Raw genomic sequence first — 42,679 nt, forward strand, 5'->3', positions numbered from 1 at the left:
AGCGACATCCAGTGGATGATCAACGCGTACTCGCTCGTCCAGTCCGGGCTGCTGCTCACCGCCGGCAACGCCGCCGACCGCTACGGCCGCAAGAAGCTCCTCGCCGCCGGGCTCGCGCTCTTCGGCCTCGGCTCGCTCGCCGCCGGACTGGCCGACTCCACGGCCCAGCTGATCGCCGCCCGCGCGGGCATGGGCGTCGGCGGCGCGCTGCTCATGACCACCACGCTCGCCGTCGTCATGCAGATCTTCGACGAGTCGGAGCGGGTCAAGGCGATCGCGCTGTGGGCCACCGTCGGCTCGCTCGGCTTCGCCGCCGGACCGCTGATCGGCGGGGTCATCCTCGAGCACTTCTGGTGGGGGATGATCTTCCTCATCAACATCCCGGTCGCCCTCGTCGGCCTGATCGCCGTCCTGAAGCTCGTACCGGAGTCGAAGAACCCGCAGGGCGACCGCCCCGACCTGATGGGCGCGCTGCTCTCCACCATCGGCATGACCGCCGCCGTGTACGCGATCATCACCGGCCCGGAGCACGGCTGGACCTCCGCCGAGGTGCTGATCCCCGCGGCGGTCGGTGTCGTCGTCCTCGGCGCCTTCGCGCTGTGGGAGCTGCGCATCCCGTACCCCATGCTCGACATGCACTTCTTCCGCAACCAGAAGTTCGTGGGCGCCGTCGCCGGCGCGATCCTGGTCATGTTCGGCATGGGCGGCTCGCTCTTCCTGCTCACCCAGCACCTCCAGTTCGTCCTCGGCTACGAGCCGCTGGAAGCCGGTCTGCGGATGGCCCCGCTCGCCCTGACCGTCGTCGCGCTCAACCTCACCGGCGTCGGCCCGCGGATCGTCATGAAGCTCGGCACCCCGCCCACCGTGGCCGTCGGCATGACCCTGGTCGCGGGCGGGCTCGCTTCGATCGCCCTGATCGGCGGCGGCACGGACGGCAGCTACTGGGGCATGCTCCTCGGCCTGGTCCTGATGGGCGTCGGCCTCGCCGTCTCCAACCCCGCCATGGCCAACGCCATCATGAGCGCGATCCCGCCGGAGAAGGCGGGCGTGGGCGCCGGTGTCAACGGCACCCTCGCCGAGCTGGGCAACGGCCTCGGTGTCGCCGTCCTCGGGGCCGTGCTCAACGCCCGCTTCGCGGCGCTCGTCACCGTCACCGCGACCTCGCTGCCCGCGGCCCTGGCGGCGGCCGGAGGCGAGGCCGAGCGGCAGCAGATCTCCGACGCCTTCGCCTCCGGGCTCCAGACGAGCCAGCTGGTCGGTGCCATCGCGGTCTTCGCGGGCGGTCTGCTGGCCGCGGCCCTGCTCACGCGCGCCGAGCGCTCCGAGAAGCGGTCCCAGAAGCGGTCCGAGAAGAACACGGCCGCTGCATAGCATGGGCACGACCACCCGACGGAGGAGGAACGCGATGGTGAAGGCAGCCGACCGGGCGAAGAACCCGGCGCGTTCCAGCGTCTGGCTGGAGAAGAGGGCCGCCCGCGCGGGGGGCGGCCCCGCCGGGCTCGACCGGGACCGGATCGTCGCCGCCGCGATCCGGATGCTCGACGAGGAGGGCCTGGCCAAGCTCTCGATGCGCAAACTCGCGACCGAGCTCGGCGTCACGGCCATGTCCCTGTACTGGTACGTGGACACCAAGGACGACATCATCGAGTACGCCGTGGACACCGTCTACGGCGAGATCGACCGCGACGCGGTCGACGCCGCCGGGGACTGGCGCGACCGTATCCGGGTGCTCGCCCTGGACTACCGCCGGATGCTGGTCCGCCACCCGTGGATGTCCCCGTGCGCCGGCCAGTACCTGAACATCGGCCCGAACGCGATCGCCGTCGGCTCCAAGATCCAGGAGGCGATCCGCGACACCGGCCTGCCGATCGGCCGTCAGCCCAGCGCGATGTCGGCGGTCTTCCAGTTCGTGTACGGCTACGGAACGATCGAGGGCCAGTTCGAACGCCGGGCGGCGGAGGCCGGGATGTCGCAGAACGACTTCTACGGCGAGTCGATCAAGGCCTTGCGCGACGAACCCCACGCCGTGGAGGCGCTCGAACCGCTGGCGGAGCTCCTCGACGAGCGCGCCACGCACGGCAGCGTCAGCGAGATCTGGGAGCGGGACTTCGCCTACGCCCTCGACATCCTGGTCGCGGGCATCGAGGTCATGGCCGCCCGCTCGTCCTGAGGCCCCTCGGCCCCGGCGCACCCGACCCCCGCCTGACGGTCGGTCACGCCTCACGGACGGCCTGGATGTCGAGCGTCACCCGCAGGGTGGTGCCGATGGCCGCGATGCCCGCGGCCACCACCTGGTTGTAGTTCATCGCGAAGTCCTCCCGCCGCAGCTCCGTCTCCGCGCGGAACGCCGCCCGCACGCCGCCCCACGGATCGGGGCCCGTACCGAGGTAGGAGAGGGCCAGCGGCACCTCACGGGTGACGCCCCGCAGGGAGAGCGCGCCGTCCACGGTCCAGCGGTCGGGGCCCGCCGGGCGGAGCGCCGTGCTGCGGTAGGTGAGCTCCGGGAAGCGGTCGACGTCCAGGAAGTCCGGGGACCTCAGATGCTTGTCCCGCAGGCCGTTGCCCGTGTCGACGGACGCGGCCGCGATCACCGCCTCCACCCGCGAGGCGAGCGGGTCCGGGGCGATCTCGATCCGGCCGCCGAACTCGGTGAACCGGCCGTGCACGCTGGAGATCCCCAGGTGCTGGGCGACCGCACCCACCGACGAGTGGGCGGCGTCCAGCGTCCACACGCCCGGCTCGGGCAGCTCGGTCCCGCCCGCCCGGGTCAGCACGACCGTGCCCACCTCCGCCCGGCCCGAGCCGCCGACCAGCGCCGTGCGCGCGTCCGGCGCGTAGCCGACGGCCGTCACCACGACCGTGTACGCCCCCGGGGCCAGCGCGGGCTCCGAGCGGACGGTTCCGTCGGCGTCCGCCGCCGCCCGCAGGACCTGCGCGCCGGATCCGTCCGTCACGGTCACCACCGCGTGCTGGACCGGCCACCCGTCGCGGGTCCGTACCTGTGCCTGCAGTCCCATCCGTACCTCAACTCTTCCCAGAAACAACGGGGCGGCGGGCCATCACTCGCCCGGGTGGGCCAGTTCGATGTCGTGGCCGTCGACTCCGGCACCGGTCACGGACAGGCGCCCCGCCACCGGCGGGTAGCCGGTCGCGATGAGGGTGTACTCGCCGGCGTCCAGGTCCGCGAAGGCGTACGCGCCGTCCGTGTCCGTCGTCGCCGACGCCGCCACGTTCCCGGCGGCGTCGACCAGGGTCACCCGCGCGTCCGCCAGCGGCCGGTGGTCGCGCCCCGCCCGGACCGTGCCGTGGACGACCGCTCCGGCGGCCAGGGCCACGTCGAGCCGGGTCACGCCCTGGCCGCCGATCTCGACCGGCAGCGCCTGCGGGCGGTACCCGGAGGCGGTGACCGCGACCGTGACCGCGCCCGGGACCAGCTCGGCGAAGGAGAAGCCGCCGTCGGCGCCGGTCTTCCCGGTGGCCAGCACCTCGCCCCGTACGTCCGTGATCACCACCATCGCTCCGTCGACAGGTGCGCCGCCCTCGGCGGCGGTCACCGCGCCGGTGAGACCGCTGGTACCGGTCAGGAGCACGTCGTGGGTGAGCGGGCCGTCGTGCACGACCACCGTGGAGGCCTGGGGCTGGTAGCCGTCGGCGGAGGCGATCAGGACGTACGATCCGGCGCCCGGCGCGTCGAAGGCGTAACCGCCCTCGTCCCGGACGACCGCGCGGCCGAGCTGCCGCCCGCCCAGCGAGATCAGGGTGACCGTCGCGCCGGACACGTCCGTGCCGTCGGCGGTACGGACGGTCCCGCTGATCGTCAGGCCCGTCGCGGTCACCTCGGGCGCGGGAGCGGGCGCGGTGGTGGCCACCGGTTCGCCGGACGCGGTCTTCGCCGGGGCCGGACCGGTCGAGGCGCTCTTGAGCGCGACCTCCTTGATGAACAGCGTCACGAGGAAGGCGAGCAGTGCGAACGGCGCCGAGTAGAGGAAGACGTCGGCGACTCCGTGCCCGTACGCGCTCTCCATGACGGTACGGATCGGGGCCGGCAGCCTGTCCATGTCCGGGATGCCGCCGCCGCCCGTACCGCCCTGGCCGGCTCCCGCGGCCTTGGGGCCGAGGGCCGCCATACCCTCCTGGGCGTAGTGCGTGACCCGGTTGGCCAGGACCGCGCCGAGCGCCGAGACGCCGACCGCGCCGCCGAGGGAGCGGAAGAAGGTGACGACGGAGGAGGCGGAGCCGAGGTCGGCCGGGGCGACCTGGTTCTGCGTGCACAGCACCAGGTTCTGCATCATCATGCCGAGGCCGAGACCCAGGACGGCCATGAAGACGGCGATGTGCCAGTACTCCGTGTCGTAACGGATCGTGCCGAGCAGGCCGAGTCCGCCGGTGACCAGGACGCCGCCGCTGACCAGCCACGCCTTCCACCGGCCGGTCTTGGTGATGACCATGCCGGAGACGGTCGAGGAGACGAACAGGCCGGCGATCATCGGGATGGTGAGGACGCCGGACATCGTCGGCGACTCGTTGCGGGCCAGCTGGAAGTACTGGCTGAAGAAGACCGTGCCGGCGAACATCGCGACACCGACGAAGAGCGAGGCGAGCGAGGCCAGCGTGATCGTGCGGTTGCGGAACAGGCGCAGCGGGATGATCGGCTCGCTCGCCCGGGCCTCGACGAGGGTGAAGAGCCCGCCGAGCACGATCGAGCCGCCGACCATGGCGGCCGTCTGCCAGGACATCCAGTCGTACTTGTCACCCGCGAAGGTCACCCAGACGAGCAGCAGCGAGACGGCCGCGCTGATGAGGACGGCGCCGGCCCAGTCGACCTTGACCTGGCGCTTCACCACGGGGAGCTTCAGGGTCTTCTGCAGCACCAGGAGCGCGATGATCGCGAAGGGCACGCCGACGTAGAAGCACCAGCGCCAGCCGAGCCAGTCGGTGTCGGTGATGACGCCGCCGAGCAGCGGGCCGCCGACGGTGGCCACGGCGAAGGTGGCGCCGAGGTAGCCGCTGTACCGTCCGCGCTCCCGCGGGGAGATCATCGCGGCGAGGATGATCTGGGAGAGGGCCGTCAGACCGCCGACGCCGATGCCCTGGACGACACGGCAGGCGATGAGCATGCCGGTGTTCTGCGAGAGACCGGCGACGACCGAGCCCGCGACGTAGATGACCAGGGCCGTCTGGACGAGCAGCTTCTTGGAGAAGAGGTCCGCGAGCTTGCCCCACAGGGGGGTGGTCGCCGTCATCGACAGCAGGGCCGCGGTGACGACCCAGGTGTAGGCGGACTGGCCGCCGCCCAGGTCGGTGATGATCTGCGGCAGCGCGTTCGAGACGATCGTCGAGGACAGGATGGCGACGAACATGCCGAGCAGCAGCCCGGAGAGCGCCTCCATGATCTGCCGGTGCGTCATCGGGGCACCGCCCTGGGGGGTGGCCTCCCCCTGCTCGGCGAGGCCGCCCCGCACACCGGAATCGGGTGTGGTCGTAGCCATGAAGTTCCTTTGTTCTCAAGCGTGGTGGGCCCGGCAGTCCCCGAAGGAGTCGCGGAGGCGGGCGAGCAGCGTGGTGAGCAGTTCGACGTCGGTGTCGGACCACTCCGCGAGGTTGCGGGCGAGCATGTCGGTCACCCGCCGGTCGAGATCGGCGAGCGTGTCCTCGCCCGCGGTGGTGAGGTGCAGGATGCGGGAGCGCTTGTCGGCGGGGTCGGGCAGCCGCTCGACCCAGCCGCGGTCCACGGTGTGCGCCACATGGCGGCTGCTCACCGACATGTCGACGGCCATCAGCTCCGAGACGCGGCCGATCCGCATGTCGCCGTGGTGGTGGAGGAGGGCGAGCACGATCGCCGAACCGCTCGGGCACTCGGCGGGCAGGGCCCGCGAGAGTCCGCGCTTCACGGCGCCGATGGCGCCGACCTGGCGGGCCAGGTTCTCGTAGCGGTTCCGCGTGTCCTGTCGCGTCTCCATGGGCACCCCGCACATCTTGTTGCTTAGGGCAACCATAGAGATGGATGGTTGCTCCAGGCAAACTAAATCGGTCAAACGGCGCTAAAGAATCGGCAAAGGTGGGAGCGGTGCGGGGGATCCGTGCCCGGAACGCGCGGGCCGGGGGCCGGAGGTTGGGGCCGGAACCCCCGGTTCGCTAGGGTCCTCACCCATGGCACACAACCCCCATGCACCGCACGGTCAGGGCCCCGGTCCCGAGGGCAACTACGACCCCTCCGGCAGCACGCAGATGTTCCGCGCCTTCGTCGACGAGGGCGCTCCGCAGGGCCGTCCGCAGGCCGCCCCTCAGTCGTCCGGCCCGCGCGTCGGCCTGATCGTTGGCGTGGTCGTGGTCCTCGCGGTCCTGGCAGGGGTGGCCTGGCTGGCGCTGAGCTGACGCACGGGCGGGAAGGGGCGCCCGCCGGGCGCCCTTTCCCGGATGTCCAGAGCCCGGCCGCCCGCTCCCTTCCGGCCGCCCGCTCACTTCCGGGCGGCCGTGACCTTCCGGGTGTCGACGTGCGTGCCGAGCGGTACGCGCCGGCTGTCCACGCAGGCGGTGTACGTCCGCGTCCTGGCCGTTCCGGGGGCGATCGGGGCCGGCAGTGGCCGGGCCGATTCGATCGTGGCCCGGTCGACGCCGAGCGGCTGGGCGAGGCCGGCGCGGTCAGCGCTCCGCCGAGGCAGAGCGCGACCACCGTCAGAAGCGACCTCTGTCGCCGCATGGCGCCCAGTGCGTCTGGCGCACCGTCAGCAAGGAAGCGTTCTGCTGACGTCAGTCGTCGATCAGGCCCTGGCGCAGCTGCGCCAGCGTCCTCGTGAGAAGCCGCGAGACGTGCATCTGCGAGATGCCGACCTCCTCGCCGATCTGCGACTGCGTCATGTTGGCGAAGAACCGGAGCATGATGATCTGCCGTTCTCTGGGCGGCAGTTTGGCGAGCAGCGGCTTGAGCGACTCGCGGTACTCGACGCCCTCCAGGGCCGTGTCCTCGTATCCGAGGCGGTCGGCGAGGGAGCCCTCGCCGCCCTCGTCCTCCGGGGAGGGGGAGTCGAGCGAGGAGGCGGTGTAGGCGTTGCCGACGGCGAGCCCGTCGACGACATCCTCCTCGGACACGCCCAGTACGGCGGCGAGTTCGGGAACGGTCGGCGAGCGGTCCAGCTTCTGCGCGAGCTCGTCGCTCGCCTTGGTCAGCGCGAGCCGCAGCTCCTGCAGCCGGCGCGGGACGCGCACCGACCACGAGGTGTCGCGGAAGAAGCGCTTGATCTCGCCGACGACCGTCGGCATGGCGAAGGTCGGGAACTCGACGCCCCGTTCGCAGTCGAACCGGTCGATCGCCTTGATCAGGCCGATGGTGCCGACCTGGACGATGTCCTCCATCGGTTCGTTGCGGGAGCGGAAGCGGGCCGCGGCGTACCGCACGAGCGGCAGGTTGAGCTCGATGAGGGTGTCGCGGACGTAGGTGCGCTCGGGGCTGTCGGCGGCGGCGCCCTCGGTGTCCAGGGCGCGCAGCCGCAGGAACAGCGAGCGGGAGAGCGTACGGGTGTCGATGGCTTCCGGCGAGACGACAAGCGGCGGGGCGGTTTCCTGGCTCGGCGCGGGCATCTGCTCCGGCATCTGCACCTGTACCGGCGTCTGCGCGGGCGTGAGCGTGAGCACCTTCGAGCTGCCCTGTTCTGCGGACATGCCACCCCCTTGAGGTCGCGGACGGTCGCGGCGGCCACGACCATCGGAGGAACGCAGCCTCCACCTGAATACCGGAAGAGGGGCTGCGGCAAACGCGGTTCCAGCAGAATGTCACATGTCGGCAACACGCTGTAGTGACTTGTCGACAAGGAGAAGGTGGATTTCCGCAGGAAACAAGGGGTGTACGGCATTTGGGGCGCTGAAAGTCCGCACAGAACCACTCCGAACCGGTCTACCCGTTTCGGTTACGCCTCGATCCTGTTTGCGGACCTCAGTCGGGCGAAGCTCCGGGCGAGGAGCCTTGACACATGCATCTGCGAGACCCCGAGCTCCTGGCTGATCTGAGACTGCGTCAGATTGCTGTAGTAGCGGAGCATCAGGATCCGCTGCTCGCGTTCGGGCAGCTGTACGAGCAGATGCCGTACGAGATCCCGGTGCTCGACCCCGGCGAGCGCCGGGTCCTCGTAGCCGAGCCGGTCGAGCAGCCCGGGCAGCCCATCGCCCTCCTGGGCCGCCTCCAGGGAGGTGGCGTGGTAGGAGCGCCCCGCCTCGATGCAGGCGAGGACCTCGTCCTCGCCGATCTTCAGCCGTTCGGCGATCTCGGCGGTGGTGGGTGAGCGGCCGTGGGCGGTCGTCAGATCCTCGGTGGCGCCGTTGACCTGCACCCAGAGCTCATGGAGCCGGCGCGGTACGTGGACGGTCCGTACGTTGTCGCGGAAGTAGCGCTTGATCTCGCCGACGACGGTGGGCATCGCGAAGGTGGGGAACTGGACGCCGCGGTCGGGGTCGAAGCGGTCGATGGCGTTGATCAGGCCGATGGTGCCGACCTGGACGACGTCCTCCATCGGTTCGTTGCGGGAGCGGAAGCGGGCGGCCGCGTACCGCACGAGCGGCAGATTGGCCTCGATCAGCGCCCCGCGCACCCGGTGGTGCTCCGGTGTGCCGGGTTCCAGGTTCTTGAGCTGCCCGAAGAGCACCTGGGTGAGCGCGCGGGTGTCGGCGCCGCGGGTGCTCTGTGGCCGGGGGCGCGGGGTGTCCGAGCCGCCCGCCTCGTTCTGGGGCGGGACTTGAGGCGCTGTACTGGCCGGCACGTGCACGCCACCCCTCTGGCTGGTCCTGCTGGTCAACTACGGTCAACTCATCCGTCAAAAGCGGTCATAGCATCACAAGACATGTCCACTGTGTGCAAGCACCGTATAACCACGTGTTGACGGCAAGTTGGGATGAATGCGTACGTAAAGAAGCCGGAAGGCCCCCCGCCAGTACGGCGGGGGGCCCGGAAGCCGAGGCTCGAACGTGTTAAAACTCGTAGTCCGCGATCACCCACGTGGCGATCTCGCGCCACAGCGCCACACCCGCCTGGTGGGCCGGGTGGTCCAGGTAGCGCTGGAGCGCGCCGGTGTCCTCGACCGCCGAGTTGATGGCGAAGTCGTACGCGATCGGCCGGTCGGTGATGTTCCAGGCGCACTCCCAGAACGTCAGCTCGGGGATGATCCCGCCCAGTGGCCGCAGGGCGTCCGCCGCGGCGACCGCGCGGGGGTCGTCCTTCGCGATGCCGTCGTTGAGCTTGAACAGGACCAGATGGCGGATCACAGCGGGACTCCTCGTCGATGATCTAGTTGACGAGCTCGGTCATGAACTCGCCGACGCCCTGTGCGGCGGACGATATGCCCTCGAACCCTACCTGCACGAGATCGGCCGCCCTGGCCGGGGAATTGATGATCGTGTACAGCACGAAGACCACGACCGCGTACAGCGCGATCTTCTTCGCTTGCGCCATCTGCCGCGCCCTCCCCGGTCCGCCTGCCGCCTGTCCGCCCCACCCGCGCTCTGCCCGCGCCGTGCGGAGTCGCGTGAGTCTAACCGAGCCCCTTCACCCCGTCCTTATGGACCAAGGACCCGGTGACCGAGGCCCTTTGCCGGTCCCCGGAAGGGTGACGGCGCGGCAGTATGGAGGTCGAGCCCGGCGGATCCCGGCAGGTGTCCGCGGGGCGAGGAGCCGGCCCCCACTGCGGGGTCCGCGCCGCGGGCTTCCCCCCGACCGCGGCGCAGGACCTGCGGGACCGGTTCTCATCGGGGGGAGCGGCTTGTCCCCCCGTGCCGCTCCCCCCGTCCGACGGACGCCGATGCCCCGGCCGCGTGACCTACGCGCCCGGGGCATCGGCGTTCCCGCGCCCAACACGCCGAAGGGCCCGGTGCGATGCACCGGACCCTTCGATCGAAGCGGTAGCGGAGGGATTTGAACCCTCGGTGACTTGCGCCACACTCGCTTTCGAGGCGAGCTCCTTCGGCCGCTCGGACACGCTACCGAGAGAGAGCTTAGCCCAAAGGTGCCCCTGCGATGAAATCCGTATACCCGCGCAGGTGGGAGGGGGGTTCAGCGGGTACGGAAGAAGGCCGTGAGCTGCCGCGCGCACTCCTCGCCGAGCACGCCGGGGATCACCTCGGGGCGGTGGTTCAGCCGGCGGTCCCGTACGAGGTCCCAGAGCGAACCGGCCGCGCCCGCCTTCTCGTCGAAGGCGCCGAACACCACCCGCTCGACGCGGGACTGGACGAGCGCGCCCGCGCACATCACGCAGGGCTCCAGGGTCACGACGAGGGTGCAGCCGGTCAGCCGCCACTCACCGGTTCTCGCCGCGGCCCGGCGCAGGGCCAGGACCTCGGCGTGGGCGGTCGGGTCGCCGGTCGCCTCCCGTTCGTTGTGCCCGGTGGCGAGGAGCGAGCCGTCGGGGGACAGCACGACCGCGCCGACCGGTACGTCACCGGCCGACGCGGCCCGGTCGGCTTCCGCGAGCGCCAGCCGCATGGCCTCCCGCCAGGGATCCCGTACGGGATCGGGAGCCGAGTGCCGTACGGGATCGTGGCCGGGGCCGAGGCCAGAACCGGTGCCGGGGTCGGGGCAGGGGTCGTGCTCGGTGTCGTGCTCAGGGCTGTGCCCGGGTCCTGCGTGGGTCACTAGCGAACGGTCTCCAGCACCTCCGCGGCGCCCAGCGCGTCCGCGATCTCGGCCAGCGCGTCGCTCTCCAGCGCCAGCAGCTCCTTCTCCGGAAGACCGAGGTCCGCCAGGACCAGCCGGTCGCCGATCGGGGCGGCCGGTACGGCGTCGGCGGCCAGGTCCGGCGCCTCCTCGTCGTCCTCCTCCTGGTCCAGAGGTTCTCCGTCCTCCGTGCCGTCGAGGTCCAGCGCGTCCAGGTCGGGGGCGTCCCCGTCCAGGTCGTCGCCGAGCAGTTCCTTGAGGAGGATCTCCCCGTACGAGGAGCGGCGGGCGGCCGCCCCGTCCGACACGTAGATGCGAGGGTCGTCCTCGCCCTCGATCCGGAGGAGGCCGAACCAGGCGTCCTCCTGTTCGATGAAGACGATGACCGTGTCGTCGTCGACCGAGGCCTCGCGGGCGAGTTCGGTCAGATCCGACAGGGTCTCCACATCGTCGAGCTCTGTGTCGCTCGCTTCCCACCCGTCTTCGGTGCGCGCGAGCAGTGCGGCGAAGTACACCGTGACTCTCCCACTGATCAGAGGTGTGACGATCCGGCGGTGCGCTCCTGGTGCCCCGCCCAATCGGCATCGTGGCAGAAACGGCGGCCTCAGGAGAGGTCTTCGGCTCTTGCGTCGTGCATCAGTCTGATCCGCGACCCGGTCGCCTTCCCCGGCGGACCGTGTCCGGGGAGTCGGACGGACCGCATCCGGGGCGTCGGAGGGGGGCGTCGGAGGGGCGGAGATCCACCTCTTCGGAGGAGCGCGTTCCGCCGTACGTCCATTGTGCTTCCGCCGACGGGTGAACCGCCTGGTGATGTCGTAGAGGCTGATCGTTTCTGCATGATGGTGTGCGCGGCATGACCATTCGTACTCGCACTCGCGCTCGGATCGGCACTCGTACGGGTTTCGCCCTGGCGACCGTCGTCACCGCCGTGCTCGCCCTGGCCGGACCGCCGGCCGCCGCCGACCCGGCCGGGCCGTCCGCGCCCGCCGCGCCGAAGCCCGCCCCGCTGCACACCTCTCCCCGCGCCGTCCCCGGGCAGTACATCGTCACCGTGGAGGAGGGGACGGACGCGGGGGCGCTCGCGGGGAAGATGAACGTGAAGCCGTCGTTCGTGTACAGCGAGGTGCTGAACGGGTTCGCGGTGACCATGGACCCGCTCCAGGTGAAGACCGTCCGCAGCACCCTCGGCGTCAAGACGGTGGAGGAGGACGCCGCCGTGTCGGCGGTCACGCCCGCGCGGCCCTCCGGGGCGGGCCGGGCCCCGGCCTCGACCTGGGGTCTGGACCGGATCGACCAGCGGACGCTCCCCCTCGACGACACCTTCACCACGGCCGGCGACGGCACGGGGGTCACCGCGTACATCCTCGACACCGGCATCGAGTACGGACACGACGAGTTCGGCGGCCGCGCCGCCTTCGGCTTCGACGCCATGGGCGACGGTCGGGCGGGAGCGGACTGCCAGGGGCACGGCACCCATGTCGCGGGCACGGTCGGCGGCAAGACGTACGGGGTGGCGCGCAACGTCAATCTCGTCAGCGTGCGGGTGCTCGGCTGCGACGGACAGGGCCAGTGGTCGGGGATCCTGGCCGGCATGGACTGGGTGGCCAAGAACGCCAAGCAGCCGGCCGTCCTGAACGCCTCCCTCGGCGGACCCGAGTCGGACGCCGTCGACAGCGCCATCGAGGCCCTGTCCAAGGCGGGGGTGCTGCCGGTGGTGGCCGCGGGCAACTCCGCGGCCGACGCCTGCGACGTCTCCCCGGCCGGCGCGGACGGCGTGGTGACGGTCGGCGCGAGCGACCGGACCGACACGGAGACGAGCTTCTCCAACTGGGGCGAGTGCCTCACCCTCTACGCTCCCGGCCAGGCGATCGTCTCGGCGAAGCTCGGCGGCGGCAGCGTGGCCCTGAACGGCACCTCGATGGCCGCCCCGCACGTGGCCGGAGCCGCCGCCCTCTACCAGCAGGCGCACCCGGAGGCGACGGTCGCGGGCGTCACGCTCTGGCTCGACGAGACGTCCACCAAGGACGTCCTGCGGAACGTCACCCCGTCCAGCCCCAACAAGCTGCTCTACACGGGCGGGCTGTAGCCGTACCCGCCGCATCGGCACCTACCCGCCGTACGGTCGGCCGTGAGGCCCCGGTCCTCTCGGGCCGGGGTCTCACGGCTTCCCGGTCTCACGGCTTCCCGGTCTCACGGCTTCCCGGTCTCACGGCTTCGCGGTCTCATGGCTTCGCGGTTTCACGGCCTCCCCCGTCCCACGGCCTCACCAGCGGAAGGTCCGCATACGCATGGCCTGCCGCATCCTGGCCGCGCGGGCGCGCCGCGGCTGCACACGGTCGCGCAGCGCCTTCGCCTCGTGCAGCTCGCGCAGGAACTGGGCGCGGCGCCGACGGCGCTCGGCGTCGGTCTCGGGCGGCTGCCCGCCGGACGCGGCCGCGGCACCGCCCGGGGCGCCGGCGTTGTCCGGGTCTTTCCGCTTCGGCATGGGCCACGCACCACCCCACGACTGGGTTCCTGTGCACCCCCACCTTCCCTCCACGGCGTGGGTTGATGCCAGTGCGGGCTACTGTTGGGTCATGCGTCTCCACGTCGTCGATCACCCGCTGGTCGCCCACAAGCTCACCACTCTGCGCGACAAGCGCACGGACTCCCCGACCTTCCGCCGGCTGGCGGACGAGCTGGTCACCCTGCTCGCCTACGAGGCCACGCGGGACGTGCGCACGGAGCAGGTCGACATCGAGACCCCCGTCACGCCGACGACCGGTGTGAAGCTGTCGTACCCGCGTCCGCTGGTGGTCCCGATCCTGCGCGCCGGTCTCGGCATGCTGGACGGCATGGTGCGCCTGCTGCCGACCGCCGAGGTGGGCTTCCTGGGCATGATCCGCAACGAGGAGACGCTGGAGGCGTCGACCTACGCGACGCGGATGCCGGAGGACCTCTCGGGCCGCCAGGTGTACGTCCTCGACCCGATGCTGGCGACCGGCGGCACGCTCGTCGCGGCGATCCAGGAGCTGATCAAGCGCGGCGCGGACGATGTGACCGCCGTGGTGCTGCTCGCCGCCCCCGAGGGCGTGGAGATCATGGAGCGCGAGCTGGCGGGCACGCCGGTGACCGTGGTGACCGCGTCGGTGGACGAGCGTCTCAACGAGAGCGGCTACATCGTCCCGGGCCTGGGTGACGCGGGCGACCGCATGTACGGCACCGCCGACTAGCGGATCCGGCGCCGGACGGTCCCGGCCGGACGGTCTCCGGCGAAGGTGTTCGGCGCGGAAGGTGTTCGGCCGTTCAGTCGTTCAGTCGTTCAGCTGTTCGGCCGTTTCAGCACTTACCGGCGGGCGCGGCCTTGGGCTTGTTCAGAGCGACCAGGGCCGCGTCCGCCGTCGCCTTCGGGTCCAGGTTCTTGAAGGCCGTGCCCAGGATGAGGTCCACGTCCGCCGTCGCGCGCGTGTCCGTCTTGGACGTGGCGCCCTTCAGCTGGGTGCCCAGGACGGGGAAGGCGCCCTTGGCGGCTCCGGCGGCGCCCAGGAGGATTCCCGTACCCGGGACCTTCTTGTCGTACGCGGCGGGCGCGTTGCCGACCTTGCCGATCCGGAAGCCCCGCTTCTTCAGCTCGTCGGCCGTCGCCTTGGCGAGGCCGCTGCGCGGGGTCGCGTTGTAGACGTTGACGGTGATCTGCGCGGGTTTGGGGAGGGTACCGGCCGACGCGGCCGTGGGCTTGGGGGCGGGCTTGCAGTCGTTCCCGCGCGCGGCCGTCGTCCTCGTGCCGCCGCCACCCGAGAAGACCTCGACGAGCTGCAGCGTGCCCCAGCCGGCCGCGCCGAGCACGATCACGGCGGCGCCGGCCGCGAGGACGATCCTGCGCCGGCGGCGAGGGCGGCGCATGCGGGGGTACGCGTCCCCCGTGATGCGGTACTTTCCGCCCATACCGGGGGGAGTGAGCATGCTCATGAGCGCAGCGTAATGCCGCCCGCCGACGATGCCTACTGGATGATCATGTGATCGCGTCCGGATGGGCGGGAAGTGGCCCCGAAAGGGTCAGTGACGGCGTGGGCGTTGCTCCGGTCAGTCCATTTCCAGGACGCGCGCGTGCAGCACCTGCCGCTGCTGGAGGGCCGCGCGGACCGCGCGGTGCAGCCCGTCCTCCAGATAGAGATCGCCGCGCCACTTCACGACATGCGCGAAGAGGTCGCCGTAGAAGGTGGAGTCCTCGGCGAGCAGCGTCTCCAGGTCCAGCTGGCCCTTGGTGGTCACCAGCTGATCGAGGCGGACCGGGCGCGGCGCCACGTCCGCCCACTGGCGGGTGCTTTCCCGGCCGTGGTCGGGATACGGCCGCCCGTTACCGATGCGCTTGAAGATCACACGGAAAGCCTACCGGGCGAGCGGCTCCCGGCGCAGCCACGCGGACCCGGTGGGATGCTGGGGCAAACCGTCGCATACCGTGGTAATCCGGAAATTGGGGTCCTCTCATGGGCGTGAGCGAAGAGTCTCCGGCCGCCGATATCGCGGCGGGATACGGGTTCACCGGCGCCGCGCTCGAACTCGGCGCGCTGCTCTGGGGCGGTGTCTGCCACCCGGACGCGCCGATCCGCATTCCGCTGGCCATGCTCAACCGCCACGGCCTGGTCGCCGGTGCCACCGGCACCGGCAAGACGAAGACGCTCCAGCTCATCGCCGAGCAGCTGTCGGCCAACGGCGTACCGGTCTTCCTCGCCGACATCAAGGGCGACGTCTCCGGCGTCTCGGCGCCGGGGGAGGACAGCGAGCGCATCCGGCAGCGGGCGGAGCAGGTGGGGCAGGAGTGGCAGGCCAGAGGCTTCCCCTGCGAGTTCTACGGGCTCGGCGGGACCGGCCCCGGCATCCCGGTCCGGGCCACGGTGACCAGCTTCGGGCCGGTGCTGCTGTCGAAGGTGCTCCAGCTGAACCGGACGCAGGAGCAGTCGCTGGCCCTGATCTTCCACTACGCGGATCAGAAGGGTCTGGAGCTCGTCGATCTGAAGGACCTGCGGGCGGTGGTGGCGTTCCTGGTGTCGGACACCGGGAAGGCGGAGCTGAAAAGCATCGGCGGCCTGTCGACGGCGACGGCCGGGGTGATCCTGCGGGCGATCACGGCCTTCGAGCAGGCGGGGGCGGGCGGCTTCTTCGGGGAGCCGGAGTTCGACACGAGCGAGTTCCTGCGGACGGCGCCGGACGGGCGCGGGCTGGTGTCCGTCCTGGAGCTGCCGGCCGTCCGGGACAAGCCGCAGCTGTTCTCGACGTTCCTGATGTGGCTGCTGGCGGACCTCTTCCACGATCTGCCGGAGGTCGGTGACCTGGAGAAGCCCAAGCTCGTCTTCTTCTTCGACGAGGCGCATCTGCTCTTCGACGGGGCGTCGAAGGCGTTCCTGGAGTCGATCACGCAGACCGTGCGGCTGATCCGCTCGAAGGGGGTCGGCGTCTTCTTCGTGACCCAGACGCCGAAGGACGTACCGGGGGATGTGCTGGCGCAGCTGGGCAACCGGGTGCAGCACGCGCTGCGGGCGTTCACGCCGGACGACGCCAAGGCGCTGAAGGCGACGGTGCGGACCTTCCCGAACTCGGCGTACGACCTGGAGGAGGTGCTGACCGGACTGGGCACGGGCGAGGCGGTGATCACCGTCCTGAGCGAGACGGGCGCGCCGACGCCGGTGGCGGTGACCCGGCTGCGGGCGCCGCAGTCCCGTATGGGGCCGGTCGAGGCGAGCGCGCTGGAGGCGGCGGTGAGGAATTCGCCGCTGTACGGGCGGTACGCGGAGGCGGTGGACCGGGAGTCGGCGTACGAGAGGCTGACGGCCGAGCAGCGGGCGGCGGAGGCGGCGGCGCTGAAGGCGGCGGAAGAGGCCGCGGCGGAAGCCGCGGAGAAGAAGGAGGGCGCGGGGAGAGAGGCGTCGCCGCCTCGGCGGGAGGAGTCGCTCGCCGAGCAGGTCGTGGGCAGTGGGATCTTCACGTCCCTGGCCCGGTCGATCGGGACGCAGCTGGGGCGGGAGATCAGCCGGTCGGTCTTCGGTACGGCACGGCGGAGGCGGTAGCGCCTGTCCTGCCGTACCGACCGAGCCCCTGGCCGAGGAGTGCGAGGAAAGGCCCGGCCGCTGGTGGGCCGGGCCTTCCGTGGAACCGCTGGCGGGTTGCTCCAGCGCTGGTCGACACTCCACCGCTGGTTGGTTACTCCACCGCTGGTCGGTTACTCCGTGACCTCGTGGTCGTGACCGTCGTGGAGACCGCCGCCGCTGCCCGCGTCGCCGTCCGTCGGGACGGAGACGACCGGCTTCTTCAGGGAGCTGATGTCGTGGGCGTACGTGCCCACGGCGTTGGCGATGATGTCGATGTTGACGTCGAAGGCCGTCATGTTGATGTTCTCGATGGTGTCGCCGGCCGCGTGGTAGTTCACGTCGTACGCGACACCCGCCGTCCCACCGAACTTCGCCGCCTGCGTCGCCGTCTTGATGCCCTCGGCACCCGTGAACGTGCCGCCGGACGGGATGCCGATCTCGATGAACGGGCCGTAGTCCGAGCGGCCCGTGAAGTCGGTGCCCTCGTGCGGCGTGCCCTGCTTGTCCAGGAACGCGTTGATGTCCCGCTCCAGCTGGGCCGAGCCAGCAGGGCCCGGGCCGGCGCCGACGCCGTCGGAGTTGTCGCCGTCGTACACGAACAGGCCGTAGTTCGGCGAGGCGATCATGTCGAAGTTGAGGTAGAGCTTGACCTCCTTCTTGTCCAGCTCGCTCATCTTCGAGACGTAGTGCTCGGAGCCGAGCAGACCGTTCTCCTCGGCCGACCACCAGGCGAAGCGGACCTTGTTGCGGACCTTCGCCTTGGACTCGGCGAGCTCCAGGGCGGCCTGGAGCAGACCGGCGGAGCCCGAGCCGTTGTCGTTGATGCCGGGGCCGGCGGTGACGGAGTCGAGGTGCGCGCCGAGCATCACGGTGTTGGCGGCGTTGCCGCCCTTCGTCTCCGCGATGACGTTGTTGGTGGTGCGCTTCTCCTGGAGCTGGCGGATCTCGAAGGAGAGGCTGACCGGCCCCTTGGCGAGGTCGGCCGCGAGCTTCTCGCCCTCCGCCTGGGTGATGCCGCCGGTCGGGATCTTGCCGGCCGCCGGGTCGCCGAGGGTGCCGGAGAGGACGCCCTCGGTGTTGTTGTAGACGATGGCGCCCGCCGCGCCCGCCGCGGCGGCGTTCTGCTGCTTGACGGCGAACGCGCAGCCGCCGCGCTTGATCAGCGCCACCTTGCCGGTGAAGGTGCCCGCGGCGAAGTCGGCGGGCTCGCAGCCGGAGGTGCCGTCGGCGTCGACCGGGACGGCGGCCAGATCGGCCTTGATGCCGCCGACGGGCGTCGACTTGGTGTAGGTCATGGCCTTGATCTCGACCTCGCGCGGGGTGGGCGCGAGGACGGAGAGCTTCTCGGCCAGCGTCTCGGTGTAGTCGAATTCGAACTTCTGGTACGAGACGTTGTAGCCGGCCTTCTTGAGCTGCTGGTACACGTACGCGGCGGAGGCGTCGTGCCCGAGCGAGCCGGCCGCGCGGTGGCCGCCGGCCGAGTCCGCTATGGCCTGGAACATCTCCAGGTGCTTGTAGGCGCCGTCGGCGGAGGTCTCGCGGACGAGCTTCTTGGCCAGCTTCGCGGCGTCCCTGGCCGGTGCGGCACCGGGGTCAGGAGCGGCGGTGGTGGGGGAAGCGGCTGCCAGCAGGAGCGGGGTGGCGAGTGCGGCTGCGGCCAGGGTGGCCGCGGCTCTGCGATGGGATGCGTTCACAGAGGTCCTTCCCGGTGCGAACGAGGGTTGAGGGGAAGTTAGCGATCTCTGGTGCTTTCTGGGAACAGATCGGCCGCAATTCCTGTCACATTGAGCATGATTGCCATCCGAAATCATCAATTACCCGTAGCTTTGGCCGCTTTCGCGGCCGCCTTCGCCTGCTGCTTGAAGGCGCGCACCTTCGCCAGGGACTCCGGTCCGGTGATGTCGGCCGCCGAACGGTACGAACCCTCCTCGCCGTAGGCCCCGGCCGCCTCACGCCAGCCCTCGGGCCGTACGCCGTACCGCTTCCCCAGCAGGGCCAGGAAGATCTGCGCCTTCTGCTTGCCGAACCCGGGCAGGTCCACAAGCCGGCCGAGCAGCTCCGCGCCGGTCCCGGCATCCCTCCACACGGCCTCGGCCTCACCGCCGTACTCGTCGACGAGGAACTGGCACAGCTGCTGGATCCGCTTGGCCATGGACCCGGGGTAGCGGTGTACGGCCGGTTTGGCGGAGAGGAGCGCGGCGAAGGCGTCGGGGTCGTAGGCGGCGATCTCGTGCGCGTCGAGATCGTCCCCGCCGAGCCGCTGGGCGATGGTGTACGGCCCGGAGAACGCCCACTCCATGGGGACCTGCTGGTCGAGCAGCATGCCGACGAGCGCGGCGAGCGGGCTGCGGCCGAGGAGCTCGTCGGCCTCCGGCTGCTGGGCGAGATGGATCTCGGTGTTCATGATCCGATGATCCCGCGCGACGGCCGTGCGCGCGCGTGCGGGCTCTGCCTTCCGGGCGAGTCGGGATCACCTCTGCGTGTCCACGGCGTCGCGCGGTGTGGTGGCGGGGTGTCCCGCCCCGCCGGGCCCACCGGACCTGCGAGCCGGCCGCCGCTCGGGCCCGGGGGATGACGAAGGACGAGCAGAAGACGACTCGGCGGCGCTGATTCCGTCGGAGTGATGGGGGGCGGGCCGATCGCTGGTTGAGCGGAACGGAGCCAGGGAGGCCGGTCAGGGTGAGGTCGGGCCGGTCAGGTGAGGTCGGGCTGGTCAGGGTGAGGCGGGCTGGTCAGGGTGAGGCGGGCCGGTCAGGGTGAGGTCGGGCCGGTCAGGGTGAGCAGGTCGGCGACTCCGGCCTTGAGTTCCTCGGCGGAGAGGTTCCGCTCCACCGTGAGGTGGTGCATCAGGCTCGGCGAGAACGGCGCGAGGAGCAGGTGGGCGAGGAGCGCGCCGTTCGCCTCCGGTCGGAGCTGGGTGACCAGCAGGGCCACGTGGGTGTGCATCGCCAGGTACGCGCCGCTGGTGTAGCGGGCGCTGGGTGCGGCGGCCTGGGCGGCGAGGAGGAGTTCGCGCTGCTCGATGACGCGGTCGATGAGCGCGTCGAAGAACGCGGCCAGCCGCTCGGCGGCGGGGGCGCCGGGGCCGAGCGGAGGCGGCCCGCCCATGTACGCCTCCTGGAACTGGCGTTCCCGGTCGTCGAGGAGGGCCCAGAGCAGCTGGGCGACGTCGCCGAAGCGGCGGTAGACGGTGCCGACACCGATCCCGCTGGCGTGCGCGACCTGGTTCATGGTGACGGCCTCGGGACCGACCTCGGCGACCATGCGGGCGGCCGCGTCGAGGATCTTGCGCCGATTGCGGGCCGCGTCGGCGCGCTCGGGGGTGGATCGATCGGCGGTGGGGAGGAGACCGAGCGGCGGACCACCGGGCGTGAGGCCTTCGGCGCGGGGCGTCCGGCTTCTTGTGGCGGGGGTCGGGTTTCCCGTGCCGGGCGTCGGGTTCTCCGGGGCGGGTGTCGCGTTCTCGGTGCCGGGCGGCGTGGGCGGGGTCTCCCGCGCCGGCTCCTGCCGCCGCTCCTCTGGTGTCTTCGCGCTCATCGTCGTCCGCCTGCCCTTCGCCCCTCGCCCCCCTCGGTCCGGTCCCTGATTCGAGCATAACGGAGCGCTATCCGGTTCTCCTCGTCCCCGGCTGCGGAACCGGATACATATCCGCTTACTGGTGTGGGCGCGGACTGACGGCGACGCTTCCCGGCACCCGTCGCATACCTCTGGGCGGCGCCTCCGGAGGTACTTTGCTTCCGACGGGGGTTTCCGAACCGGCGGCCGAGGCCGCCCACGAAGCGCGAGGATGCCGCCTGCCATGAAGACTCCCCCGTCACTCGACGCCGACCAGGCCCGCGGCCGGTTGCGCGAACTGACCGTCGTCGACGTCCGTACGCCCGGTGAGTACGCCTCCGGCCATCTGCCCGGCGCGCTCAACATCCCCCTCGACCAGCTCGGCCGCGCCGTTCCGGCGCTCCAGGAGGCTGCCGGCCGCGGCGAGTTGCTGATGGTGTGCCAGTCGGGCGGCCGCTCCGCCAGCGCCTGCGCCAGGCTGACCGCGCACGGCGTGCCCGCGCTCACGCTCAGCGGCGGCACGGACGCCTGGGTCGCGCGCGGCCACGAGCTGGCCCGCCCCGAGGGCGGCGCGCCGGCGCGCGCGGTGTGGGCCATGGAACGCCAGGTCCGGTTCGCCGCGGGGTTCCTCGTCCTGACCGGCCTGGCCCTCGGCCTGTGGGTGCACCCGGCGTTCCAGCTGCTGTCGGCGGGCATCGCGGCCGGCCTCGTCTTCTCGGCGCTCACGAACACCTGCGGCATGGCGGTGGCCCTCGGCAAACTCCCGTACAACCGCGCGAACGCCGAAGGGTCCGATATGGACACGACCCTCGCACGCCTGCGCGAGACTTCCTCCTGAGCCGCCCCCCGGCGCGCGCGGCCGGTCAGGTCCTCGCTCAGCTCCGTGCCGTACTGCCTGAAGACCACCCGAGGGAAGATCAGCAGCGCGTAGTCAGCCGCAGGCGGGACGAGGACGCTCACCGGCCCAGGCGTTCGGCCTTCGTGCGCAGGTAGTGGCGTTCCGGGAGGCTGAGGGTGTGGTCGGCCGCCGACCGGTAGGCGGCGCGGGCGGCTTCGGTGGCGCCGGTGCGTTCCAGCAGGTGGGCGCGGACCGCCTCAAGGCGGTGATGACCCCCCAGGCGGCCCTCCAGGCGGGTGAGTTCGTCGAGGCCGGCCTGGGGGCCGTGGACCATGGCGACGGCGACCGCGCGGCCGAGTTCCGCCATGGGGTCGGCGGAGTCGGCCGTGTCCGCCGAGCCGGTCACGAGGAGGTCGTAGAGGGCAAGGATCTGCGGCCAGTCCGTGTCCTCGGGGCGCCCGGCCTCGTCGTGGAGGGCCGCGATGGCCGCCTGGAGCTGGTAGGGCCCGGGCGGGCCCTCGGTCAGGGCCTCCTCGACCAGGGCGGTGCCCTCGGCGATCGCCGCCGCGTCCCAGCGGGTGCGGTCCTGCTCGTCGAGGGGGACCAGCTCGCCGTGCGGTCCCGTACGGGCCGCACTCCGTGCCTCCGTCAGCACCATCAGCGCCAGCAGACCGGTCACCGCCCCCTCCCGGGGCAGCAGCCGGCGCACCGCCCGGGTCAGCCGAATCGCCTCGCGTGCCAGGTCGGCACGGTGGAGCGCGGGGCCCGAGGTGGCGGTGTACCCCTCGTTGAAGATCAGGTACAGAACCTGGAGCACGGCGGCGAGCCGCGCGTCCCGGTCGCCGGGCCCCGGCGGACGGAACGGGTGGTCCTTGAGCCGCTTCTTCGCCCGGCTGATCCGCTGGGCGATGGTCGCCTCCGGTACGAGATGGGCCCGGGCGATCTCGGCCGTGGTGAGGCCGCCGACCGCGCGCAGCGTCAGCGCGATCCGGGACGCCGGTGCCAGCACCGGGTCGCAGCAGAGGAACAGCAGCGTCAGGGTGTCGTCATCGGACGGCGCCGCCCGGACCTCCCGGGGCTCCAGCCGTACCGCCGTCTCCTCCCGCCGCGCCCGCGCCTCGTCCGCCCGCAGCTGGTCGGTCAGCCGCCGCGAGGCCACCCGGATCAGCCACCCGCGCGGGTTGGCGGGCACCCCGGTCTCCGGCCACTGCCGGGCGGCGGCCAGCAGCGACTCCTGTACGGCGTCCTCGGCGGCGTCGAAGTGGCCGTACCGGCGGACGAGGGCGCCGAGGACCTGTGGCGCGTGACGGCGCAGCAGGTCCTCGACGGTGTGCTCGTCGGTCATCGACCGACCTCGCTCACGACGGATCTCGCTCACGACCCATCCCGATCACGACCGACCTGGTTCATCGACCGATCACGTTCCTCTCAGAGCTCTCAGAGATCGCTTCCGCCGCTCTCGTCGATCTGCCGGATCACCACCGGATAGTCCTTCGACCCGGCCGGCACCGGGCACTTCGCCACGCGCACCGCGATCTCGGTGACCCTCTCCAGGCTCTCGCAGTCGAGCACCCAGTACCCGGCGAGCACCTCCTTCGTCTCGCCGTACGGGCCGTCCGTGATCACGGGCCGGCCGTCCTTGTCGGCGCTCACGTGGCGCGTCTTCGCCGGTTCGACGAGGCCCTGCCCGTCGACCATCTCTCCGGACTCGGCCAGGTCGTCGTTGATCGCGTTCATGTACGCGAACATGGCCTGTAGATCCTGCTTGCTCCAGGCACGGCTGTGCTCGGAGCTCTTGCCCTTCATGGCCTCGTAGTCGGCCTGGGCGCCCTGCACCATGACGAGGTACTTCATGACGTGCTCCTTAGGTGGTCGTTCCCTTCACAGGGGACGTCGGAGCCGGGCACCGATTCTCGACACCGCGCGGAGGCCACCCCTATTTTCCGGGGAGACCACCCGTGGGAACCATGGTTCCCGCCGCCAACTCCCTCTCCAGCGGTGTACGGAAGCGGGGCGTGATCCGGACGTCGCCGACCCAGGCCGCCAGCCGTGCCGCCTCCGCCGCGATCGCGGCCCGCGCCTCCTCGCCCACGCCCCCGGTCTCTCCGGTGCCCCCCGTACCCGCCGTGTCGTCGAGCAGGCGCCAGACGATCTCGCCGTCCGGGCGCTGGGCCCAGCCGCCGACGACGCGGCCGTTCCACCAGACCGTCGGGCCGACGTTCCCACTGCGGTCGTACAGGGCCGGCCGGTGCGCCGGGTCCAGGTACCAGTCGCGGGACTGCCACCCCATCGCCGTCGGATCGAGCGCGGGAAGCAGGGCCGCCCAGGGCTCCGGCGCCGGTACGGGATCGAGGTCGTCCGGCAGGACGTAGCCGGTGCCCTCCGCCAGCTCAACGGGCCGCGCGCCGATCGCCGCGAGGGCCTTGCGGACATCGGTGACCCTCCAGCCGGTCCACCACTTCAGATCCGCCTCGGTCGCCGGACCGGACGCCGCGAGCCACACCCGTACGAGTTCGGCGTGGGCGTCCGCGTCCGTGGGATCGGGCAGGTCGGGGGCGAGGGCCCAGCGGAAGCGGCTGGAGTTCCACGCGCCCTGCGGGCGGCCGCGGGCGATCCTTCCCTCCATGCCGAGCACGCGCAGCAGACGGCTGGAGAGGGGCTGCGGGCCCTCCTGCCGGGTACCGACGCCGTAGGTGTACCGCACCCGCAACCGCGGGACGGCGCTGCCGAGGTCGGCGCCCGTGGCTTCGCCCCGGGCCGCCAGTTCGGCGAGCAGCAGACGCTCGGTCTCGGCGAGCCAGTCCGCGTCGTACGCGCTGCCCGCGGCCAGGTCCTTTCGCAGCGAGGAGCGTTCGCGGATGGCGACATCGCGCGTGGTGGAGGTGTGCACGGCCGGAACGAGGGCGGTGGGGAAGACGAAGATCGTGTGCCGCATGCCGTGCATCCGGGTCAGTGACCGGTCCTCGTACAGCGCCCGTTCCAGCCCCGCGACGGGCCCTTCGGCGACCGACCCCTCGCTGCCCCCGTCCTCCGTGCCACCCTTCAGCCGGGCGCCCACCGCCAGGAAGACACTCGCCGGGTCCGTGGCGTGCAGGGCCACCAGGGACCCGGCCACCTCCTCGACGGTCCCGGCCCGTGCCGCCCCTGCCAGCCGGTGCCGTACCCCCAGGCGTGCCCTGCGCTCGTCCGCCTCGATCCGGCGCGTGCCCTTCTCGGTGAACCCCATGCCGCAAGCATGAGGCACGGGTCTGACAGTGAGGGACGCGGTCAGGCGGCATCCCCGGCGGGCGCGAGCAGCGCGTCCGCCACGGCCGTACGGGCGTAGAGAACGGAACGGCCGTTGCGGTGGGCGGTGACGAGCCCGGCGTTGCGCAGGGCGGTCAGGTGCTGGGAGACCCCCGCGGCCGAAAGGCCGGAGAACGCGGCGAGTTGAGTGGTCGAGGCCGGTGTGTCGAGCTCGGTGAGGAGCAGCGTGCGCGAGCGGCCGATGACGGCGGCGACCGCGTCGGTGGCGGCGGCGGGGCGCGGCTCCCACAGATTGCCGACGCCGCGTGCCGGATAGGCGAGTTGGGGCGGCTCGGGGGAGACCGTACGGGTCATGACGCGCGGCCAGGCGAACACGGAGGGGATGAGCAGCAGCCCCGAGCCGGCCTCGTCGCGGGTCAGCGCGCAGTGGCGTCGGACCAGGCGCAGGGTGCCGTCGTCCCACCGTACGGTCTCGTGGAGCTCGCTCAGGACGCGCGCCGAGCCGTGCTCGGCGACCTGCCGGGCGCGGTGGAAGACATCGGCTTCGAGGAGCTGGCGGATGCGGGACCAGTAGGGGGCGAGGGCGAGTTCCCAGAAGGTCTCGATCTCGGCGGCGACCTTCTCCAGGGCCGCCTCGGGGGCTTCGCGGAACAGGGCGTGCCGGGCGGAGGGCCCGTGGCCGGCGGGTCGCTCGGCGGCCAGCTTGTCGATCTCGTCGCGGACCTGGGCGGGCGGGGTGCGGCGGATCGCGTCCAGTTCGCCGGCCAGGGTGGGAAAGGGGCTGGTGGGGGTGGGGTTGAGGAAGTCGGCGAGATAGCCGTGGGCGGGGATCAGCTCGGCCAGCCACCCGCGGTCGAGCCCGGCCTGCGCGAACCGGGGCCGTACCTGCTCGGCCCAGCGCCGGTGCAGCGGCGGGTCGGCGTCGTCGCGGAGCAGCCGGAATCCGGTGACGACCTCCCACATGGGGGAGACGGCGAACCGGGTCTGCGCCAGGTCCGCGGCGGAGAAACTGAGTGCTGCTTCCATGGCCTGCCGCCTCACTCTCCGACGTACGGTGAACGGAGACGCGGAACCGCGCACGGGCTCCGCGCTCGTCTCGCGAATCGAAACTCGTTGATGGATTCGGTCTGAGCTTAATCATTGGCTCGGTGAGGCGGCCGGCCCGCACCCTCCTCGCATGCTCTCCACCTTCCGCGGCCTTCCGTCCTCCGTCTGGACCGTGTTCGCCGGCACGATCGTCAACCGTCTCGGCTATCTGGTCACCCCCTTCCTCGTCTTCTTCCTCGCCTCGCGCGGTGTCACGGGCGCCGACACCTCGTACGTCCTCGGCGCGCTCGGCGCGGGCAATCTGCTCGGACCGGCGCTGGGCGGAGTCCTCGCCGACCGGATCGGCCGCCGTCCCACCATGCTGATCGGACTCCTCGGCGCGTCGTTCGCGCAGGGGGCGCTGTTCGTGGCGCCGGGGGTCTGGACGATGGCGGCCGCGGCGCTCCTGATCAGCGCGGCGGGTGCGCTGGTGGGGCCGGCCTCGTACGCGTTCATGGCCGACGCGGTCGACGCCGAGCGCCGCCAGCGCGCGTACGCCCTGCTCGGCTGGGGCGTCAACATCGGTACGGCGGTGGCGGGCGTCCTCGGCGGCTTCCTGGCCGCGCAGGGGTACTGGCTGCTCTTCGCGGTCGACGTCGCCACCATGCTGACCTACGCGGCCGTGGTCGCCACCCGCCTGAGCGAGCCGCCGCGCGGGAAGCGGGCGGCTGGGGAAGCCGTCGCGGAGGCCGGTTCGGACGTCACCCCGGACGTCGCCCCGGATGTCACCCAGCATGTCGCCCCGGACGTCGCTCAGGACGGCGGCGGACTCGGCTACGGCGTCGTGTTCCGTGACCGGCTGGCCCTCGCGCTGCTGCCGCTTCTCGGCCTCCAGCTCTTCGTCTACTCCCTCACCGAGGTCGCCCTGCCGCTCGCCATCCAGGACAGCGGTCTCTCCCCGGCGGTGTACGGGGCGATGGCGGCGGTCAACGCGATCCTGGTGGTCGTGCTCCAGCCCTTCGTCACCGCGCGGCTGGCCGGCCTCCCCCAGTTGCCGGTGCAGTGCGCGGGCGGTGTGCTGATCGCCGCCGGGGTGGCGCTGACCGGCCTCGCGGACGGCGTGGTGGGTTACACGGTGTCGGTGGTCGTCTGGTCCCTGGGCGAGGTGTGCGTCGCGGGCATCGCGGCGGCGGTCGTCGCCAACCTCGCCCCGGAGCACGCCCGGGGCCGCTACCAGGGCGCCTTCGGCTGGACGTGGGGCGTCGCCCGCTTCGCCGCCCTCACCCTGGGGGTCACCGTCTACACCGGTCTGGGCCCAGCCGCCCTGTGGTGGACGGCCCTCGCCACCGGCCTCCTCTCGGCGGCGGCGATCCTCGCCCTCACGGGCCGGGTCGCTCTCCGCACGGCCCACGCGCTGGCGGCGTGAGCCCGCACCTGTGCCCGGCATCGATCCGGAGGTGACCGCACCTGTCGGCCGAACTCGGTTCAGTCGCGCCGAATGTGCTCCGGATCGACATGGCGCCGCACGAGCGGCAGCGAAGCGGCCCCGGCGGCGAGGAGCACGCCGAGGGTGCACCCGACGAGCAACGGAAGGCCACTCCAGTCCCAGTGAACCGACCCGCCTCCGGTGATCAGGTAACTCGACTCGGCGAGCCACCCGGTGACCACGGCGGCCCCCAGCCCGATCGCCAACGGCACGAGTACCTGCACCACTTGCGCGGCCCGCAAGGTCCCGGCCCGGGCCCCGAGCAGCGCGAGGGCGGTGACCTGGCTCCGCCGCTCCATGGCCCGGTCGGCGACGGACACGACGAACGCGGCGACGCTGATGACGAGCCCGAGGACCATGCCGGAGGCGAGGAGGCTGCGGATGACGGTGAGCTGCTGGAGGGACTCGACGACGATGCCGACGGGTTCGACGTCGGCGGTGGGGGCGATGGTGCCGATGCCGTCGAGGACGGTGCGGACGGTTTCGGGGTCGGAGGCGCTCAGGAGGTTGAGGTCTCCCGTGGCGGGGAGGGCTCCGGCGGGGAGACGGGACGGGGGGATGAGCACGTCCGGGGCGATGCCGGGCAGATCGAAGTTCCGGACGACGGCCGTCTCCTGCGGAACAGCGACCGCGATCTTCCGGCCGTCGTCCAAGAGGAACGGGTAGGAAGCACCGGGCTTCGTGCCCTGCTCCTCGGTGAGGTTGGAGTGCCTCACTCTGAGCACCTTGCCCTCGACGCAACCGCTCAACGATTTCGTGAACGCGGAGAACTGGTCACAGGTGGCGACGGCGGCGAGGATGCCCGGTTCGACGGAGCCGTCGTCCGGCGTCCACGAGGTCATGGTGATCGCGTGGGTCCGTACGCGCTCCACCCCGGTCATCCTCTCCCGCTGCTGCGGCGCCAGGTCCGTCAGCGGGAGGCGGTACGTCTGAACGGGCGAGGAGTTACGGCTGACCTGGCTGAGTTCGACGAGGACGCCCTGGGTGAGCGAGGTGGCGTAGACGAGCAGGACGAGGCCGGTGACCACCCGCAGCGAACTTCCCGGCTCGACTTCCATCCGGCGCATGGCGAGAGTCAGCGGAAGTGAACGCGCCGTGTGAGCGAGGCGGCGTGCGAGCCACGAGGTGACGGGAGCGAGTCCGAAGACCAGTCCGGCTCCGGTCAGCAGAACGGCGCCCGGTACGAGGAACGAGCTGGCGGACCCGCCCGACGGGTCGCGGCCGAGGACGCTGAGGACGCAGTAGCCGCCGATGATGCCGAGGCCCGGTACGAGGACCAGCGTTCCGTACTTGTTGGGCGGCTTCCGCTCGGCGGTCCGGCGCACGTTGAGCGGGGTGAGCGCGGCCTCGCGGGCGTGGTGCCGGCCGACGAACCAGGCGAGGGCGGGGCAGGCCAGCAGGCAGACAGCGAGTGTGGAGACGGTCGGGTAGCCGTCGGCCGGGTACCAGTGGAGGCCCGGCAGCCCGATCCGGGCCACGATCGCGTTGACGGCGAAATACCCGCCGACGCCCAGGAGCGCCCCGAGGAACGCTGCCGCGACAGTCTCCGCGGCATTGACCCGGAGGGTGCCCTTGATGCTCAACCCCACCAGACGCAGAGAGGCGAGCCTGCGTGCCCGCGACTCGGCGGACAGGCGGGCACAGACCGAGAGGAAGACGGCGAGGGGCAGCAGCACCACGCAGGCGAGCGTGAAGCGCAGGATGTCGAGGGTGGACTCCTCCACCGCGTTGAACCGGGGGTACCGACCGCCGAAGTGGTGCAAGGGTTGGGCCTGGGAGAGCTGGGCGGGTGTACTGCCGATGTAGGCGTACAGCTCGTCGGGGCCGGTGAGCCCCTCCGGTCCGATGGTGCCGCTCACTCGGCCCGGCAGCAGTCCCGCCAGTCCTGGGTGGTCCGCCAACGCCTCCCGGAGACGGGGAGAGGGGATCACCTCACCGGCAGCGGGCAGACGACTGAGCCCCGGCGGGACCGGGGAGGCGCTGGACACCGGGCCGGCGAGGAACACACGGCGCAGGCGCTGGGATCCGTAGGTGTCCTCGTGGGTGAGAAAGACGATGCCGGAGTGAGGACTCGAGCCTTCCCGCACCGCTGCTTGTGGCTCACGGACGGCGGTTCGCGCGTCATGGGCCGAGAGGATCGCCGGAATGGTGAGGACGGCGGCGAGGCAGGCAACGCCGAGCGAGCAGCCGAAGGTCATGAGAAGGAAGCGAGCGCGGCCCTGCCGGCCGCCGCCGCTCAGCAGGCGGAGCCCAAGGAGGAAGGGGTTCATGCCGCCACCCGTTGCGTCAGCACGCCGTCGGCCATCGTGTACTGGGAGTCGGCGTGCGAGGCGACGGTCGCATCGTGCGTGACGATCACGACGGCGGTCCCCTGATCTCGTGCCAGGCGCAGGAACTCCTTCAGTACGGCCGCGGCGTTGGCGCTGTCGAGGGCGCCGGTCGGCTCGTCGGCGAAGATCACAGCGGGGCGGTGGACGAGCGCCCGCGCGACCGCCACCCGCTGACTCTGGCCGCCGGAGAGCTGAGAGGTCCGGCGTTGCGACAACTCGGCCATTCCGAGCCGTTGCAGCACCTCGCCGGCCGCCGCGTGCGCCGGGGCCTTGCGGCGGCCGGCGAGACGCAGGGGCAGGGCCGCGTTCTCCTCGGCGGTCAGCTCGGGCAGCAGCTCCCCGTACTGGAAGACGAAGCCGAAGCGCTCCCGTCGCAGAGTGCTCAGCGCGTCGTCGTCGAGCGTCGAGAAGGCGGTTCCGTCGAAGGACACCGTGCCGTGCGACGGAGCCAGAACTCCGGCCAGGCAGTACAGCAGCGACGACTTGCCCGATCCGCTGCTTCCCATGACGGCGGCCACTTCACCGGCTCGCAGGGAGAAGTCCGCACCGCTGACGGCCTGGTGCGTTCCGTAGAAGAGGTCCACGCCCTCGGCGCGGAGAATGGCGTCCATCGTGATGCGAACTCCTTGCGTACGGAGGCCGCGACGGCGGCCTCCGAGACGTCGGACCAGCGGACTCAGCGCTTGTAGTACATGGTGTCCGAGCAGTTGTCCGGGCGCAGGGAGCCTCGGTCGCGACAGGCGCGGAGCCACGCCTCACCCGTCTGCAGCACGGCGCCGTCGTAGATCACCTTGTCCAGGAGGACGCTCTTCTTCTGTACGCCCTTGAACCGCTTCCAGGCATAGCCCTCCACCTTCGTGTCCAGGTAGACGTTGTGGCCGTCGTTCTTCGCGGTGTCCCGCAGCCAGCCCCTGAAGTGGAGGCCTCCGTGGCCCTGCCCCTTGGGCTCCCACTCGTACCTCCCCTCGGCGAAGTGGACGCCGGCGGTCGTCAGCGGCGGGATCTTGCGCCATCCGTCCGCCACCGCGGCCCCCATCCCCCCGACGAACAACCCCGCCGCCACCGCGACCGTCGCCAACTTCCGCATCTTTCCTCCAGAGTGAGAGCGCCCAGAGGGGCGTAGCGGCGAGTATTCCGACGATCACAGAGCGCCCGGTCGGGCGGAACGTCACTTCCTCCGCGCGTCGCTCGAACCGGTGAAGGGCGGCGCGGCCTGGCGCGGCGTGGGTGTCGGCGGGCGGGCCGTAGGTCGTCGGCGGATCGGCGGGGCGGGACGTTGGCCGGGATAGCATCCTTTACTGGCCAGTAGCCACTCCTGACGGACGCCCCGCACAGCGGTGATTCAATTCACACGCGGCGCCTGAGGGCGGGTCAGCGTACCGAAATAGAAAAAACAGAACGGAGAACAGGGCGATGGTGCTCCCGGGGGACACTGCAGAGCGCTTTGAGGAGCCCCCAGCAATCGGCGCATTGCTGCGCAGTTGGCGTCAGCGGGCCGGTGAGCGACTCAATCTCGGAAAAGCGTTGCCGCAGATCGAAGTCGCCGGGCGCGTCGGTATGAGCGAGCGCTGGTACCGCGACCTGGAGCGGGGCGCCCTGCCCCGGCTGGACCGGCGGGTGCTGGCCGGGTTGGCGGACGTGCTTCTGCTCGACGCCGACGAGCGGGCCACGCTCTACCTCTACGCCCTCGGCGGCACCCCGTACGTCGCCCCGCCGGTCTCCCGGCGCCCCCCGGATCTGTCGCCCCTGCAAGCGCAGCTCGACCGGCAGCTGCCCAGGCCCGCCTACCTCGTCGACAGCTGCTGGAACATCGTCGGCCACAACCAGGCGATGGCGGAGTGGTTCCCGTGGGTCCTCGCTCCGGGCGCCAACCTCATCCGGTGGGTGCTGCTGTCCGGCGAAGCGCGCGAGCAGCTGCTCGACTGGGAGCGGCATGCCCGGATCTACCTGGCGATGGTCCGGTTCGCCATGGCGCAGCACCCCGACGACCCCGATCTCGTGGCCCTGCTCCGGGACGTCCTGCGGGACCCGGACTGCGCCGAGTTCTGGCGCGGTCGGAACTGCGTCGTCGCCAACCGGGACGGGCACACCTTCCGGCTACGGCTACCGCATGTGTCTCCTGAAGTGATCGACGTGGTGACCCAGGTGCTGATCCCGGCGGGACACCAGCAACTGCGCTTCGTGGTCGTGCTCATGAACTGAATACACAGGAGCCGTCGCAGGATTCAATGGGAATGGACCGGCAAATTTTCCCGGTCCGCCGCTCTGGGTGGCTTCGTCCGGATTGCGGAACCGGCAGTTAATTGCCGATTGACAGTGCGCACAGTGCTTGGGAATTCTTCGAAATCCGCCGGGCGGCCATGAGCTGCCCGGCGGAGCTCATTCGCAGAATCTCTGGAGTACGACGGTGCGCGCATTCAACAGGGCCACGAAAAGAAACCGCTTCGACGGCGGTCACCGAACCGTCCCCGCGGCTTCCCGCGCCGCCGCCGTGCCGCAGGGGGTACGGCTGTGAACGGGACCGCGACGGAGACCACCGCCGGCCGGGTCGCCCCCGAGGCGGCCCCCCACCCGGCGCCGGCCCCCCACGCCGCCGCCCGTCCGGTCGAGCGGGTCGGTGTCGTCGGGTCGGGCACGATGGGTGCCGGGATCGCCGAACTCTGCGCCCTCAGCGGCCTGGACGTTCGCCTCGCCGTGTCCCGCGAGTCCTCGCTGACCTCCGCGCCGCGACGGATCGCGGCAGCCCTGGACCGGCGTGTCGCCAAGGGGAAGCTGACCCAGGCCGAGCGGGACGCGGCGGTGGCCCGCGTCTTCGTCACCACCGACCTCGGCGACCTCGCCGACAGGCAGTTGGTCGTCGAGGCGATTCCCGAGGACGAGGCGCTCAAGACCGAGCTCTTCGCCACCCTCGACAAGGTGGTCGACGAGGACGCCGTGCTGGCCTCCACCACCTCGGCGATCAGCATCACGCGCCTCGCCCGCGCCGCCACGCACCCGCGGCGCGTCGTCGGCATCCACTTCTTCAACCCGGTGAGCTCGATGCCGCTGGTCGAGGTGGTGCCGACGCTGCTCACGGACGAGTCCGTACGTGACCGCGTCGAGGTCTTCCTCGCCGAGCAGCTGGGGAAGCAGCCCATCCCGTCCGGTGACCGCAGCGGTTTCGTGGTGAACGCCCTGCTCGTGCCCTACCTGGTCGCGGCGGTACGCATGGTCGAGTCGGGCTTCGCGTCCGCCGAGGTCGTCGACCAGGGCATGCAACTCGGCTGTGGTCACCCCATGGGCCCGCTGCGCCTGTGCGACATGGTCGGACTCGATGTGGTCGCCGCGGCCGCCGAGGCCCTCTACGGCGAGTTCCGCGAGCCGCTGTACTCGCCGCCACCGCTGCTGTCGCGCATGGTCGAGTCCGGACTGCTCGGCCGCAAGACGGGCCGCGGCTTCTACGAGTACCCCTAGGGACCGCACCCCTAGGGACCGTACCCCTAGGGACCGCACCCCTACGGCCCGTACCCCTAGGGCCCGCACTTTCAGGGCGTCTCCCCGACCCTGCCCCGCCCCCTGCCGCATCCCCCTGGAGCCTTGCCGTGCACACGTTCATGAACATCAAGAAGTCGGCGAAGATCAGCCACGACTTCTGGGAAGTCACCACCGAGGCCGGCATGTTCGACATCGTCGCCGCCGGTCTCGGGGACGGGCGCCACCGCTCGCTCGCCGACGGGCACGAGTTCGTCAACATGTCCTCGTACTCGTATCTCGGGCTCGACACCCACCCGAAGATCGTCCGGGCCGCCGCTGACGCCGTGCTCGCCGAGGGAGCGCTCAACACCTCGACCTCCCGGATGCGCATCCGCTTCGCCGCCCTCAAGGACGCCGAGGACGCGCTCTCCGAGCTGTTCGACGTGGAGGCCGTCACGGTCGCCTCCTGTGCCGCCGCCGCCTGGGCCGCCCTGCCCCTGCTCGCCTCCGGCCTGCTGACCGGCGGGACACCCCCGCTGATGGTGTTCGACAAGCACGCCCACTTCTGCCTCAACGCCATGAAGGCGAACGTCGCCGACGAGACCGAAGTCGTCACGATCCCCCACAACGACATCGACGCCCTCGAGGACCTCTGCCGCAAGCACCCCCAGGTCGCCTACGTCGCGGACGGCGTCTACAGCACCGGCGGCCAGGCGCCCGTCGCCGAACTGCTGCGGTTGCAGGAGAAGTACGGCCTGTTCCTCTTCTTCGACGAGGCGCACGGCATCTCCACCGTCGGGACGCGCGGCCGCGGCGTGGTGCTGGAGACCATGGGCGCGATCAACGACCGTACGCTGATCATCACGTCACTGAACAAGGGCTTCGGCGCTTCCGGAGGCGCCATCTTCCTCGGGCCCCGCGGGTCGCTGGAGCGGCGCGACGTGGCACTGCGCAACGGCGGGCCCCTGATGTGGTCCCAGCGGATCAACACCGCCGGCCTCGGGGCCGTACTGGCCTCGGCGGAGCTGCACCGCTCCGACGAACTCGACCTGCTGCAGAAGCGGTTGCGGAGCAACGTCGACCTCTTCGACAGCCTTGTGCCGACCGCGCTGAGCGGCGACGGGCTGCCCATCCGTTTCGTCGACATCGGTTCCGAGGACGCGACGGTCCGGCTCGGACAGTCCCTGCTGGAACGCGGCTACTACGCCTCGCCGATCTTCTTCCCCGTCATCGCCCGCGGCAAGGCGGGGCTGCGGCTGATGCTGCGCGCCAACATGAGCACGGCGGAGATCGAGGACTTCTGCCGTCAGCTCAAGGAGCTGAGGGACCTCCATGTCTGAGCAGCCCCAGGCACCGAAGACACCCCAGGCACCCCAAGCGCCCCAGGCACCCAAGCCGGAACGCCGCACCCTCCTGGTGGGCTGCCTGCTGGTGTTCATGGCCCAGATGGCCACCACCATCTACCTCCCTGCCCTCCCGGCCGTCGCCCACGACCTGCACGCCTCCCGCGGTCTCGCCGCGCTGTCGGTGTCGCTGTTCGTCATCGGCGCGGCCGCGCCCGTGGTCTTCTGGGGCCGGGCGGCCGACCGGTACGGGCGGCGCGCGGCGGTGCTCGCCTCGCTGGTCCTCTTCGTCGGATCCAGCGTGCTGCTCGTGGTGACCCAGTCCGTCACCGTGCTTCTGGCGCTCCGCGCCGTCCAGGGCGTCGGGGCCGGCGGTGCGGCCATCATCGCCCGGATCTTCGTACGCGATCTCGGCGGCGGCGACGCGCTCGCCCGCCGGCTGTCGGTGCTGTCGATCGCGTTCGTGTCGGCACTCGGCGGAGGCCAGTTCCTGGGCGGTCTGATCGACCGGTACGCGGACTGGCGGGCCGGCTTCGCGGTCCTGGCCGCGGTGGGTGCCGTCGCGGTGATCGGAGTGATGACCCTGCCGCTGGAGCCCGGTCGGGACAAGCGGGACTCCACCGGCATGCTGCGGATCTACCTCGGCATCCTGGGCGTACGGCAGTTCCTGCTGCCGACCGTCGCGGGCGGGCTCGGGTTCGCCACCATCGTGCTGCTGCAGGAGGTGGCGCCGTTCGTGACCCAGCAGCGCTTCGGTCTGAGCGCGGCCGCCTACGGCAACCTGGGGCTGCTGTTCGGCCTGGCCTACTTCGCCGGTGCGATGCTGGTGAACCGGCTGGTCTCCGCCGTCGGTTCGGCCTGGCTGATGCGTCTCGGCGCCGCGGTGATGACGTGCTCCGGGGTGCTGATGTTCGTGCTCTGGCTGGTACCCGGACTGCCCACGACGGCCGCCCTCGTCGTGTTCGTCGCGCTCTACTGCGCCACGACCTTCGGCCAGGCGGCCCTGTTCCCCAGCAGCATGGCGGTCGCGGTGACCGCCGTCCCCGCACAGGGCGCCTACGCGGTGGCTCTCTGCGGCTTCGTCGCCCAGTCGATCGCCGGTGTCGTCTCCGTGGCGGCCGTGTGGCTGCACGTCGACCTCGTGTGGGCGGCCGTGGCGACCGGTATCAGCGCGCTGGCCCTGCTCCTGGTGAGCCGCCGCGCCACCTCTCCGTCCGCCACCTCTCCGTCCACCGCCTGACCGCTGAAACCTTCCACCTGAACCGAGAGCAGTCAGCACCTGCCGATGACGATCCTTCGCTCCCACATCGACACCTCGTCCGAAACGTTCCGCCGCAATGCCGACGCGTTCGACGACAAGCGCGCCCTCATCGCGGAGGCGCGTGCCGCCGCTCTCGCGGGCGGCAACGACAAGGCCCACCGCAGACACGCCGAGCGCGGCAAACTCACCGCCCGCCAGCGGGTGATGCGGCTGCTCGACCCGGGGACGCCGTTCCTGGAGATCGGACAGCTCGCCGCGCACGACGTGTACGACGAACCCGTTCCCTCCGCCGCACTGGTCACCGGTGTGGGTACGGTCGGCGGGCGGCCGACCATGGTCTTCGCCAACGACGCGACCGTGAAGGGAGGTACGTACTTCCCGCTCACCGTGCAGAAGCAGCTGCGGGCGCAGAAGGTGGCCAGGCAGAACGGGCTCCCGTGCGTCTACCTGGTCGACTCCGGCGGCATCTACCTGCCCTTGCAGGAGGACCTCTTCCCGGACGAGTACCACCTGGGGCGCATGTTCCGGAACATCGCCGAGATGTCCGCCCTCGGGCTGCCGCAGATCGCCGCGGTGATGGGCTCCTGCACGGCCGGTGGCGCGTACATCCCCGCCATGTGCGACGAGGCGGTGATCGTGCGCGGCAACGGCACCATCTTCCTCGGCGGACCGCAGCTGGTGCGTGCCGCGACCGGTGAGATCGTGGACGCCGAGACGCTGGGCGGCGCGGACCTGCACACCCGTACCACCGGTGTCGCCGACCACCTCGCCGAGAACGACGAGCACGCGATCGAGCTGGTGCGCGAGATCGCCGTCCGCGACAGCAGGACGGCGGTGTCGGCGCCGCCGTGCGAACCGCGCCCGCCGCTGTACGACCCGGCGGAGCTGCCCGGCATCATCAGCGCCAGCCTCCGTGAGCACATCCCGGCGCGCGAGGTGCTGGCACGGCTGCTGGACGGCAGCGAGTTCGTGGAGTACCGCAGCCGGTACGGGCCGACCATCGTGTGCGGCACCGGGCACATCGGCGGCTACCCGGTCGGTGTGGTGATCAACGACGGCGTCCTGTTCCCCGAAAGCGCCCAGAAGGCCGCCAACTTCATCGAGCTCTGCGTCCAGCGCGACATCCCGCTGCTGTTCCTGCACAACATCAACGGCTTCATGGTCGGCGCCGAGTACGAGGCCGCCGGGATCGCCAAGCACGGCGCCAAGCTGGTCAACGCCGTCTCCTGCGCCAAGGTGCCCAAGTTCAGTCTGGTGATCGGCGGCAGCTTCGGGGCCGGGAACTTCGCCATGTGCGGCCGGTCGATGGGGCCGCGGATGATGGCGATGTGGCCGAGCGCCAAGTCGACCGCCGTGGGCGGGGAGCAGACCGCGACCGTGATGGCGCTGATCCGCGGCGACCAGCTCGCCAAGGAGGGCCGGACCCTCTCCGCCGAGGAGGAGGCGGCCATCAAGCAGCCGATCATCGACACCTACGAGCGCCAGTCCCACCCGCTGTACTACGCGGCGCGCATGTGGGTGGACGCCGTGGTGGACCCCACCGACACCCGTGAGTGGCTCACCCTCTGCCTGGCCATGGCCGCCGACGGCCCTCAGCAGGAGACGCGCTTCGGCGTGTTCAGGATGTGATGGAGATGCTGAAACGAGTCCTGATCGCCAACCGTGGCGAAATCGCGCGCAGGATCGCCCGTACGTGCCGTCGCCTGGACGTGGAGTACGTGGCCGTCCACTCCGACGCGGACCGGTCCGCCGCCCACCTGGAGGGCGCGTTCGAGCAGGTCCGGCTGGGCCCCGGCCCCGCCACCGACAGCTACCTCCGGATCGACGGTCTCATCGACGCGGCGCTGCGCACGGGATGCGACGCCGTGCACCCCGGCTACGGATTCCTCTCCGAGAGCCCCGCGTTCGCGGCCGCCGTCGCGGAGGCGGGCCTCGTCCTGATCGGTCCGGACGCGGAGACCATCGCGGCCATGGGGGACAAGGCGACGGCGCGGACCCTGATGGCCGCCGCCGGCGTCCCGGTCCTGCCCGGGTCCGAGCATGCCAGCGAGGTACTGGACGAACTGGCCGCCGACGCGGAGCGCATCGGCTACCCGGTGATCCTCAAGCCGGTCGCCGGAGGCGGCGGCAAGGGCATGCAGGTCGTCCACCACCCGGACGACCTGGCCGAGGCGGTGGCCGCGGCCGTCAGGCTCGGCCGCAGCAGCTTCGGCGACGGGCGCCTGCTCGCCGAGCGGTATGTCTCCCGGCCGCGCCACATCGAGGTCCAGGTCTTCGGAGACACCCACGGCCAGGTCGTGCACCTCTTCGAGCGGGAGTGCTCGCTCCAGCGCCGGCACCAGAAGGTCGTCGAGGAGGCCCCGGCCGTGGGGCTCCCGGCCGATGTGCGAGCCGCGTTGCTGGAATCGGCCCTGCGCGGCGCGAAGGCGCTCGGCTACGTCAACGCCGGAACCTTCGAGTACATCCTCGACTCCGACGACGGCTTCTACTTCCTGGAGGCCAACACGCGCCTCCAGGTGGAACACCCGGTCACGGAGGAGATCACCGGCGTCGACCTGGTGGAGTGGCAGCTACGTGTCGCCGCGGGAGAGCGGCTGCCGCTGGCGCAGCACGAGATCACCGCGACCGGCCACGCGATCGAGTGCCGGGTCTACGCCGAGGACCCGGACGAGTCCTTCCGGCCGGCCCCGGGCCGCGCGGACCGGGTGGAGTGGCCCGACGGGGTACGGGTCGAGGCCGCCTTCGACCGGGCCGGCGAGGTCTCCTCCTTCTACGACCCGATGATCGCCAAGCTGGTGGCCCACGGGCCGGACCGGGCGGCCGCGCTGCGTACGCTCACGGACGCGGTTCGCGCCACGGCGGTGATGGGGCTGACGACCAATCTCGGCTTCCTCGGTGACCTGCTGAGCCAACCGCGGGTCGTCGCCGGGCGCCTCGACACCCACCTGGTCAACGGGATGGTGGCCGAGCGGGGCCAGGTCGACCGGAGCTGCCGGGCCGCCGCGTGCGCCGCGGCGATGGAGGTGCCGTCGCCGGCCGGTGGGCCGGCCTCGCCCTGGCACGGCTCCGCCGGTGCGCTCGACCGGGGCGCTCTGGACCCGGCCGCGCCCCTGGGCGCGGTGGTGGTGCGCGACGGCCGGCGCGAGCTGCGGGCCACGCTCCTCGGTCCGCGGCCGTCCGGGGTGCGCTGCCGGGTGGAGGGGCAGCCGTTCACCGTCGACGTCACCAGCCGGAACGGTCTCTTCCGCGGCAGGGTGGGCGACAGCGCCTGGTCGGGCACGCGGACGGCCGGCGGTTTCGAGATCAACGTCGACGGCTACCGCACGGTCCTGTCCCTTCCGACGTACGCCCAGGCGGACGCGGAGAGCGCCGGCAACGAGGTGAAGACGACCATGCCGGGCGCGGTCGTCGGCGTGACGTGCGCCGTGGGGGACAGGGTCGAGGAGGGGGCGGTTCTCGCGATCGTCGAGGCGATGAAGATGGAGAACCGCGTCCTGGCCCCGTTCTCGGGGGTGGTGGCCGAGGTCAGGTGCGCCCTCGACGACCTGGTGGCGGCGGACCAGACGCTGGTCGTGCTCGCGGACGACTCGGGGGAGTGAGGGGGGCGGGACGGGCGGCGGGGCGTGGCGTACGGGACCCGGCCGTGTGACGGCGAGCCGGACCGCCCGTACAGCAATCGGTCCCCCGCTCTGCCGCTCCCCCGCTCCCGGTCCACCGGTCTACCCGCTCTGTCGCTCCCGGTCTACCGCTCCGGGTCCACCGGTCTACCGGGAACGGGCCTCGCGCGTCCGTGACCGGTTCTCCTTACGGATCGCCTCCAGCAGTTCGGACCTGCTCATCCGGGAACGGCCGCTGATGTCCAGACGCTGGGCCAGGTCGTACAGATGCCGCTTGGTGGCGTTCTCGTCGACGCCCTCACCGCTGCGGGCCGGCCGCTCCCGGGGCGTCGCGGCACGCGGGTCGGACGGGCCCTTGCGCCCGTGTTCCTTGCGCTCCCAGTGGTCGCCGACCTTCTCGTACGTGTGCTTGAGCGCGCTGAAGGCGACCCGGTGCGCCCGTTCACCCTCCCCGTACTGCTCCACGGCCGAGTCATGGGCCTTGATCCAGGTGCGCCGCGCCTCCTCGGGCGAGCGCTCCAGCGTCGAGGGAAGCTCCTCTCGTCCTGGCATGGTCACCTCCGGTCATCGCATCCACCGGGCGCCTTCCCTGCCTCACGCCCCGCATGCGCCCGGCGGCCCGCCCTGCCGTTTCCCGGACTCCTTTCACGGGCAGCCGCGCTCCGGACGCACCCGTCAGGCGGAAGGACACGACATGAGCGAGCACACGCCCGACGCCGCCCCGCGCAAGGACCGGTTCGCGCGGGCGCGCGACGAGGAGCAACCGGGAGCCACCTCGGGTTCCGAGCGCCAGGCACAGGAACGCGTCGTACCCGGCACCGCAGGCGCCCGGGAGGGGTACCAGCGGGCGGGCACCGGCAGCGGTGAGCCCCTGACCGGGGTCGAGGCCGGCGAGGAGGATGACGAGGCCCGCGCACAGAGCAGGAGGAAGAGCGAGGAGTGACGGGGGAGCCCCACGGCTGTCGTGAGGGCGCGACCTTCCCGAGAGGGAGGACGATCCGGGCCGGTGGCCTGCCCTGGGACCATCCGGCCCGGGCGGCTTGATCGGGGCACTTCGTCTCCCGGCCCATTCAGCGACGGAGGGAGCCCGGCCGTGACCGCCGACCCGAGGACCACTGTGGTCGTCATCACCCACAACCGCCGTGACCAGCTGCTGCGGACCCTCGACCGCCTGGACGGCATGCCCGAGCGTCCGCCGGTGATCGTCGTGGACAACGCGTCGACCGACGGCACCAGGGAAGCCGTCGAGCGGCTGCGGCCGGCGGTCACCGTCCTGGCCCCCGGCCTCAATCTGGGCGCGCCGGGTCGCACGGTCGGGGTACGGCACGCCCGTACGCCCTATGTGGCGTTCAGCGACGACGACTCCTGGTGGGAGCCCGGGTCCCTGACGCGCGCCGCGGACCTGCTGGACCGCCACGAGCGGCTCGGGCTGCTCGCCGCCGGGATCCGGGTGGGCCCCGGCGGCGCGCCGGACCCGCTGAACGCCATGCTTGCGGCGTCCCCGCTCGGCGACGGCGCCGATCTGCCCGGGCCGCGGGTCCTGGGCTTCCTGGCCTGCGCGGCCGTGGCCCGCCGTGAGGCGTACTTGGAGGCGGGCGGCTACAGCCCGCTGCTGTTCCTGGGCGGCGAGGAGACGTTGCTGGCCTATGACCTGAGGGCCCACGGGTGGGACGTGTGCCACGCCCCCGACGTGGTGGCCGTCCACGCACCGACCGGTGGCGTACGCCCCGGCCGCCCGGCGGTCCAGCGCCGCAACGCCGCCCTGACGGCCTGGCTGCGCCGCCCGGTACCCGTGGCACTGCGCCACACCCGCAGACTCGCCGCCGCCGCCCCGAGAGACCCGGAGGCACGCGACGCACTCCGCCAGACGCTCGAACGCCTCCCGGCCGCCTTGCGTGCCCGCCGCCGCCTCCCGCCCTCCGTGGAGGCATCGGCCCGCCTCCTGGACCCGTAGACCCACAGCCGAGGCCACCGATCCGAAGGCCCCGGTCTGTCGGCCCCGCGCGGACCGGGGCATGCAGAAGGCCCCGGCCGGTTTCCCGGTCGGGGCCTTCACGTGCCGGTGAGGCACTCGCGGAGGATACGAGATCGAACTCGTGAGGGGTTGCCCCCAACACGCTTTCCAAATGTTCGTACGGAGGTCCGGCGGGGGCCGTACCCGTCCTGACCTGCGGGGGAGCGTTCGGGGTGACCCCGTCCGGACATGGCCGGACGGCGGCGAATGAGACTAGAACTGAGACCACGAAGCAGGGTCGTCTGCCGGGTCGGCAGCCTGATCCTGTGCTGGTCACGGGCCCGCAGTGGTCAGATCGACGGTACTCGGCTCGCACAGGGTTTCGTACTGACAGTGAGGCGTTGGTGAACCTCCCCAGGGCATAGGGACTTGCGATGGGGATGAGCCCCTCGATATTCCGGAGGGGGAGACGTGTCGAAAGCCGAGTTTGGGGCGCTCATCTTCGCTGCTTGGACATTGTCGATATGGGCCCTGACCATGACGGCAACCTCGCAGCGCCGACGTAACAGAACGATCTTGGAACGGATCTGCTGGGCTCACGCGCGGGCACACGCAAGACGGCGCCGCGCTCACCTGGTGCGCCAGGTTCGCGACAGCTCCTTGGCGACGCGTCCAGACCGTCCGACGCTGGACTACTTGCAGCGCGAAGACGTCCTGCATCGGGCGTCCCGGAGAGCACTCGCTCTCAAGATGATTGTCCCCGTCGCGATGTCCGTCTCAGCGGGTGGGGCCCTTGCAGCAGCCATCCAACGCACAAGCTGGCACGTCTGGCGCGACGCCGTCGCCATAGGGGTCTGGGTGACGCCCATGTTGATCACTGCTGTGATCGCCTCCCTTGTCACAAACCAAGGCATGCAACGGTGGACAACCGAGGCCGTGACGGTCACGGTGCGTAGGGCCTATGAGGCACTCCTCCAGCCTCTGGAGGTAACAGGGAAGGAGCCTCCGACGGCATCATCCTTCAACTCTCCGCACGTTGCGGCAGTGCAAGCGTTGGAAGACTTCGCCATCGCGCTGGAGAGGTATGCCGTGCAACGTGCGCTTCCTGACGGCCGTAACCCCATGCCCCAGGTCGTGGCTCGGTTCGCAGCAGCCGCTGCCCTCGTGCGTGAGCTTCGGGACGGGGTTGAGCTTGATCGGATCGACGGTGCGAAGCGTGCTCTGCTCGAAGTGGAGCGAATCCTGAAAGTGCTCGCCAGCGGCCGGTTGCAAGATCTCGCACCTGGGGACGTATCCGCCGACGGGCTGTTGCACAGCCACCGCGAGCGCAGAGCATGGCGGCAGCAGGTGCTGCGGGGATCTGCGTTCACCTTGTGTCTCGCCGGCATCGTCTTTGCCCTGGCTTCGTCAGCTGTGGGCGTGGCCCTGGCCACGGCCGCCGCGGCGGGGCTAGTGGTCACCTGGGACAAGATCCTTCGTCTCTCCACCAGCTCGGACGCGAATAGGCCAGCGAGCACCTGACCGCTGCAGGTCGGTGACGCACTCTGGGGCGTAGCCGAGGAAGCGGGCGGAGACGCTGAGGAAGGCCCGAGCCGGCCCCCTCAGACCCGAACTGAGACGGAAACTGAGACGGAAGATCACTAGGGCTCTCAGCTCTGCCGCGTGTGAGGTCCGACTGTCCGGGCCCTAAGGGTTGTCCCGTAAATGATCTCCGGATCGCCCTGGGCAGGGCTTGCCGCCGTACGAGCCGCTGATCTATCCAGCGAGGGCGAGTTTGTGCATCCGGGCGATGCCGAGCACGGCATGGTGCACTCCGTCGCCTTTCAGGCGGCAGTCGCGGAGGATCTTCCAGGTCTTCATGCGGGCGAA

At 71.3% G+C, this 42,679-nt stretch carries 40 protein-coding genes, 1 tRNA gene and 1 pseudogene (1 of these 42 running past the window's edge); 17 read left to right on the forward strand and 25 right to left on the reverse strand.

What is annotated here, in order from left to right:
• Together ACWDX6_RS10640 and ACWDX6_RS10645 are read left to right on the forward strand one after the other, a co-directional pair.
• Positions 1-1,371, forward strand: partial view of an MFS transporter gene (locus tag ACWDX6_RS10640; protein ID WP_451484565.1) — the 3' portion only. Its footprint begins 174 nt before the window's first position; the window shows 1,371 of its 1,545 coding nt (coding positions 175-1,545); the start codon falls outside the window, past its left edge; the stop codon is at positions 1,369-1,371.
• Positions 1,372-1,405: 34 nt separating this feature from the next.
• Positions 1,406-2,170: a TetR/AcrR family transcriptional regulator gene (locus ACWDX6_RS10645; protein ID WP_451484566.1), complete on the forward strand. Its 765-nt coding sequence runs from the start codon at positions 1,406-1,408 to the stop codon at positions 2,168-2,170.
• Positions 2,171-2,213: 43 nt separating this feature from the next.
• Here ACWDX6_RS10645 and ACWDX6_RS10650 read toward each other — a convergent pair whose 3' ends face one another.
• The 3 genes from ACWDX6_RS10650 to ACWDX6_RS10660 are packed head-to-tail and all read right to left on the reverse strand — an operon-like array spanning position 2,214 to position 5,960.
• Complete coding sequence (locus ACWDX6_RS10650) at positions 2,214-3,017, reverse strand: YceI family protein (RefSeq protein WP_451484567.1); 804 nt, start codon at positions 3,015-3,017, stop codon at positions 2,214-2,216.
• Between the two features lie 42 nt (positions 3,018-3,059).
• Positions 3,060-5,489: an MFS transporter gene (locus ACWDX6_RS10655; RefSeq protein WP_451484568.1), complete on the reverse strand. Its 2,430-nt coding sequence runs from the start codon at positions 5,487-5,489 to the stop codon at positions 3,060-3,062.
• A gap of 15 nt (positions 5,490-5,504) precedes the next feature.
• Positions 5,505-5,960, reverse strand: coding sequence for a MarR family winged helix-turn-helix transcriptional regulator (locus ACWDX6_RS10660; RefSeq protein WP_451484569.1), 456 nt, complete (start codon positions 5,958-5,960; stop codon positions 5,505-5,507).
• A gap of 190 nt (positions 5,961-6,150) precedes the next feature.
• Here ACWDX6_RS10660 and ACWDX6_RS10665 point away from each other — a divergent pair, with 190 nt between their 5' ends.
• Entirely contained in the window at positions 6,151-6,375 is a 225-nt protein-coding gene (locus ACWDX6_RS10665; protein WP_451484570.1) for a hypothetical protein, read from the forward strand.
• Between the two features lie 375 nt (positions 6,376-6,750).
• On the opposite strand, the gene ACWDX6_RS10670 is transcribed toward ACWDX6_RS10665, so the two are convergent.
• From ACWDX6_RS10670 to ACWDX6_RS10700, 7 genes are all read right to left on the reverse strand, one after another.
• Entirely contained in the window at positions 6,751-7,590 is an 840-nt protein-coding gene (locus tag ACWDX6_RS10670; protein WP_451484606.1) for an RNA polymerase sigma factor SigF, read from the reverse strand.
• Between the two features lie 314 nt (positions 7,591-7,904).
• Positions 7,905-8,750, reverse strand: coding sequence for an RNA polymerase sigma factor SigF (locus ACWDX6_RS10675; RefSeq protein ID WP_451484571.1), 846 nt, complete (start codon positions 8,748-8,750; stop codon positions 7,905-7,907).
• A gap of 208 nt (positions 8,751-8,958) precedes the next feature.
• The gene (locus ACWDX6_RS10680) at positions 8,959-9,252 is read right to left on the reverse strand and encodes a Dabb family protein (RefSeq protein WP_451484572.1); all 294 of its coding nucleotides are present in this window, start codon (positions 9,250-9,252) and stop codon (positions 8,959-8,961) included.
• Between the two features lie 22 nt (positions 9,253-9,274).
• Positions 9,275-9,439: a hypothetical protein gene (locus tag ACWDX6_RS10685; protein WP_356887494.1), complete on the reverse strand. Its 165-nt coding sequence runs from the start codon at positions 9,437-9,439 to the stop codon at positions 9,275-9,277.
• A gap of 444 nt (positions 9,440-9,883) precedes the next feature.
• A tRNA-Ser gene (locus ACWDX6_RS10690) sits at positions 9,884-9,968 on the reverse strand.
• Between the two features lie 68 nt (positions 9,969-10,036).
• Entirely contained in the window at positions 10,037-10,465 is a 429-nt protein-coding gene (gene tadA, locus ACWDX6_RS10695) for a tRNA adenosine(34) deaminase TadA (RefSeq protein ID WP_451484607.1), read from the reverse strand.
• 149 nt (positions 10,466-10,614) lie between these two features.
• Positions 10,615-11,151: a tRNA adenosine deaminase-associated protein gene (locus tag ACWDX6_RS10700; RefSeq protein ID WP_451484573.1), complete on the reverse strand. Its 537-nt coding sequence runs from the start codon at positions 11,149-11,151 to the stop codon at positions 10,615-10,617.
• A gap of 338 nt (positions 11,152-11,489) precedes the next feature.
• On the opposite strand from ACWDX6_RS10700, the gene ACWDX6_RS10705 reads away from it, so the two are divergent.
• Entirely contained in the window at positions 11,490-12,722 is a 1,233-nt protein-coding gene (locus ACWDX6_RS10705; RefSeq protein ID WP_451484574.1) for a S8 family serine peptidase, read from the forward strand.
• A 177-nt stretch (positions 12,723-12,899) separates the two neighbouring features.
• Here the strand turns inward: ACWDX6_RS10705 and ACWDX6_RS10710 are convergent, their stop codons facing one another.
• A complete protein-coding gene (locus ACWDX6_RS10710) occupies positions 12,900-13,121 on the reverse strand; it encodes a hypothetical protein (protein ID WP_451484575.1) in 222 nt (73 codons plus the stop codon).
• A gap of 91 nt (positions 13,122-13,212) precedes the next feature.
• Here ACWDX6_RS10710 and upp point away from each other — a divergent pair, with 91 nt between their 5' ends.
• Complete coding sequence (gene upp, locus ACWDX6_RS10715) at positions 13,213-13,848, forward strand: uracil phosphoribosyltransferase (RefSeq protein ID WP_355110873.1); 636 nt, start codon at positions 13,213-13,215, stop codon at positions 13,846-13,848.
• 106 nt (positions 13,849-13,954) lie between these two features.
• Here the strand turns inward: upp and ACWDX6_RS10720 are convergent, their stop codons facing one another.
• Positions 13,955-14,584, reverse strand: coding sequence for a LytR C-terminal domain-containing protein (locus ACWDX6_RS10720; protein WP_451484576.1), 630 nt, complete (start codon positions 14,582-14,584; stop codon positions 13,955-13,957).
• A gap of 114 nt (positions 14,585-14,698) precedes the next feature.
• A complete protein-coding gene (locus ACWDX6_RS10725) occupies positions 14,699-14,995 on the reverse strand; it encodes a type II toxin-antitoxin system VapB family antitoxin (protein ID WP_009067182.1) in 297 nt (98 codons plus the stop codon).
• Between the two features lie 107 nt (positions 14,996-15,102).
• Here ACWDX6_RS10725 and ACWDX6_RS10730 point away from each other — a divergent pair, with 107 nt between their 5' ends.
• Positions 15,103-16,680 (forward strand): helicase HerA-like domain-containing protein, encoded by a 1,578-nt coding sequence (locus ACWDX6_RS10730; RefSeq protein WP_451484577.1) that lies wholly within the window; start codon positions 15,103-15,105, stop codon positions 16,678-16,680.
• Between the two features lie 152 nt (positions 16,681-16,832).
• Here the strand turns inward: ACWDX6_RS10730 and ACWDX6_RS10735 are convergent, their stop codons facing one another.
• The 3 genes from ACWDX6_RS10735 to ACWDX6_RS10745 form a co-directional block, all read right to left on the reverse strand.
• Positions 16,833-18,395: a M28 family metallopeptidase gene (locus ACWDX6_RS10735; RefSeq protein WP_451484578.1), complete on the reverse strand. Its 1,563-nt coding sequence runs from the start codon at positions 18,393-18,395 to the stop codon at positions 16,833-16,835.
• 116 nt (positions 18,396-18,511) lie between these two features.
• On the reverse strand, positions 18,512-19,105 hold the full coding sequence (locus ACWDX6_RS10740) for an HhH-GPD-type base excision DNA repair protein (RefSeq protein WP_403292552.1): 594 nt from the start codon (positions 19,103-19,105) through the stop codon (positions 18,512-18,514).
• A gap of 347 nt (positions 19,106-19,452) precedes the next feature.
• Positions 19,453-20,238, reverse strand: coding sequence for a TetR/AcrR family transcriptional regulator (locus tag ACWDX6_RS10745; protein ID WP_451484579.1), 786 nt, complete (start codon positions 20,236-20,238; stop codon positions 19,453-19,455).
• 262 nt (positions 20,239-20,500) lie between these two features.
• Between ACWDX6_RS10745 and ACWDX6_RS10750 the strand changes: the two genes are divergently transcribed.
• The gene (locus ACWDX6_RS10750) at positions 20,501-21,094 is read left to right on the forward strand and encodes a rhodanese-like domain-containing protein (protein ID WP_451484580.1); all 594 of its coding nucleotides are present in this window, start codon (positions 20,501-20,503) and stop codon (positions 21,092-21,094) included.
• Positions 21,095-21,212: 118 nt separating this feature from the next.
• Here the strand turns inward: ACWDX6_RS10750 and ACWDX6_RS10755 are convergent, their stop codons facing one another.
• The 4 genes from ACWDX6_RS10755 to ACWDX6_RS10770 all read right to left on the reverse strand — a co-directional run bounded on the left by ACWDX6_RS10755 (position 21,213) and on the right by ACWDX6_RS10770 (position 25,366).
• The gene (locus ACWDX6_RS10755) at positions 21,213-22,439 is read right to left on the reverse strand and encodes an RNA polymerase sigma factor (RefSeq protein ID WP_451484581.1); all 1,227 of its coding nucleotides are present in this window, start codon (positions 22,437-22,439) and stop codon (positions 21,213-21,215) included.
• Between the two features lie 92 nt (positions 22,440-22,531).
• The gene (locus ACWDX6_RS10760) at positions 22,532-22,948 is read right to left on the reverse strand and encodes a YciI family protein (RefSeq protein WP_451484582.1); all 417 of its coding nucleotides are present in this window, start codon (positions 22,946-22,948) and stop codon (positions 22,532-22,534) included.
• Between the two features lie 82 nt (positions 22,949-23,030).
• A complete protein-coding gene (locus tag ACWDX6_RS10765; protein ID WP_451484583.1) occupies positions 23,031-24,320 on the reverse strand; it encodes a winged helix DNA-binding domain-containing protein in 1,290 nt (429 codons plus the stop codon).
• A 41-nt stretch (positions 24,321-24,361) separates the two neighbouring features.
• Positions 24,362-25,366 (reverse strand): DUF5937 family protein, encoded by a 1,005-nt coding sequence (locus tag ACWDX6_RS10770; RefSeq protein WP_451484584.1) that lies wholly within the window; start codon positions 25,364-25,366, stop codon positions 24,362-24,364.
• Between the two features lie 151 nt (positions 25,367-25,517).
• Between ACWDX6_RS10770 and ACWDX6_RS10775 the strand changes: the two genes are divergently transcribed.
• Positions 25,518-26,792 (forward strand): MFS transporter, encoded by a 1,275-nt coding sequence (locus tag ACWDX6_RS10775; RefSeq protein ID WP_451484585.1) that lies wholly within the window; start codon positions 25,518-25,520, stop codon positions 26,790-26,792.
• Positions 26,793-26,851: 59 nt separating this feature from the next.
• Here ACWDX6_RS10775 and ACWDX6_RS10780 read toward each other — a convergent pair whose 3' ends face one another.
• From ACWDX6_RS10780 to ACWDX6_RS10790, 3 genes are all read right to left on the reverse strand, one after another.
• Complete coding sequence (locus ACWDX6_RS10780; RefSeq protein ID WP_451484586.1) at positions 26,852-29,122, reverse strand: FtsX-like permease family protein; 2,271 nt, start codon at positions 29,120-29,122, stop codon at positions 26,852-26,854.
• The gene (locus ACWDX6_RS10785; RefSeq protein WP_451484587.1) at positions 29,119-29,793 is read right to left on the reverse strand and encodes an ABC transporter ATP-binding protein; all 675 of its coding nucleotides are present in this window, start codon (positions 29,791-29,793) and stop codon (positions 29,119-29,121) included. Before ACWDX6_RS10785 ends, ACWDX6_RS10780 begins: the two co-directional genes overlap by 4 nt.
• Positions 29,794-29,858: 65 nt before the next feature.
• Positions 29,859-30,269, reverse strand: coding sequence for a hypothetical protein (locus ACWDX6_RS10790; RefSeq protein WP_451484588.1), 411 nt, complete (start codon positions 30,267-30,269; stop codon positions 29,859-29,861).
• A gap of 326 nt (positions 30,270-30,595) precedes the next feature.
• On the opposite strand from ACWDX6_RS10790, the gene ACWDX6_RS10795 reads away from it, so the two are divergent.
• From ACWDX6_RS10795 to ACWDX6_RS10820, 6 genes are all read left to right on the forward strand, one after another.
• Entirely contained in the window at positions 30,596-31,384 is a 789-nt protein-coding gene (locus ACWDX6_RS10795) for a helix-turn-helix transcriptional regulator (protein ID WP_451484589.1), read from the forward strand.
• A gap of 309 nt (positions 31,385-31,693) precedes the next feature.
• Entirely contained in the window at positions 31,694-32,635 is a 942-nt protein-coding gene (locus tag ACWDX6_RS10800; protein WP_451484590.1) for a 3-hydroxybutyryl-CoA dehydrogenase, read from the forward strand.
• A gap of 128 nt (positions 32,636-32,763) precedes the next feature.
• Positions 32,764-33,975 (forward strand): 8-amino-7-oxononanoate synthase family protein, encoded by a 1,212-nt coding sequence (locus ACWDX6_RS10805; RefSeq protein WP_451484591.1) that lies wholly within the window; start codon positions 32,764-32,766, stop codon positions 33,973-33,975.
• Positions 33,968-35,218 carry an MFS transporter gene (locus ACWDX6_RS10810; RefSeq protein WP_451484592.1) on the forward strand — a complete coding sequence of 417 codons (1,251 nt, stop codon included), beginning with the start codon at positions 33,968-33,970 and terminating at the stop codon, positions 35,216-35,218. The genes ACWDX6_RS10805 and ACWDX6_RS10810 overlap by 8 nt, the downstream gene beginning before the upstream one ends.
• Positions 35,219-35,263: 45 nt before the next feature.
• The gene (locus ACWDX6_RS10815) at positions 35,264-36,868 is read left to right on the forward strand and encodes a carboxyl transferase domain-containing protein (protein WP_451484593.1); all 1,605 of its coding nucleotides are present in this window, start codon (positions 35,264-35,266) and stop codon (positions 36,866-36,868) included.
• Positions 36,869-36,873: 5 nt separating this feature from the next.
• Positions 36,874-38,838: an acetyl/propionyl/methylcrotonyl-CoA carboxylase subunit alpha gene (locus tag ACWDX6_RS10820; protein ID WP_451484594.1), complete on the forward strand. Its 1,965-nt coding sequence runs from the start codon at positions 36,874-36,876 to the stop codon at positions 38,836-38,838.
• A 165-nt stretch (positions 38,839-39,003) separates the two neighbouring features.
• Here the strand turns inward: ACWDX6_RS10820 and ACWDX6_RS10825 are convergent, their stop codons facing one another.
• Positions 39,004-39,408 carry a ChaB family protein gene (locus tag ACWDX6_RS10825; protein ID WP_451484595.1) on the reverse strand — a complete coding sequence of 135 codons (405 nt, stop codon included), beginning with the start codon at positions 39,406-39,408 and terminating at the stop codon, positions 39,004-39,006.
• Between the two features lie 142 nt (positions 39,409-39,550).
• Here ACWDX6_RS10825 and ACWDX6_RS10830 point away from each other — a divergent pair, with 142 nt between their 5' ends.
• The 3 genes from ACWDX6_RS10830 (at position 39,551) to ACWDX6_RS10840 (ending at position 42,331) form a co-directional block, all read left to right on the forward strand.
• Positions 39,551-39,799: a hypothetical protein gene (locus ACWDX6_RS10830; protein WP_451484596.1), complete on the forward strand. Its 249-nt coding sequence runs from the start codon at positions 39,551-39,553 to the stop codon at positions 39,797-39,799.
• A gap of 150 nt (positions 39,800-39,949) precedes the next feature.
• Positions 39,950-40,810, forward strand: coding sequence for a glycosyltransferase family 2 protein (locus ACWDX6_RS10835; protein WP_451484597.1), 861 nt, complete (start codon positions 39,950-39,952; stop codon positions 40,808-40,810).
• A gap of 696 nt (positions 40,811-41,506) precedes the next feature.
• Complete coding sequence (locus ACWDX6_RS10840) at positions 41,507-42,331, forward strand: hypothetical protein (protein WP_451484598.1); 825 nt, start codon at positions 41,507-41,509, stop codon at positions 42,329-42,331.
• 234 nt (positions 42,332-42,565) lie between these two features.
• On the opposite strand, the pseudogene ACWDX6_RS10845 reads toward ACWDX6_RS10840, so the two are convergent.
• Positions 42,566-42,679, reverse strand: a pseudogene (locus ACWDX6_RS10845) (IS5/IS1182 family transposase); the annotation flags it as partial.

This window comes from Streptomyces sp. NPDC003027, from assembly GCF_053591435.1.

Excerpts from the sequence above, each read along its gene's own strand:
- ACWDX6_RS10790 (WP_451484588.1), bottom strand. The coding sequence starts at position 30,269 with ATGCGGAAGTTGGCGACGGTCGCGGTGGCGGCGGGGTTGTTCGTCGGG.
- ACWDX6_RS10705 (WP_451484574.1), top strand. The coding sequence starts at position 11,490 with ATGACCATTCGTACTCGCACTCGCGCTCGGATCGGCACTCGTACGGGT.
- ACWDX6_RS10810 (WP_451484592.1), top strand. The coding sequence starts at position 33,968 with ATGTCTGAGCAGCCCCAGGCACCGAAGACACCCCAGGCACCCCAAGCG.
- ACWDX6_RS10830 (WP_451484596.1), top strand. The coding sequence starts at position 39,551 with ATGAGCGAGCACACGCCCGACGCCGCCCCGCGCAAGGACCGGTTCGCG.
- ACWDX6_RS10785 (WP_451484587.1), bottom strand. The coding sequence starts at position 29,793 with ATGGACGCCATTCTCCGCGCCGAGGGCGTGGACCTCTTCTACGGAACG.
- ACWDX6_RS10660 (WP_451484569.1), bottom strand. The coding sequence starts at position 5,960 with ATGGAGACGCGACAGGACACGCGGAACCGCTACGAGAACCTGGCCCGC.
- ACWDX6_RS10825 (WP_451484595.1), bottom strand. The coding sequence starts at position 39,408 with ATGCCAGGACGAGAGGAGCTTCCCTCGACGCTGGAGCGCTCGCCCGAG.
- ACWDX6_RS10760 (WP_451484582.1), bottom strand. The coding sequence starts at position 22,948 with ATGAAGTACCTCGTCATGGTGCAGGGCGCCCAGGCCGACTACGAGGCC.
- ACWDX6_RS10645 (WP_451484566.1), top strand. The coding sequence starts at position 1,406 with ATGGTGAAGGCAGCCGACCGGGCGAAGAACCCGGCGCGTTCCAGCGTC.
- ACWDX6_RS10665 (WP_451484570.1), top strand. The coding sequence starts at position 6,151 with ATGGCACACAACCCCCATGCACCGCACGGTCAGGGCCCCGGTCCCGAG.
- ACWDX6_RS10730 (WP_451484577.1), top strand. The coding sequence starts at position 15,103 with ATGGGCGTGAGCGAAGAGTCTCCGGCCGCCGATATCGCGGCGGGATAC.
- ACWDX6_RS10745 (WP_451484579.1), bottom strand. The coding sequence starts at position 20,238 with ATGAGCGCGAAGACACCAGAGGAGCGGCGGCAGGAGCCGGCGCGGGAG.
- ACWDX6_RS10685 (WP_356887494.1), bottom strand. The coding sequence starts at position 9,439 with ATGGCGCAAGCGAAGAAGATCGCGCTGTACGCGGTCGTGGTCTTCGTG.
- ACWDX6_RS10820 (WP_451484594.1), top strand. The coding sequence starts at position 36,874 with ATGCTGAAACGAGTCCTGATCGCCAACCGTGGCGAAATCGCGCGCAGG.
- ACWDX6_RS10740 (WP_403292552.1), bottom strand. The coding sequence starts at position 19,105 with ATGAACACCGAGATCCATCTCGCCCAGCAGCCGGAGGCCGACGAGCTC.
- ACWDX6_RS10750 (WP_451484580.1), top strand. The coding sequence starts at position 20,501 with ATGAAGACTCCCCCGTCACTCGACGCCGACCAGGCCCGCGGCCGGTTG.
- ACWDX6_RS10710 (WP_451484575.1), bottom strand. The coding sequence starts at position 13,121 with ATGCCGAAGCGGAAAGACCCGGACAACGCCGGCGCCCCGGGCGGTGCC.
- ACWDX6_RS10770 (WP_451484584.1), bottom strand. The coding sequence starts at position 25,366 with ATGGAAGCAGCACTCAGTTTCTCCGCCGCGGACCTGGCGCAGACCCGG.
- ACWDX6_RS10775 (WP_451484585.1), top strand. The coding sequence starts at position 25,518 with ATGCTCTCCACCTTCCGCGGCCTTCCGTCCTCCGTCTGGACCGTGTTC.
- ACWDX6_RS10795 (WP_451484589.1), top strand. The coding sequence starts at position 30,596 with ATGGTGCTCCCGGGGGACACTGCAGAGCGCTTTGAGGAGCCCCCAGCA.
- ACWDX6_RS10780 (WP_451484586.1), bottom strand. The coding sequence starts at position 29,122 with ATGAACCCCTTCCTCCTTGGGCTCCGCCTGCTGAGCGGCGGCGGCCGG.
- ACWDX6_RS10670 (WP_451484606.1), bottom strand. The coding sequence starts at position 7,590 with ATGCCGGAGCAGATGCCCGCGCCGAGCCAGGAAACCGCCCCGCCGCTT.
- ACWDX6_RS10655 (WP_451484568.1), bottom strand. The coding sequence starts at position 5,489 with ATGGCTACGACCACACCCGATTCCGGTGTGCGGGGCGGCCTCGCCGAG.
- ACWDX6_RS10720 (WP_451484576.1), bottom strand. The coding sequence starts at position 14,584 with ATGAGCATGCTCACTCCCCCCGGTATGGGCGGAAAGTACCGCATCACG.
- upp (WP_355110873.1), top strand. The coding sequence starts at position 13,213 with ATGCGTCTCCACGTCGTCGATCACCCGCTGGTCGCCCACAAGCTCACC.
- ACWDX6_RS10650 (WP_451484567.1), bottom strand. The coding sequence starts at position 3,017 with ATGGGACTGCAGGCACAGGTACGGACCCGCGACGGGTGGCCGGTCCAG.
- ACWDX6_RS10755 (WP_451484581.1), bottom strand. The coding sequence starts at position 22,439 with ATGACCGACGAGCACACCGTCGAGGACCTGCTGCGCCGTCACGCGCCA.
- ACWDX6_RS10815 (WP_451484593.1), top strand. The coding sequence starts at position 35,264 with ATGACGATCCTTCGCTCCCACATCGACACCTCGTCCGAAACGTTCCGC.
- tadA (WP_451484607.1), bottom strand. The coding sequence starts at position 10,465 with ATGCGGCTGGCGCTCGCGGAAGCCGACCGGGCCGCGTCGGCCGGTGAC.
- ACWDX6_RS10765 (WP_451484583.1), bottom strand. The coding sequence starts at position 24,320 with ATGGGGTTCACCGAGAAGGGCACGCGCCGGATCGAGGCGGACGAGCGC.